51 protein-coding genes and 1 other RNA gene (2 of these 52 running past the window's edge) are annotated in these 57,671 nt (G+C 65.1%); 50 read left to right on the top strand and 2 right to left on the bottom strand.

All coding sequences use genetic code 11. The features are described from left to right. The 43 genes from flgC to fliP form a co-directional block, all read left to right on the top strand. On the top strand, positions 1-20 hold the 3' portion of the coding sequence (gene flgC, locus ACCQ06_RS11440) for a flagellar basal body rod protein FlgC (protein ID WP_005998243.1). The gene continues 388 nt to the left of window position 1, outside the view; 20 of the gene's 408 nt are visible here — the last part of the coding sequence; its start codon lies off the left edge, out of view; its stop codon occupies positions 18-20. A gap of 37 nt (positions 21-57) precedes the next feature. Further along, positions 58-729, top strand: coding sequence for a flagellar hook assembly protein FlgD (locus tag ACCQ06_RS11435; protein WP_104617316.1), 672 nt, complete (start codon positions 58-60; stop codon positions 727-729). Between the two features lie 31 nt (positions 730-760). Then, entirely contained in the window at positions 761-1,984 is a 1,224-nt protein-coding gene (gene flgE, locus ACCQ06_RS11430; RefSeq protein WP_104617317.1) for a flagellar hook protein FlgE, read from the top strand. 150 nt (positions 1,985-2,134) lie between these two features. After that, positions 2,135-2,890: a flagellar basal-body rod protein FlgF gene (gene flgF / locus ACCQ06_RS11425; RefSeq protein WP_005998249.1), complete on the top strand. Its 756-nt coding sequence runs from the start codon at positions 2,135-2,137 to the stop codon at positions 2,888-2,890. A 682-nt stretch (positions 2,891-3,572) separates the two neighbouring features. Then, positions 3,573-4,496: an IS110 family RNA-guided transposase gene (locus ACCQ06_RS11420; RefSeq protein ID WP_316686500.1), complete on the top strand. Its 924-nt coding sequence runs from the start codon at positions 3,573-3,575 to the stop codon at positions 4,494-4,496. Positions 4,497-5,128: 632 nt separating this feature from the next. Next, a complete protein-coding gene (gene flgG, locus ACCQ06_RS11415) occupies positions 5,129-5,914 on the top strand; it encodes a flagellar basal-body rod protein FlgG (protein ID WP_104616670.1) in 786 nt (261 codons plus the stop codon). Positions 5,915-5,952: 38 nt separating this feature from the next. Next, positions 5,953-6,645, top strand: coding sequence for a flagellar basal body L-ring protein FlgH (gene flgH / locus ACCQ06_RS11410; RefSeq protein WP_104616671.1), 693 nt, complete (start codon positions 5,953-5,955; stop codon positions 6,643-6,645). A 10-nt stretch (positions 6,646-6,655) separates the two neighbouring features. After that, the gene (locus tag ACCQ06_RS11405) at positions 6,656-7,774 is read left to right on the top strand and encodes a flagellar basal body P-ring protein FlgI (protein WP_228325183.1); all 1,119 of its coding nucleotides are present in this window, start codon (positions 6,656-6,658) and stop codon (positions 7,772-7,774) included. Position 7,775: 1 nt separating this feature from the next. Then, on the top strand, positions 7,776-8,954 hold the full coding sequence (flgJ, locus tag ACCQ06_RS11400) for a flagellar assembly peptidoglycan hydrolase FlgJ (RefSeq protein ID WP_316692460.1): 1,179 nt from the start codon (positions 7,776-7,778) through the stop codon (positions 8,952-8,954). A gap of 11 nt (positions 8,955-8,965) precedes the next feature. After that, complete coding sequence (flgK, locus tag ACCQ06_RS11395) at positions 8,966-10,840, top strand: flagellar hook-associated protein FlgK (RefSeq protein WP_316692459.1); 1,875 nt, start codon at positions 8,966-8,968, stop codon at positions 10,838-10,840. Beyond that, positions 10,840-12,045: a flagellar hook-associated protein FlgL gene (gene flgL / locus ACCQ06_RS11390; RefSeq protein ID WP_228325186.1), complete on the top strand. Its 1,206-nt coding sequence runs from the start codon at positions 10,840-10,842 to the stop codon at positions 12,043-12,045. Before flgK ends, flgL begins: the two co-directional genes overlap by 1 nt. Before the next feature lie 318 nt (positions 12,046-12,363). Next, positions 12,364-13,563, top strand: coding sequence for a flagellin (locus ACCQ06_RS11385; RefSeq protein WP_228325187.1), 1,200 nt, complete (start codon positions 12,364-12,366; stop codon positions 13,561-13,563). Positions 13,564-13,801: 238 nt separating this feature from the next. Beyond that, positions 13,802-15,127, top strand: a complete 1,326-nt coding sequence (fliD, locus tag ACCQ06_RS11380) for a flagellar filament capping protein FliD (RefSeq protein ID WP_316692458.1) — start codon at positions 13,802-13,804, stop codon at positions 15,125-15,127. 150 nt (positions 15,128-15,277) lie between these two features. Further along, the gene (fliS, locus tag ACCQ06_RS11375) at positions 15,278-15,691 is read left to right on the top strand and encodes a flagellar export chaperone FliS (RefSeq protein WP_228325189.1); all 414 of its coding nucleotides are present in this window, start codon (positions 15,278-15,280) and stop codon (positions 15,689-15,691) included. 8 nt (positions 15,692-15,699) lie between these two features. Next, positions 15,700-15,993 carry a hypothetical protein gene (locus tag ACCQ06_RS11370; RefSeq protein ID WP_228325190.1) on the top strand — a complete coding sequence of 98 codons (294 nt, stop codon included), beginning with the start codon at positions 15,700-15,702 and terminating at the stop codon, positions 15,991-15,993. Next, a complete protein-coding gene (locus ACCQ06_RS11365; protein WP_228325191.1) occupies positions 15,993-16,559 on the top strand; it encodes a PilZ domain-containing protein in 567 nt (188 codons plus the stop codon). The genes ACCQ06_RS11370 and ACCQ06_RS11365 overlap by 1 nt, the downstream gene beginning before the upstream one ends. Positions 16,560-16,629: 70 nt before the next feature. Next, positions 16,630-17,262, top strand: a complete 633-nt coding sequence (locus ACCQ06_RS11360; RefSeq protein ID WP_003482986.1) for a response regulator transcription factor — start codon at positions 16,630-16,632, stop codon at positions 17,260-17,262. A gap of 253 nt (positions 17,263-17,515) precedes the next feature. Further along, complete coding sequence (gene rpoN, locus ACCQ06_RS11355) at positions 17,516-18,919, top strand: RNA polymerase factor sigma-54 (RefSeq protein ID WP_316692457.1); 1,404 nt, start codon at positions 17,516-17,518, stop codon at positions 18,917-18,919. 8 nt (positions 18,920-18,927) lie between these two features. After that, the gene (locus ACCQ06_RS11350) at positions 18,928-19,311 is read left to right on the top strand and encodes a response regulator (protein ID WP_005997154.1); all 384 of its coding nucleotides are present in this window, start codon (positions 18,928-18,930) and stop codon (positions 19,309-19,311) included. After that, positions 19,304-20,788: a sigma-54 dependent transcriptional regulator gene (locus tag ACCQ06_RS11345; protein WP_055854474.1), complete on the top strand. Its 1,485-nt coding sequence runs from the start codon at positions 19,304-19,306 to the stop codon at positions 20,786-20,788. Before ACCQ06_RS11350 ends, ACCQ06_RS11345 begins: the two co-directional genes overlap by 8 nt. 117 nt (positions 20,789-20,905) lie before the next feature. Next, the gene (locus tag ACCQ06_RS11340) at positions 20,906-22,015 is read left to right on the top strand and encodes a DegT/DnrJ/EryC1/StrS family aminotransferase (protein ID WP_055854477.1); all 1,110 of its coding nucleotides are present in this window, start codon (positions 20,906-20,908) and stop codon (positions 22,013-22,015) included. A 64-nt stretch (positions 22,016-22,079) separates the two neighbouring features. Beyond that, positions 22,080-22,304 (top strand): acyl carrier protein, encoded by a 225-nt coding sequence (locus tag ACCQ06_RS11335; RefSeq protein WP_316692456.1) that lies wholly within the window; start codon positions 22,080-22,082, stop codon positions 22,302-22,304. A gap of 1 nt (position 22,305) precedes the next feature. After that, positions 22,306-23,346, top strand: a complete 1,041-nt coding sequence (locus tag ACCQ06_RS11330) for a ketoacyl-ACP synthase III (RefSeq protein WP_316692455.1) — start codon at positions 22,306-22,308, stop codon at positions 23,344-23,346. Further along, on the top strand, positions 23,343-24,107 hold the full coding sequence (locus tag ACCQ06_RS11325) for an SDR family NAD(P)-dependent oxidoreductase (RefSeq protein ID WP_316692454.1): 765 nt from the start codon (positions 23,343-23,345) through the stop codon (positions 24,105-24,107). The genes ACCQ06_RS11330 and ACCQ06_RS11325 overlap by 4 nt, the downstream gene beginning before the upstream one ends. Continuing rightward, positions 24,104-24,841: an SDR family NAD(P)-dependent oxidoreductase gene (locus tag ACCQ06_RS11320; RefSeq protein WP_316692453.1), complete on the top strand. Its 738-nt coding sequence runs from the start codon at positions 24,104-24,106 to the stop codon at positions 24,839-24,841. Before ACCQ06_RS11325 ends, ACCQ06_RS11320 begins: the two co-directional genes overlap by 4 nt. After that, positions 24,838-25,482, top strand: a complete 645-nt coding sequence (locus ACCQ06_RS11315; protein WP_316692452.1) for a NeuD/PglB/VioB family sugar acetyltransferase — start codon at positions 24,838-24,840, stop codon at positions 25,480-25,482. Before ACCQ06_RS11320 ends, ACCQ06_RS11315 begins: the two co-directional genes overlap by 4 nt. 12 nt (positions 25,483-25,494) lie before the next feature. Then, the gene (locus tag ACCQ06_RS11310; RefSeq protein WP_316692451.1) at positions 25,495-26,640 is read left to right on the top strand and encodes an aromatic ring-hydroxylating oxygenase subunit alpha; all 1,146 of its coding nucleotides are present in this window, start codon (positions 25,495-25,497) and stop codon (positions 26,638-26,640) included. Further along, the gene (locus tag ACCQ06_RS11305; RefSeq protein WP_055854493.1) at positions 26,630-27,253 is read left to right on the top strand and encodes an LbetaH domain-containing protein; all 624 of its coding nucleotides are present in this window, start codon (positions 26,630-26,632) and stop codon (positions 27,251-27,253) included. Before ACCQ06_RS11310 ends, ACCQ06_RS11305 begins: the two co-directional genes overlap by 11 nt. Before the next feature lie 18 nt (positions 27,254-27,271). Further along, positions 27,272-27,931, top strand: coding sequence for a class I SAM-dependent methyltransferase (locus ACCQ06_RS11300; protein ID WP_316692450.1), 660 nt, complete (start codon positions 27,272-27,274; stop codon positions 27,929-27,931). 1 nt (position 27,932) lies between these two features. Then, entirely contained in the window at positions 27,933-28,883 is a 951-nt protein-coding gene (locus tag ACCQ06_RS11295; RefSeq protein ID WP_316692449.1) for a hypothetical protein, read from the top strand. Positions 28,884-29,055: 172 nt separating this feature from the next. Beyond that, positions 29,056-32,553, top strand: a complete 3,498-nt coding sequence (locus tag ACCQ06_RS11290) for a glycosyltransferase (RefSeq protein ID WP_316692579.1) — start codon at positions 29,056-29,058, stop codon at positions 32,551-32,553. Positions 32,554-32,914: 361 nt separating this feature from the next. Continuing rightward, positions 32,915-33,286, top strand: a complete 372-nt coding sequence (gene fliE, locus ACCQ06_RS11285) for a flagellar hook-basal body complex protein FliE (RefSeq protein WP_170068689.1) — start codon at positions 32,915-32,917, stop codon at positions 33,284-33,286. 13 nt (positions 33,287-33,299) lie between these two features. Further along, a complete protein-coding gene (gene fliF, locus ACCQ06_RS11280) occupies positions 33,300-35,024 on the top strand; it encodes a flagellar basal-body MS-ring/collar protein FliF (RefSeq protein ID WP_228325195.1) in 1,725 nt (574 codons plus the stop codon). A gap of 10 nt (positions 35,025-35,034) precedes the next feature. Then, positions 35,035-36,024: a flagellar motor switch protein FliG gene (gene fliG / locus ACCQ06_RS11275; protein ID WP_055854507.1), complete on the top strand. Its 990-nt coding sequence runs from the start codon at positions 35,035-35,037 to the stop codon at positions 36,022-36,024. Beyond that, entirely contained in the window at positions 36,021-36,641 is a 621-nt protein-coding gene (locus ACCQ06_RS11270; RefSeq protein ID WP_055854509.1) for a FliH/SctL family protein, read from the top strand. Before fliG ends, ACCQ06_RS11270 begins: the two co-directional genes overlap by 4 nt. Continuing rightward, positions 36,638-38,014, top strand: coding sequence for a flagellar protein export ATPase FliI (gene fliI / locus ACCQ06_RS11265; protein ID WP_005997126.1), 1,377 nt, complete (start codon positions 36,638-36,640; stop codon positions 38,012-38,014). Before ACCQ06_RS11270 ends, fliI begins: the two co-directional genes overlap by 4 nt. A 3-nt stretch (positions 38,015-38,017) precedes the next feature. Then, complete coding sequence (gene fliJ / locus ACCQ06_RS11260; RefSeq protein ID WP_316692448.1) at positions 38,018-38,473, top strand: flagellar export protein FliJ; 456 nt, start codon at positions 38,018-38,020, stop codon at positions 38,471-38,473. Then, entirely contained in the window at positions 38,470-39,741 is a 1,272-nt protein-coding gene (locus ACCQ06_RS11255; RefSeq protein ID WP_316692447.1) for a flagellar hook-length control protein FliK, read from the top strand. Before fliJ ends, ACCQ06_RS11255 begins: the two co-directional genes overlap by 4 nt. A gap of 165 nt (positions 39,742-39,906) precedes the next feature. Continuing rightward, positions 39,907-40,449, top strand: coding sequence for a flagellar basal body-associated FliL family protein (locus ACCQ06_RS11250; RefSeq protein WP_211287726.1), 543 nt, complete (start codon positions 39,907-39,909; stop codon positions 40,447-40,449). Positions 40,450-40,458: 9 nt separating this feature from the next. Beyond that, a complete protein-coding gene (gene fliM, locus ACCQ06_RS11245) occupies positions 40,459-41,472 on the top strand; it encodes a flagellar motor switch protein FliM (protein WP_005996003.1) in 1,014 nt (337 codons plus the stop codon). After that, on the top strand, positions 41,469-41,807 hold the full coding sequence (gene fliN, locus ACCQ06_RS11240) for a flagellar motor switch protein FliN (protein ID WP_104616694.1): 339 nt from the start codon (positions 41,469-41,471) through the stop codon (positions 41,805-41,807). Before fliM ends, fliN begins: the two co-directional genes overlap by 4 nt. Continuing rightward, entirely contained in the window at positions 41,804-42,211 is a 408-nt protein-coding gene (fliO, locus tag ACCQ06_RS11235) for a flagellar biosynthetic protein FliO (protein ID WP_104616695.1), read from the top strand. The genes fliN and fliO overlap by 4 nt, the downstream gene beginning before the upstream one ends. A 1-nt stretch (position 42,212) precedes the next feature. Beyond that, a complete protein-coding gene (gene fliP, locus ACCQ06_RS11230) occupies positions 42,213-43,055 on the top strand; it encodes a flagellar type III secretion system pore protein FliP (protein WP_228325199.1) in 843 nt (280 codons plus the stop codon). A 343-nt stretch (positions 43,056-43,398) separates the two neighbouring features. Here fliP and ACCQ06_RS11225 read toward each other — a convergent pair whose 3' ends face one another. Then, positions 43,399-43,977 (bottom strand): hypothetical protein, encoded by a 579-nt coding sequence (locus tag ACCQ06_RS11225; RefSeq protein WP_372365914.1) that lies wholly within the window; start codon positions 43,975-43,977, stop codon positions 43,399-43,401. 67 nt (positions 43,978-44,044) lie between these two features. On the opposite strand from ACCQ06_RS11225, the gene ACCQ06_RS11220 reads away from it, so the two are divergent. Further along, the gene (locus tag ACCQ06_RS11220; protein WP_005996207.1) at positions 44,045-44,314 is read left to right on the top strand and encodes a flagellar biosynthetic protein FliQ; all 270 of its coding nucleotides are present in this window, start codon (positions 44,045-44,047) and stop codon (positions 44,312-44,314) included. A 13-nt stretch (positions 44,315-44,327) separates the two neighbouring features. Continuing rightward, positions 44,328-45,119 carry a flagellar biosynthetic protein FliR gene (fliR, locus tag ACCQ06_RS11215; protein ID WP_228325200.1) on the top strand — a complete coding sequence of 264 codons (792 nt, stop codon included), beginning with the start codon at positions 44,328-44,330 and terminating at the stop codon, positions 45,117-45,119. 4 nt (positions 45,120-45,123) lie between these two features. Here fliR and ACCQ06_RS11210 read toward each other — a convergent pair. Then, positions 45,124-45,199, bottom strand: a non-coding RNA gene (locus ACCQ06_RS11210) — sX9 sRNA. 154 nt (positions 45,200-45,353) lie between these two features. Between ACCQ06_RS11210 and ACCQ06_RS11205 the strand changes: the two genes are divergently transcribed. The 5 genes from ACCQ06_RS11205 to flhA form a co-directional block, all read left to right on the top strand. Continuing rightward, positions 45,354-48,320: a ligand-binding sensor domain-containing diguanylate cyclase gene (locus ACCQ06_RS11205; RefSeq protein WP_316692445.1), complete on the top strand. Its 2,967-nt coding sequence runs from the start codon at positions 45,354-45,356 to the stop codon at positions 48,318-48,320. A 518-nt stretch (positions 48,321-48,838) separates the two neighbouring features. Further along, a complete protein-coding gene (locus ACCQ06_RS11200; protein WP_228325202.1) occupies positions 48,839-51,760 on the top strand; it encodes a diguanylate cyclase domain-containing protein in 2,922 nt (973 codons plus the stop codon). 93 nt (positions 51,761-51,853) lie between these two features. Further along, positions 51,854-53,941, top strand: coding sequence for a putative bifunctional diguanylate cyclase/phosphodiesterase (locus ACCQ06_RS11195; RefSeq protein ID WP_316692444.1), 2,088 nt, complete (start codon positions 51,854-51,856; stop codon positions 53,939-53,941). A 723-nt stretch (positions 53,942-54,664) separates the two neighbouring features. Beyond that, positions 54,665-55,795 (top strand): flagellar biosynthesis protein FlhB, encoded by a 1,131-nt coding sequence (flhB, locus tag ACCQ06_RS11190; protein ID WP_104616700.1) that lies wholly within the window; start codon positions 54,665-54,667, stop codon positions 55,793-55,795. Further along, positions 55,792-57,671, top strand: the 5' portion of a protein-coding gene (gene flhA, locus ACCQ06_RS11185) for a flagellar biosynthesis protein FlhA (protein ID WP_316692443.1). The gene runs 214 nt beyond the window's last position; the window shows 1,880 of its 2,094 coding nt (coding positions 1-1,880); it begins with the start codon at positions 55,792-55,794; its stop codon lies off the right edge, out of view. The genes flhB and flhA overlap by 4 nt, the downstream gene beginning before the upstream one ends.

The following is a 57,671-nucleotide window of genomic DNA, read 5'->3' as shown; positions in this document are numbered from 1 at the left end:
CTCTCACGATGGGTCGCTGACCCTCCTTGCTGACCTTTTTCCTACGGACCCTTCCCAATGAGCACGATCGGTAGCGACCTCTACACCAGCCTCGGGCTGACCTCCAGCAGCGCCACATCGACGAAGAAGAAAGAGGAATCGCTCGGCCAGGCCGACTTCCTCAAACTGATGACCGAGCAGCTGCAGCATCAAGACCCGCTCAAACCAATGGAAAACAGCGCGTTTCTGGGTCAGTTGGCGCAGTTCTCCACCGTGCAGGGTATCGGCGACCTCAACACCAAGGTCAGCAGTTTCTCCGCAGCGCAAAGCAGCGACCAGGTGCTCAAGGGCGCAGCGTTGGTCGGGCACAACGTGCTGGTGCCGTCGGCGCAGGTCGCCATCGATGCCACCGGCTCGGCCAAGGGCGTGGTCGCGGCGACCTCGGCCGGCTTCGTCAATTTCGAAATCACCGATGCCAACGGCGCCTTCGTCAAACAACTCAGCGTGCCGGCCAGCGCCGCCGGTGAGGTGTCGTTTGCCTGGGACGGCACCGACGCCAACGGCAACCGCATGGCCGCCGGCAAATACGGCATTACCGCAACCCAAACCGACACCGCCGGTGCCAAGAGCAAGTTATCCACCTACGTCGATGCACCGGTGGACAGCGTCACGATCGGCTCGGACGGCCTGTATCTCAACTTGACGGGGCTCGGCACCTCCCCGCTCGCCAACGTGCTCCGCGTCAGCTGAGCCGGCAACCGACACTTAAAGGAACTCATCCATGGCTTTCAACACCTCGTTGTCCGGCATCAACGCAGCCAATGCCGATCTGAACGTCACTTCCAACAACATCGCCAACGTCAACACGACCGGGTTCAAGGAATCGCGCGCCGAGTTTGCCGACATGTTCCAGAGCACCAGCTACGGCCTGTCGCGCAATGCGGTCGGTTCGGGCGTGCGGGTCAGCAACGTGGCGCAGCAGTTCTCGCAGGGCAATATCGACCCGACCGGGCGCAGCCTGGATCTGGCCGTCTCCGGCGAGGGCTTCTTCACCGTGTCGTCCAACGGCGCCAAGATGTACACCCGTGCCGGCAACTTCCAGACCGACTCCAACGGCTATGTGATCAACCCGCAGGGCGCGCGTTTGCAGGTGTTTGCGCCCAATCCGAGCGGCAATGGCTTCGACGTGGGCCGCCTGTCGGACCTGCAGCTGCTGACCACCGACAGCCCGCCCAAGTCGACCTCCACGGTCAACCTGGCCTTCACCCTGCCCGGCAACGCCACCGCGCCGACGGTGACCCCGTTCAACCCGGCCGACGACAAGACCTATAGCCACTCCACCGGCGGCATCAATGTCTACGACTCGCTGGGCGTCAGCCACGTGCAGACCTCCTACTTCGTCAAGACCGCCAACCCGAACGAGTGGCAGGTGCACAACTATGTGGACGGCACGGCAGTCGGTGCGCCGACCACGTTGCAGTTCTCCGACACCGGGTCGCTGACCACCCCGTCTAACGGCATCATCGCGATGGACCCGTTCACCCCCAGCACCGGTGCCGGCGTGCTGAACATGCAGCTCAATGTCAGCGGCTCCACCCAGTACGGCGAAGCCTTCGCACTACGCGACACCCGCCAGGACGGCTACGCCAGCGGCAAGCTCAACGAAATCAGCATCGACACCAGCGGCGTGGTGTTTGCACGCTATTCCAACGGCGCCGACAAGCCGCTGGGCCAGGTCGCACTGAGCAGCTTCATCAACCCGCAGGGCCTGCAGTCGCAGGGCAACAACATGTGGGCCGAAAGCTACACCTCCGGCGCCCCCCGCACCGGCGCGCCAGACACTTCGGACCTGGGCCAGATCGAATCCGGCTCGCTGGAATCCTCCACGGTGGACCTGACCGAGCAGCTGGTGAACATGATCGTGGCCCAGCGCAACTTCCAGGCCAACTCGCAGATGATCTCGACCCAGGATCAGGTCACCCAGACGATCATCAATATTCGTTAAGGGCTGGGAATAGGGAATAGGGAATAGGGAATAGGGAATCGTAAGAGCCGGCGTCACGTCTAGCGGACAACGGCCTTACCTCCCTCTCCCAGTCTCCAGCAATCCCGCTTTTACGATTCCCGATTTCCCACTCTCGATTCTCGGTGTCAAATGGACAAAGCCCTTTACGTCGCAATGACCGGTGCCCGCGCCTCCCTGCAGGCGCAGAGCACCGTGTCGCACAACCTTGCCAACGTCGATACGGTGGGGTTCAAGGCCGCATTGGCCAATACCGAGGCCTTCAAGATCCAGGGCAAAGGGTATCCGTCGCGGATCGATGCGCTGCATGTGGATCAGGGCTTCGATCGCAGCCAGGGCCATCAGAAAGTCACCGGCAACCCGCTGGACGTGTCGTTGCAACAGGACCGCTGGCTGGCCGTGCAGTCGCCCGACGGCAGCGAGGCCTACACCCGCAACGGCGAATTGGCGCTCACCGCCAATGGCCAGTTGGTCACCGCCAACGGACATGCGGTGCTGGATGAAGGCGGCAACCCGATGACCATCCCGCCGCACCAGGCAATGGAAATCGGTAGCGACGGCAGCATTTCCATCATCCCGCAGGGCGAAGGCCCGCAGGCGATGGATATCGTCGGCAAGATGAAGGTGGTCGATGCGCCCGCCGACCGTTTGACGCGACGCCCGGACGGCTTGATGCGCAATACCAGCACCGACCCGGCGCAGGCGTTTGCGGTGGCCACCGGCAAGACCGTCAACGGCGGCATGCTGGAAGGCAGCAATGTGGATGCCGCCGGTGCTTTGGTGGAGATGATCCAGCTGCAGCGCCAGTTCGAAATGCAGGTCAAGATCATCAAGAACGGCGACGACAACGCGCAGTCGGCCAATTCCTTGCTGCGGGTCAGTGGCTAATAACACCTGGCGAGTGGTCGCCAAGCGAGTGCGGCCGGCACGCCGGACCCGAGTGCGCAGCGATACCTGCCGATTCCAGGCGCCGGATGCGCTTGTCTGCTGGCCATCCAGCAGCCGTCAGATGCCCTAAACGTGATCGCCGAAGCGACTACGCCGTCAGGCGGATGACTATTGCGGTCATTTGGTCGATTGAAGCACGACGAGCGCGTTATTGCGGCGCGTTTATCCTAGCTGCCGTCCTCGGCTTCAGGCCTGAAAGCTGCCCGGCTGCACGCGGTCCAAACGCGCAGTGCGCATGGCGTCGCTCCAAGCCGTTGCACCCATTGCCCAGCGAAGACATCAGTCGACGCACGGCACCTGATTCAACCGCCACGTCTATCAACGCCGCGTTTATCTCAGTCGCCTACCAACACCGGCGGTGCTTGCGCGCGTGTAGGCGTGGGACCTTATGCGGCATGGATGCCGCGTAAGAGCCTTATCTGTTCGGAATCTGGCAGTTTAGGTGTCGAGAGCCGGCGTGGGCTGCCGTCAGAGCCTGGATCTCAGCGATCGCCATGTAGCTTGGTACCCACGCCGGATTCTCCCTTGATTCGCCCGAACAGTTGCCCGAGCTGACACTCGAAACGATAAGACTGGGCAAGCGAGGGAGCTCTCGACATTTTTAGCCTAGCGGAGATTTCCCATGAGCGGAATCGGGATCGATGTGTGCAAACACTTTCTGGACGTTGCCGTTTTTCGAGGCCAAACCCGTCAGTTCACCAACACCGCAGGCGGTCATCGGAAGCGTGTCGATTGGCTGAAGACGCTGTCGGTGCGGCAGGTGGTGCTGGAGGCGACCGGGGGCTACGAGCTGGCAGCGCTGGATGCCTTGCATCACGCCGCACTGCCGGTAGCGCGCGTCAATGCACAACGGGCACGCAACCTGGCCAACGGTTTGGGACTGGCCAAGACTGACCGGCTGGACGCGGCCATGTTGGCCTGCATGGCCGAGAAGATGGAACTCCATCGGTATGTTCCACTGGAACCCTGGCAGCGCGATCTGGGCGAGCATGTACGTGCCCGTCGGCAACTGGTCGAACTGCTGAAAGCAGCAAGGCAGCAGTTGCTGCAGGTTGCGGAAAAAGCGCTACGAAAGATCCTGCAGGGCAACGTGAACCAGCTTGTGCGCAGCGTGGCGCGGCTAGACAACCTGATCGCCGGGCAGCTGAAGACGCTGCTCATCGAGCAACCGCACCTGGCCGCGTTGAAGACGCTCAAAGGGGTCGGTCCGGTGCTGCTGGCCGTGCTGGTGTCCCGGTTACCGGAGCTTGGGACGCTCAACGGAAAGCAAATCTCCCGATTGGTTGGCGTTGCCCCGCTCTCGCGCGACAGCGGCGCGATGCGTGGTAAACGGGGGATCGGCGGAGGCCGAGCCGATATCCGGCAGGCGCTGTATATGGCGGCGATGTCCTCGGCTCGGCACGAGCCAGGTCTGCGCGATTTTTACAGATCGCTGCGCACACGCGGCAAGGAAGGCAAGGTCGCCCTCGTGGCGGTGATGCGCAAGATGCTGGTCATCCTCAATGCGCGCGTGCGCGATCAAAGAGCCGCTCTGCAGCCCACCTGAGCGCGCTCGGCGGCCGTGAGTAAACGCAAAAGCGTGCTAGCCAGCGGCCGGCACCTACCGATGAACACGCCCGAAGGAAACTGATCAAAGGTCGCGGATTGAGGTCCTGACCAACACAGTTGCTCCATGGACGGACTCACGGCGTCTCCCATGCCTACACGCGTGCAAGCGCCCTCAGCAGACCGCCGCATGCGCGCAAATTGGCAGCGGTGATGGTTGGAGACCTTGTGACCGGATAGCTGTAGTAAGCGGGTTGGTCGATGCGCGGCGCCGTCTCCGGGAGCGGGACACGCCGTGAATCCGTCCGTGGAGGCTCGGTAGCGGCATCCATGCCGCTACACGGTCTCGCCCCCGGAGACGACGCCGCGCTTCCACGGTTGGCCGCTGCTGATCGGCAAGCAATAACGGAAGGCATCAACGTTCACTGGCTTGCTGTCTGCACCCCGCTACATCCCTGCGGTTGTCCGGCCCCTCCAGCGCAACGATGCATCGTCTCCTGGCCGCCGCGTCTCGGCCTTGCGCCACGTGATCCACCGCACAGCCGGCAAGATTCCGACGCGGGTTTGGCACGGCACGTGCATGTACCCAGCCGTACCCGGAACACATCCCCGGGTCTAACGAGGAATCGGGTCATGAATCAGGCTTTGTGGGTCGCCAAAACCGGACTGGATGCGCAGCAGACGCGCATGTCGGTCATTTCCAACAACCTGGCCAATACCAATACCACCGGCTTCAAGCGCGACCGTGCCGCGTTCGAAGACCTGCTGTATCAACAGGTGCGTGCGCCAGGCGGTTCTACCTCCGCGCAGACGCAGCTGCCCACCGGCCTGCAGTTGGGTACCGGTGTGCGGGTGGTTTCTACCTTCAAAGGCTTCGACCAGGGCAGCCAGCAGCAGACCGGCCGCGCGCTCGACGTGATGGTCAACGGGCGCGGCTTCTTCGAGGTGCAGATGCCCGACGGCACCTCCGCCTACACCCGCGACGGCACTTTCCAGATCAATGCGCAGGGCGAAGTCGTCACCAACAGCGGCTACCCGCTGCAGCCCGGCATCCAGGTGCCGCAAGGCGCGCAGTCGCTGACCATCGGCAACGACGGCACCATCAGCGTGACCCTGGCCGGCCAGGCCGCGGCGCAGGAAATCGGTTCGTTGACGCTGACCGACTTCATCAACCCCTCGGGTCTGCAAGCCAAGGGCGAGAACCTGTTCGTCGAAACCACCGCCTCCGGCCCCGCGCAGAACGGCACCCCCGGCCTCAATGGCCTGGGCACCACCGTGCAGGGCGCGCTGGAAGGCAGCAACGTCAATACGGTGGAAGAGCTGGTGAGCATGATCGAGACGCAGCGCGCCTACGAAATGAATGCCAAGGCGATTTCCACCACCGACTCGATGCTCGGTTACTTGAACAACAACGTCTGATCGGCTCGCCGGTCGCTGCCCTCTCAGGAACTCACGCCATGTCCCGCCTGCCCTCTCTCTCCTCCCTGTGCTTCGCCATCGCCTGCAGCGCGCTGCTGGGTGGCTGCGTGGCAGCCGGCGACGTGCGGCCGTTCGCCGAGCTGGCGCCGATCGTGCCGGTGGTCGCGCCGGTGGCGCAGCCCACCGCCGGTGCGATCTACGCTGCCGGCCCGGGCCTGAACCTCTACGGCGACCGTCGCGCACGCGACGTTGGCGATCTGCTGACGGTGAATTTGGTGGAAAGCACCACCGCCTCGTCTACCGCCAACACCAGCATCAGCAAGAAGGACGCGACCACCATGGCCGCACCGACATTGCTGGGTGCACCGCTCACCGTCGGTGGCTTGAACGTGCTGCAGAACTCGCTGAGCGGCGATCGCAGCTTCGATGGCAAGGGCAATACCGCGCAGAGCAACCGCATGCAGGGCAGCGTGACCGTCACCGTGATGCAGCGCCTGCCCAACGGCAATCTGGTGATCCAGGGGCAGAAGAATCTGCGCCTGACCCAGGGCGACGAACTGGTGCAGGTGCAAGGCATCGTGCGCGCCGCCGACATCGCCCCGGACAACACCGTGCCCTCGAGCAAGGTGGCCGATGCCCGCATCGCTTACGGCGGCCGCGGCGCGATCGCGCAGTCCAACGCGATGGGCTGGCTGAGCCGCTTCTTCAATTCCCGTCTGTCGCCCTACTGAGCCTGCGACCATGAATCTGTCTTCCCTGCCCTTCCGTCTGCTCGCTGCCGCCGTCGCGCTGTGCGCGATTGCCGCACCGGCATCGGCCGAACGCATCAAGGATCTCGCCCAGGTCGGCGGCGTGCGCGGCAACGCGCTGGTCGGCTACGGCCTGGTGGTCGGCCTGGACGGCAGCGGCGACCGCACCAGCCAGGCGCCCTTCACCGTGCAGAGCCTGAAAAACCTGCTCGGGGAGCTGGGCGTCAATGTTCCGGCGAACGTCAACCCGCAGCTGAAAAACGTCGCGGCGGTGGCGATCCACGCCGAGCTGCCGCCGTTCGCCAAGCCGGGCCAGCCGATCGACATCACCGTCTCCTCGATCGCCAACGCGGTGTCGCTGCGTGGCGGCTCGCTGCTGATGGCACCGCTCAAAGGCGCCGACGGCCAGGTCTATGCGATGGCCCAGGGCAACCTGGTGGTCGGCGGTTTCGGCGCGCAGGGCAAGGATGGCTCGCGGGTATCGGTCAATATTCCCAGCGTCGGCCGCATTCCCAACGGCGCCACCGTCGAGCGCGCCCTGCCGGACGTGTTTGCCGGCAGCGGCGAGATCACCCTCAACCTGCATCAGAACGATTTCACCACCGTCTCGCGCATGGTCGCGGCGATCGACAGCAGCTTCGGCGCCGGCACCGCGCGTGCGGTCGATGGCGTGACCGTGGCGGTGCGCTCGCCCACCGACCCGGGCGCGCGTATCGGCCTGCTGGCGCGACTGGAAAACGTCGAACTCTCGCCGGGCGATGCACCGGCCAAGATCGTGGTCAATGCACGCACCGGCACCGTGGTGATCGGCCAGCTGGTGCGGGTGATGCCGGCCGCCATTGCGCATGGCTCGCTCACCGTGACCATCAGCGAAAACACCAACGTCAGTCAGCCGGGCGCCTTCAGTGGCGGCCGCACGGCGGTGACGCCGCAGTCCACGATCACGGCCACCTCCGAAGGCAGCCGCATGTTCAAGTTCGAAGGCGGCACCACGCTCGATCAGATCGTTCGCGCGGTCAACGAAGTGGGCGCGGCTCCCGGCGACCTGGTCGCCATTCTCGAAGCCCTGAAGCAGGCTGGCGCGCTGACGGCGGAGCTAGAGGTCATCTGACATGCGTATCGCAGCCTCGCCCATTGATCTCAACCCGAGCACCAAGGCCGATCCGGCAAAGATCGACAAGGTCTCACGTCAGCTCGAAGGCCAGTTCGCGCAGATGCTGGTCAAGAGCATGCGCGATGCCAGCTCCGGCGACCCGATGTTTCCTGGCGAAAACCAGATGTTCCGCGAGATGTACGACCAACAGATGGCCAAGGCGCTGACGGAAGGCAAGGGACTGGGCCTGTCGGCGATGATCTCCAAGCAGTTGAGTGGCGACACCGGCGGCCCGGCGTTGAACACCTCGCTGACCACCGCCAACGCGGCCAAGGCGTATGCGCTGGTGGCCGGCAAGCGCGATGCATCGCTGCCGTTGCCGGCACGCGATGGCGCCGTCGGCAGCGTCGGTGCCGGCACCGGCACGACCGGCGGACTCAGCGCAGGCGGCCTGACCGGTATCGGCATGAGCCAGGTGCTGGATCTGATCGCCGGGCGCAGCGGCGGCAGCGATGCCGGCAGCGACGACGCAGCCGCGCTGAGCTGGCCGTCGGCCAACGACCGCTGGGCCGATGTGGCCGCCAGCGATGCCGCCGTTGCCAATGCCGCCGTCAACGCGAGCGCGGCCAGCACTGCTGCGGCCAGCCTGGGCGAGCGCACGCCGGAAGGCTTTGTCGCCAAGATCTGGACGCACGCACAGAAAGCCGCGCGCGAACTGGGCGTGGACCCGCGTGCGCTGGTCGCACAGGCCGCGCTGGAAACCGGCTGGGGGCGACGCGGCATCGGCAACGGCGGCGATTCCAACAACCTGTTCGGCATCAAGGCCACCGGCTGGAGCGGCAACAAGGTCACCACCGGCACCCACGAATACGTCAACGGCGTCAAAACCACCGAAACCGCCGATTTTCGGGCCTATGGTTCGGCCGAGGAAAGCTTTGCCGACTACGTGCGCCTGCTGAAGAACAACAGCCGCTACCAGGGCGCATTGCAGGCCGGCACCGATATCCGCGGTTTTGCACGCGGCTTGCAACAGGCTGGTTACGCCACCGATCCGGGCTACGCAGCCAAGATCGCGGCGATCGCCAACGGCCCGACCATCGACCGTGCGGTCGCCGCCATCGGCAACGCAGCGGCAGATCTGTCCAACCGTTACGCCAGCACCGCCGAGCCTGCCGGGCTTGGCACCATCCGTCGTTGAGGTAAACGCCCATGTCCATCATGTCCACCGGGACCAGCGCGCTGATCGCCTTCCAACGGGCGTTGTCGACCGTTAGCCATAACGTCGCCAACATCAATACCGAAGGCTACAGCCGCCAACGCGTGGAATTTGCAACGCGCACGCCTACCGACATGGGCTACGCGTTCGTGGGCAATGGCGCCAAGATCACCGATGTGGGCCGGGTGGCGGACCAGCTGGCCATCTCGCGCCTGCTCGACAGCGGCGGCGAACTCTCGCGCCTGCAGCAGCTGTCGTCGCTGTCCAACCGCGTCGACGCGCTGTATTCCAACACCGCCACCAACGTGGCCGGACTGTGGTCGAACTTCTTCGATTCCACCAGCGCGGTGTCGTCCAATGCCTCCTCCACTGCCGAGCGCCAGAGCATGCTCGACAGCGGCAACTCGCTGGCGACGCGTTTCAAGCAGCTCAACGGGCAGATGGACAGCCTGAGCAACGAGGTCAACAGCGGGTTGACGTCCTCGGTGGACGAAGTCAACCGTTTGACGCAGCAGATCGCCAAGCTCAACGGCACCATCGGCAATAGCGCGGCCAACGCTGCGCCGGACATGCTCGATCAGCGCGATGCGCTGGTGAGCAAACTGGTGGGCTACACCGGCGGCACCGCGGTGATCCAGGATGGCGGCTTCATGAATGTCTTCACCGCCGGCGGCCAGGCGCTGGTGGTGGGGACGACCTCGTCCAAGCTCACCACCGTCGCCGACCCGTACCAGCCGACCAAGCTACAGGTGGCGATGCAGACCCAGGGGCAGAACGTCAGCCTCAGCGCCAATTCGTTGGGCGGCCAGATCGGCGGCCTGTTGGAATTCCGCAGCAGCGTGCTGGAGCCGACCCAGGCCGAACTGGGCCGCCTTGCGGTGGGCATGGCCAGCACCTTCAACGCCGGTCACGCCCAGGGCATGGACTTGTACGGCGCGATGGGCGGCAACTTCTTCAATATCGGCTCGCCCACCACTGCGGCCAACCCGAGCAATACCGGCACCGCCTCGCTGACCGCCAGTTTCAGCAATATGTCGGCCGTGGACGGGCAGAACGTCACGCTCAGCTTCGACGGCACCGTATGGAAAGCCACCAGCGCCAGCACTGGTGCGGCCGTGCCGATGACCGGCACCGGCACCGCGGTCAACCCGCTGGTGCTCAATGGCGTCAGCATGGTGGTCGGCGGCACCCCGGCCAGCGGCGACAAATTCCTGCTGCAGCCAACGTCCGGGCTGGCCGGCACCGTGTCGGTGGCCATCACCGACCCGTCGCGGATTGCCGCGGCCACCCCGGTCAAGGCCACCGCCACCGTCGCCAACCTGGGCTCCGGCAAGATCAGCGACGTCAAGGTCACCAATGCGCAGAACCCGGGGCTGCTGACCCCGTCGTCGGTGGAGTTCATCGATGCCAACCAATACACCATCGACGGTACCGGTCCGTTCGCCTACACCGCCGGCCAGACCATCAGCGCCAACGGCTGGAGCTTCACGCTGGATGGCGCGCCCAAGGCCGGCGATACATTCGGCGTCGGCCCGATGGGCGCCGGCTCCAGCGACAACGGCAATGCCAAGTTGCTGGCCAAGATCGACGATGCCAAAGCGCTCAGCGGCGGTACGGTCACGCTCAACGGCGCGCTGTCGGGACTGACCACCTCGGTCGGCTCGGCCGCGCGTGCGGCCGATTACGCCGCCGACGCGCAGAAGGTCATCAACGACCAGGCGCAGGCCAGCCGCGATTCGATTTCCGGCGTCAACCTCGATGAGGAAGCCGCCAACATGCTCAAGCTGCAGCAGGCCTATCAGGCGGCCGCACAGATGATCTCCACCGCCGACACCATCTTCCAAGCCATCCTGGGCGCCGTACGCTGATGACCGACCGTATTTCCACCAGCATGATGTACAGCCAGTCGGTCGCCTCGATGGGCGCCAAGCAGGCGCGGCTGAACCAGCTCGAATCGCAGCTGTCCAGCGGGCAGCGCCTGGTCACCGCCAAGGACGATCCGGTCGCCGCCGGCACTGCCGTGGGTCTGGATCGCGCGCTGGCCGCGATCACGCGCTTCGGCGAAAACGCCAACAACGTGCAGAACCGTCTAGGCCTGCAGGAAAACGCGCTCTCGCAAGCTGGCGACAAAATGGCGCGCGTCACCGAATTGGCGGTACAGGCCAACAACTCCTCGCTCAGCCCGGACGACCGCAAGGCGATCGCCTCGGAACTGAGCGCACTACGCGACAGCATGGTGAGCCTGGCCAACAGCACCGATGGTACCGGGCGCTATCTGTTCGGCGGCACCGCCGATGGCAGCGCGCCGTTTATCAAGAGCAATGGCGGCGTCGTCTATAACGGCGACCAGACCCAGAAGCAGGTCGAAGTGGCGCCGGACACCTTTGTCAGCGACACCCTGCCCGGCAGCGAAATTTTCATGCGCATCCGCACCGGCGACGGCACCGTGGACGCGCACCCTTCCAACGCCAATACCGGCACCGGGCTGCTGCTGGATTTCAGCCGCGATGCCAGCACTGGCAGCTGGAATGGCGGCAGCTACAGCGTGCAGTTCACCGCCGCCGACACCTATGAGGTGCGCGACAGCACCAATGCAGTGGTCAGCACCGGCACTTATAAGGATGGCGAAGACATCACCGCGGCCGGCGTGCGCATGCGCATCAGCGGCGCACCGGCGGTCGGCGACAGTTTCCAGATCGGCGCCTCCACCACCAAGGACGTGTTCTCCACCATCGACGACCTGGTTGGCGCGCTCAATTCCGACACGCTGACGCAGCCGCAGAAGGCGGCGATGATCAATACGTTGCAGACCTCCATGCGCGATATCGCGCAGGCCTCGTCGAAGATGATCGACGCGCGCGCCTCCGGCGGCGCGCAGTTGTCGGCCATCGACAATGCCAACTCCTTGCTCGAATCCAACGAAGTCACGCTCAAGACCACCCTGTCGTCGATCCGCGATCTGGACTACGCCTCGGCGATCGGGCAGTACGAACTCGAGAAGGCCTCGTTGCAGGCCGCTCAGACCATTTTTCAGCAGATGCAGTCGTCGTCCTTGTTCAACCTGATCCGCTGATTTGCAGCAGAAAATCCGCGGTTTCTTCGCTCCTGCGCGTGAGCGCTTGCGCAGGCGGACCGAGTTTATTTTTCGAAGAGTTATACCAACGCTAAAGATTTAAGGGGTGCTGCCGAATAAACCAAACCCCTTGATACACAACGCTTACGTATTTCGTCCCGCAGCAGAAAAACAGTAAAAAAATACTGAATTTCGCTAAAGGTTCCCGACGCAACGCCGTTATTCATCTCAGCAGCGGCAACGGCCAACTTGATGGCCCCCCTGCGGAGGCTCCGGGCAAGTCCCCCTTGCCGGAAAAATCGCTTAGGAGAAATCAAAATGGCACAGGTAATCAACACCAACGTAATGTCGCTGAACGCTCAGCGTAACCTCAACACCAGCAGCGCCAGCATGGCGACGAGCATCCAGCGTCTGTCGTCTGGCCTGCGCATCAACAGCGCCAAGGACGACGCCGCGGGTCTGGCGATCTCCGAGCGTTTCACCACGCAGATCCGCGGCCTGGACGTTGCTTCGCGTAACGCCAACGACGGTATCTCGCTGGCCCAGACCGCGGAAGGCGCGATGGTCGAAATCGGCAGCAACCTGCAGCGTATCCGCGAGCTGTCGGTGCAGTCGTCCAACGCCACCAACTCCGGTACCGACCGCGACGCGCTGAACTCCGAAGTCAAGCAGCTCACCGCCGAAATCGACCGCGTTGCCAACCAGACCAACTTCAACGGCACCAAGCTGTTGAACGGCGACTTCTCCGGCGCGCTGTTCCAGGTCGGCGCCGACGCCGGCCAGACCATCGGCATCAACAGCATCGTCGACGCCAACGTCGATTCGCTGGGCAAGGCCAACTTCGCTGCTGCCGTCTCCGCCGCCGGCGTGACCGGTACCGCCACCGCGTCTGGTTCGGTCAGCGGCATCAGCCTGTCGTTCAATGACGCCAGCGGCGCCGCCAAGAGCGTCACCATTGCCGACGTCAAGGTCGCTTCGGGCGACACCGCCGCCGATGTGAACAAGAAGGTCGCTGCGGCCATCAACGACAAGCTGGACCAGACCGGCATGTACGCCTCGATCAAGAGCGACGGTACGGTGCAGATCGAATCGCTGAAGGCTGGCCAGGACTTCACCTCGCTGACCGCCGGCACCTCCAGCGCCACCGGCATCACCGTCGGCGCCGGCATCACCACCGCCTCGGCCGCTTCCGGCTCCACCGCTTCGACCCTGAGCAGCCTGGATATCTCCACGTTCTCCGGCTCTCAGAAGGCCCTGGAAATCGTCGACAAGGCGCTGACCGCGGTTAACTCCTCGCGCGCCGACATGGGTGCGGTGCAGAACCGCTTCACCTCCACCATCGCCAACCTGAGCGCCACCTCGGAAAACCTGTCGGCCTCGCGTAGCCGTATCCGCGACACCGACTACGCCAAGGAAACCGCCGAATTGACCCGCACGCAGATCCTGCAGCAGGCCGGTACCGCGATGCTGGCCCAGGCCAAGTCGGTTCCGCAGAACGTGCTGAGCCTGCTGCAGTAACTTGCAGCAGTCACCAGCAGCGCTTTGCAGCAAGTCAAAAGCCCCTCTTCGGAGGGGCTTTTTTGTGGGCGCGGTTTTTTTTTTGACGCCGGTCGATTGGCGCAACAGGCACGGAAGTTGCATCGGCTTGGTGGTCAACAAGACGTGTGGCCGCCGCTAAAGTCCTCCCGGATGCGGCCGATACCCGTCTCGTAATCTCACGCATCCGCTGTCCGGATGCCCAGACGAGGAATGCAACATGGCATCGGTGATCAGTACGTCCGGCTCCGGGCTGGATATCCCCACCGTGGTGTCCACCCTGGTATCCCGTCAGAAGGATCCGGAGCAGGCGCGCATCAACAAGGCCGGCACCGCAGCGACCACGCAGCTGTCGGCCATCAGCCAGATCAAGAGCAGCATGACCACGCTCAAGTCTGCGCTGGACAAGGTCGTCGGCAGTGCCGATACCAACGCCTACAAGGCGACGGTGCCGACCGATGCCGGCTTCACCGCCACCACCACCAGCTCGGCCGCGCCCGGCAACTATTCGGTGGAAGTGGTCGCGTTGGCCACCTCGCAAAAACTGGCCTCCGGCGCATTCACCGCCGATGCCACGGTCGGCAGCGGCACGCTGACGATCGGCTACGGCGACCAGAGCGTCACCGTCGACATCAGCGGCACCGACAAGCTCACCGACATCGCGGCAGCCATCAACAAGGCCGCCGGCGGCAAGGGCGTCACTGCCAGCGTGGTGACCGCCAACGATGGCCAGCACCTGGTCTTCAACGCGGTCGACTCCGGCACCAAGGGCGCGCTGACCGTCAGTGCCAGCGACCCGAGCTTGAACAGCCTCACCTTCGGCGCCGGTGTCACTGGCGGCCTGACCCAGTCGGTGGCTGCCGCCGATGCGCTGGTGCGCGTGGACGGTTTCGAGCGCACCTCCAGCTCCAACACCATCAGCGACATCGTGCCGGGTGTGGTGCTCAACCTGACCAAGGCCGCTGAAGGCACCAAGTTCAACCTGGGCGTCGCCGCCGACACCAGCGGCCTCAAGGCCAATCTGACCGCCTACGCCGCCGCCTACAACACCGCCAATACCTTGCTGGCCAAGAGCAGCGCCTACGACGCCACCACCAAGACCGCCTCGGCACTGACCGGCGACTCGCTGGTGCGTGGCCTGCAGCAGCAGTTGCGCGGCCAGGTCAGCGGCAACGTCAACGAGCTCAAGTCGCTGGGCCTGACCATCGACAAGGATGGGGTGATGAGTTTCGACGGTGCCAAGTTCGACACCGCCATCGCCTCCGACGGCGGCGCTGCCGCCGAGGTGCTCGGCAAGGACAGCAAGTTCGGCTCCGGCATGACCAAGCTGCTGGACAGCAACGTCAACGCCACCAACGGCACGTTGACTCTGCGCTCGGACAGCTTGAACAAGACCATCAAGGGCTATGAGTCCGACCTGGACGACCTGGACGCGCGCATGACCAAGCTGACCGATCGTTACACCGCGCAGTTCACCGCGATGGAAACCATGATCAGCAAGTTGCAGAGCAGCGCCAGCTCGCTCAGCAGTCTGTTGAACAACTGATTTCGGTGATGACGCACCTCAAGTCCCGCAAGGGTCTTGCCGATACTAGAAGGGCCTATCGTGATGTCGGCCTTGCCTACTGGCAGGAGCGTCGTCGCAGGAGCACAGCGCTCCGGGACCAGCGAAGGTCAGCCCACTGAGGAGTCATCAATGTACGGTTCCAATCGTCAATATGCCGAGCAATACCGCAAGGTCGGCGTGTCCACCAGCGTGACCGAAGCCGACCCGCACAAGCTGGTGTCGCTGCTGTTCGCAGGTGCCTGCCAGCGCATCCGTCTGGCCCAGGCCTGCATGGTGCAGGGCGACCAAGCGCGCAAGGGCAAGGCTATTGGCGAAGCCTGCGCGATCGTCGGTCATTTGAACGGCTCGCTCGATCACGAAGCCGGCGGCGAGATCGCTGGTAACCTGTCGGCCCTGTACGACTACGTCATGCAGCGCCTGACTGCCGCCAACCTGCACAACGACGAGACCGCGTTGACCGAAGCGCTGGAGTTGCTCAGCGAAATCGATTCGGCGTGGAACTCCATCCCCCTCGAACAACGCGGCCTCGCTGCGGTTTCCTGAGTCCAGCCATGCATAGCGCGCAAAGCCTTCAAACCGAAATCGCCGACCTCCGCCTTGCCATGGCGCAAGAGGATTTCGAGGCGATGCCGTTCCTGCTCGACAGCCACGATCTGCACCTGCGCGAGTATGCGCAGCACGTGGATCTGAGCCAGGACCGCGACGCGTTGCAGACCTTGCACACGATGCAGCAAGATTTGATGCGGATGATGCTCGACCGTCGTCGCAAGCTGCTGGATCTGATCCGCGCCCAGCGCACCTCGTCGTCGGCCAGCCTCGCCTACGCCCGGGTCGGACGGATCTGATGACCGCGCTCGGCACACACGCGCCATCCGCCGATGCCGAGCTGTTTGCCGACACGCTCAGTTGCCAATTGCGTCTGCCGGCAGGTTTCCGCGCCGGCGCCGACGCCGGCTCGCACAGCGCCGCAGAAACGTTGCTGCGCAGCCTCGGCCAGGTCGAAGACCTGCGTAGCGAAGAAACCAGCGAAGACCGTGGCGAACTGCCGCTGCTGGTGCAACGCATGGATGCCAAGCTCGATCTGATGCTCGCGCTGATCGGTCGCCTGGTCCGCCCGGGCGACAGTGGCCTGATCCAGAATATGGTGCATTGGTCGGTCCGCGGCATCCGCCTCAATTGCGCAACCAGCTACGCACCCGGCACAACCGGCAACGTCTGCCTGCAGCCCTCCGACTGGCTTCCTGAATTGGTACAGCTTCCTGCCGAGGTACTGGCAAGCGCCAGCGATGGTCACGATCAGTGGCTGTGGCTACGGTTCGCGCCACTCTCACCGGGGTTGCAGGAGGCTCTGGAACGTCATCTGTTTCGTTTGCATCGCCGCCAGATCGCCGACGCCCGCCGCCAGCGCTGATCCCGATGGTTGGCGCCAGGCGCCGGGTCGGCTAAGGTGCCCTATACCGAAAAAAGGTCTCTTCTGCGCCGTGCGAGTCATCATCGTCGACGATCACACCCTTGTCCGCGCAGGCCTGTCCAGGCTGCTGCAAACCTTCGCCGGCATCGATGTCGTCGGCGAGGCCAGCAACGCGCAACAAGCCCTGGATATGACATCCCTGCACCGCCCGGATCTGGTGCTGATGGACCTGTCCCTGCCCGGCCGTAGCGGCCTGGATGCCATGACCGACGTGCTGCGCGCCGCGCCGCGCACGCATGTGGTGATGATGTCGATGCACGACGACCCGGTGCACGTGCGCGATGCGCTCGATCGTGGCGCGGTCGGTTTCGTGGTCAAGGACGCCGCGCCGCTGGAGCTGGAACTGGCGCTACGCGCCGCGGCTGCCGGCCAGGTGTTCTTGAGTCCGCAGATTTCGTCCAAGATGATCGCGCCCATGCTGGGCCGCGAAAAACCGGTCGGTATTGCCGCGCTGTCACCGCGTCAGCGCGAGATCCTGCGCGAGATCGGCCGTGGACAGAGCAACAAGGAAATCGCCGCCGACCTGGGCATCAGCGTCAAGACGGTCGAAACCCATCGCGCGCGCATGATGGAGTCGCTGGGCTGCCGTCGCGCCAACGATCTGGTCTTGCTCGCCGCCAAGCATCACAACGAACTGGTCTGAGCGATCGCAGCCGCACTCGCCGTATCGGTTATTCGAAATACCCGGCGCGGCCCGCACAGGGCCGCTGCGACGAAAACAGTGACGGAATTCCGGCGGGCACGCTTGAGCTCGCCCATCATGTCGGGGAGTTCCCGACAGACTGTCAGGAAAATCATCAGTCACCTCACCTGACTCCCTGATTAGAAACCCGTCGCTTTGTCCTGCAAGATGCGTTCCATCGCTGCTGCGTGCAGCGCCCTTCGGAAGCGCTTCCATGAAGACGACCATTTCCGCCCAGCTTGGCCAGCAACTGCACCTCACCCCGCAGCTGCTGCAGTCGATCCGTCTGTTGCAATTGGACGGCATGCAGTTGGAACTGGAAATCCGTCGTGCCCTGGAAACCAATCCGTTGCTGGAGTTGGAAGAGCTGGCCGATAACGGGGACGAGGCCACCACCAACGACGATGGCGCCGACGATATCGCTGCGTTCGACGAGCTGCCGGAAAGCACGATGTGGGACGTGCAGAGCAGCAGTTGGAACGATGGCGACGACGACCGCATGCAGCGCGTGGCCGCCGGCGAGTCCACCGATCCGCATGTGCGCATCCTGCGCGACCTGGCGCTGGACCTGGACGAGGCCGCTTTGGGGGCCGCCGCGTTCTGGTTGGAGCAGACCGACAATGCCGGGTATCTGACCGAGGCGCTGTCGACGCTGCAGCAGCTCGGCGCCACGCGCCTGGGGATGACCGTCGAGGCAGTGGAAGCGATCCGTCAGCGCCTGCTGCACGGGGACCCGGCCGGGCTGGCCGCCTGCGACCTGCGCGAGTGCCTGCAAGCCCAGTTGAACGCCCTGCCCGGCCGCGTCCCGGCCCGTCATCTGGCCGCACGCATCCTGTCCGGCGATCTGGATCTGCTGGCCAGCCACGACTACGCGCTGCTGGCGCGTGCGCACGATGCCGAAGTGGACGACGCGCGCGAAGCGGTGCGGCTGATCCTGTCGCTGCAACCGCGCCCGGGCGACGACCTGCTGCAGGAAAGCAACGCCAGTGTGATTCCGGATGTGCTCGCCTGGCATGCGGATGGCAGCTGGCGCGTGGCGTTGAATCCGGCCACCACGCACCGCGTCAGCATCAACCCGGTACACGAACGCGCATTGGCCGAGGCCGGCGATGCCGCGCAGCCGCTGCGCGACATGCTGCAGGAAGCGCGCTGGCTGACCCGCGGGCTGTCGATGCGCTACGAAACCCTGCTGCGCGCCACGCGTGCGATCGTCGAACGCCAGGCCGCCTTCCTGGCGCGTGGCGAAGAAGCGATGGCACCGCTGACGCTGAAGGAAATCGCCGACGAGATCGGCATGCACGAATCGACGATTTCGCGCATTACCACCGGCAAATATCTGCAAACCCCGCGTGGCACCTTCGAACTCAAACATTTCTTCGCCGTGCGGCTGGAAGGCGCCAGCGTCTCCGGCCAGGCGGTCAAGGCCATGGTGCGCCGTTTGATAGAGAGCGAGCCGGCGGGCCGCCCGCTGGCCGACGAAGCCATTGCCGGCCTGTTGTCGCGTCAGGGCGTTAATATTGCGCGAAGGACCGTGGCCAAGTACCGCGAACAACTCGAGATCGCCCCGGCCCGCGAGCGCCGCCGTAACAACAAACCGCTGCTTGCGCGAGCGGGATAAGGACTACTATGAGCAAACTCACCGTGCTGCTGGTCGACGACCACGAGGGCTTCATCAACGCTGCGATGCGTCATTTTCGCAAAGTGGAGTGGCTCAACATCGTGGGCAGTGCCGCCAATGGACTGGAAGCGATCGAGCGCTCTGAGTCGCTGCGCCCCAATGTCGTGCTGATGGATCTGGCCATGCCCGAGATGGGCGGCCTGCAGGCCACGCGTCTGATCAAGACGCAGGACGATCCGCCGTATATTGTCATCGCGAGCCACTTCGACGATGCCGAGCATCGTGAACACGCTCTTCGCGCGGGTGCTGACAATTTTGTCAGCAAGCTGTCCTATATCCAGGAAGTCATGCCAATCCTGGAGGGCCTGACGGAAGGAGCCAGGAATGAGTGAGTCCCGCATTCTGCTAATCGACAGTGACGCCGTGCGCGCCGAGCGCACCGTGTCGCTGCTCGAGTTCATGGACTTCAATCCCCGCTGGGTCACCGACGGCGCCGACATCAATCCTGGCCGTCACCGCCACGATGAGTGGATGGCGGTGATGGTGGGCTCGGCGCAGGACGCCGCGCAGGCCGATAAATTCTTCGACTGGCTGGCCGATGCCAAGCTGCCGCCGCCGGTGCTGTTGATGGAAGGCAGCCCGATCACATTTGCGCAGACCCACGGCCTGCACGAAGCCAATGTCTGGGCATTGGACACCCCCCTGCGCCATGCACAGCTGGAAGCCTTGCTGCGCCGCGCGAGCCTCAAGCGTCTGGATGCCGAGCATCAGGCCGGCGTGCAGCAGGACACCGGTCCAACCGGCAACAGCGAGGCGGTCACCCGCCTGCGTCGCTTGATCGACCAGGTGGCCGCGTTCGACACCACCGTGCTGGTGTTGGGCGAATCCGGTACCGGCAAGGAAGTGGTCGCCCGCGCCATCCATCAACATTCGCCGCGCCGCGACGGGCCGTTTGTCGCCATCAATTGCGGCGCGATCCCGCCGGATCTGCTCGAAAGCGAACTCTTCGGTCACGAAAAAGGCGCCTTCACCGGCGCGCTGACCACACGCAAGGGTCGTTTCGAAATGGCCGAAGGCGGCACCCTGCTGCTGGACGAAATCGGCGACATGAGCTTGCCGATGCAGGTGAAGTTGTTGCGCGTGCTGCAAGAGCGCAGTTTCGAGCGCGTTGGCGGTGGCCAGACCATCCGCTGCAACGTGCGCGTGATCGCCGCCACCCACCGCAACCTGGAAACCCGCATCAGCGACGGGCAGTTCCGTGAGGATCTGTTCTATCGCCTCAACGTGTTCCCGATCGAAATGCCGGCGTTGCGCGAGCGCGTCGACGATCTGGCCATCCTGGTGCAGACGATTGCCGGCCAGCTGGCGCGTACCGGGCGCGGCGAAGTGCGCTTTGCCGATGAAGCCTTACAGGCGCTGCGCAGCTACGACTGGCCGGGCAATGTGCGCGAACTGACCAACCTGGTGGAGCGCCTGGCGGTGCTGCATCCCGGTGGCCTGGTGCGCGTGCAGGACCTGCCGGCGCGCTATCGCGGCGATTTTGCATCGTCCATTCCGGTCGAGCTGCCGCCGGAACCAGCCTTTGTGGCGGCGCCCACCGACGCTGGCGCACTGCCGAGCAACGTGGTGACGCTGCAGCCCAAGACGGCCGATGCCGAACCGGCCGCTGCCGCCAGCCTACCCGACGACGGCATCGATCTGCGTGGCCACATGGCCACCATCGAGCTGGCCTTGATCAACGAAGCCCTGGAACGCACCCAGGGCGTGGTTGCACATGCGGCCCAGTTACTCGGCCTGCGCCGCACCACGCTGGTGGAGAAGCTGCGCAAGTACGGCATCGACCGCGAGCAGACCGAGCTGGCGAACTGAGCGGGCCACGGCTCCGCCAACGCCCGCTGGCATAGCGCTTGCTTCAACAGGATCACTCCGTCCGCAGTCACCGGTTGCGGCGGAATCCCGACATTCACCCGTCCCAGCGAGGCATTGATGCCCATCCCCGTCACCAGTCCGCTGCTGCCGCCGCTGGAAGACTTTCTGCCGTATCTGGAACGGATCTGGACCAGTCGCATCCTCAGCAACGGCGGCGAGATGCACCGTGCGCTCGAGCAGGCGCTGTGCGACTACCTGGGCGTGCCGCATCTGGCCCTGTTGACCAACGGCACCACGGCATTAATCACCGCCTTGCAGGCGCTGCGCATCACCGGCGAAGTCATCACCACGCCCTACTCCTTCGTGGCCACGGCGCACTCGTTGCTGTGGAAGAGCATCACTCCGGTGTTCGTGGATATCGACCCGGTGACGCTCAACATGGACCCGTCCAAGATCGAGGCGGCCATTACCCCGCAGACCACCGCGATCATGCCGGTGCACTGCTATGGCACCGCGTGCGACACCACTGCGATCACGCGCATCGCCGACATCTACAACCTCAAGGTGATCTACGACGCGGCGCATGCGTTCGGCGTGCGCGATGCCGGCGGCTCGATCCTGCGCCACGGCGACCTGAGCGTGTTGAGCTTTCATGCCACCAAGGTGTTCAACACTTTCGAAGGCGGCGCCATCGTGTGCCCTGATGAGAGAACTTATCAACGCATCGGGCATCTGAAGAACTTCGGCTTCGTCGACGAAACCACGGTGGTCGCACCCGGCATCAACGGAAAGATGAATGAGATCAGCGCCGCGTTCGGTCTGTTGCAGCTCAAGCACATCGACGAGGCCATTGCGCAACGCGGCGCGATCGACGCGCAGTATCGGCAGCGGCTGAGCGCAGTGCGCGGCATCCGCTGCGTGGCATCGCCGCAGCATTCCAGCGCCAATCACGCGTATTTTCCAATCCTGGTGCAGGACGACTACCCGCTGTCGCGCGATGCGTTGTATCAGTTGATGCGCGAACACGGCATCCTGGTACGGCGTTACTTCTATCCGTTGATCAGCGACTTCCCGATGTATCGCGCCCTGCCCTCGTCGGCGCCGGCGTGGTTGCCGGTGGCGCGCTCGGTGGCCGCACAGGTGCTGTGCCTGCCGATCTTTCCCGGCCTGCACAGCGATCAGGTCGACACCATCGCCGACCTGATCGCCGGCGCACAGGCAACATGATCGCAACACGCTGCACCTGCATTTCAGACTCCCATCTCTTCAACCGGCAACCAGGCGAGATCGCATGACCCAGGCAACATTTATCGAGAACTTCCTCTCCGCCACCGACTTCCAGGAACCGGTGGAGGTCACGCTGGACACCGTGCTGCTGGAATTGCCGGAGTGGGATTCGCTGGCCGCGCTGGGTGTGATCGTCATGTTCGACATGGAGTACGGCAAGACCATCACCGGCGAACATCTCACCACCGCCGTCACCGTGGGCGATCTCTACACACTGACCGAGGCGTAACATGCCGACCTCCACGCTGCACAACGTCCGCTTTGCCGGCATGGCGACCTGCGTGCCGAAGCGGGTCGTGTCCAACCTCACCGACTGCCGGCCGCAGATCCGTTCCGAGCGCGAGCGCCTGGTGCGCAACATCGGCATCGAGACGCGCCGCATGGCCTCGGAGTGGCAGTGCTTTTCGGACCTGGCCTTCGATGCGACGGAAGTGCTGCTGGACAAGCTGCAGTGGAAGCGCGAAGAGATCGACGCACTGATTGTGGTGACGCAATCGCCGGATTATCCAATTCCGGCCACCGCAATCATCCTGCAGGACCGGCTGGGGCTCTCGCACGCCACGGTCGCCTTCGACGTCAACCTGGGCTGCTCGGCCTACCCGTTCGGCATCAACCTGCTCGGCTCGATGATCGCCGCCGGCGGCGTCAAGAAGGGTTTGCTGCTGGTCGGCGACCGCAGCGCCAATCTGGAAGACCCAATCTTCTCCGACTCCGGCACCGCCACCGCGCTGGAGTTCAGTGCCGACGCGCCGCCGATGTATTTCGACCTCAACAGCGATGGCAGCGGCTACAAGGCCATCATCCTGCCGGTGGGTGGTCAACGCGAACCGGTTGCCATGCAGCACCTGATTCCGTTCCGCGAAGAACCCGATGGCCCCTGGCGCCGCGCAACCGACCTGATCCTGGATGGCGTGGCGGTGTTGAGCTTCTCCACTCAACGTATTCCACCGGCGGTGCAGAAGCTGCTCGACTACACCGGCGTTTCCAAGGATGAGATCGATTACTTTGTGTTCCATCAAGCCAACCGGATGATCAACGAGACCATTCGCAAGAAGCTCGGCCTTCCGGTGGAAAAGGTGCCCTCCACGTTGCGTGATTTCGGCAACTCCAGCGGCGCTTCGCTACCAGTTACCATGAGCGCGCGCATTAACAAGGAACTCGAAGCTGGCCCCAAGCGCGTGCTGCTGTGCGGCTTCGGCATCGGGCTGTCGTGGGGCACTTGCCTGCTCGACATCGAAGGAGCCGTTTTTCCGGATGTGATTGAATCGTGAGTATTGCCCCAGACCCGTTCTCGCTCGCCGGCAAACGCATCCTCGTCACCGGTGCCTCCTCGGGTATCGGCCGCCAGATCGCTATTTCCTGCGCCGAACTGGGTGCCCATTTGGCGATCAGCGGACGCGACCTTGCGCGACTAACGTCCACCCTGGAGGTGTTGCCGGGTGACGGGCACGTGGCAATTGCGGCAGACCTTGACCGGCAGGAGGACATCGATCGCTTGGTCGCCGACGTCGGCGTATTGGACGGGCTTGCACACGCGGCCGGGATTTCCCGGCTAGTTCCGCTGCGCCTGGTCAATCGGACGCATTTGGACGACATTTTTTCCAGCAACACATTCGCACCGATGCTGCTGACTCGTGGCCTGCTGGCGAAGAAGCGAATCGCTGCGAACGGCTCGCTGGTGTTCGTCGCTTCGGTCGCTTCGCACATCGGGCCGATGGCGAGCAGCGCCTACGCAGCCAGCAAGAGCGCCCTGCTCGGCATGGTGAGATCGCTGGCGCAGGAAGTTGCCAAAAGCGGCATTCGCGCCAACTGTATCGCCCCGGGTTACGTGCGCACGCCGCTGCTAGATGGCTTGCAGGGTAGCGGCGGCAACATGGAAGGGCTGTTCGAACTAACACCACTTGGCATGGGCGAGCCGGAGGACGTCGCCTACGCCACCACGTTCCTGCTGGCCGATGCGAGCCGCTGGATTACGCGTAACTATTTCGTCGTGGACGGCGGCCTCACCGTGCCGATGGATATCTACGCATGAACACGTCCGCACGCAACGCGTTTTCGCTCGAGGGCAAGACAATCCTGGTGACGGGAGCGTCGTCGGGACTGGGTCGGCAGATCGCTATCGCCTGCGCACAGCGAGGCGCCCGTATCGTTCTCGCTGGCCGCGACAAAGACCGCCTCGCACACACCCACGCGCAGTTGCAGGGAACGGGCCACGTTGGCGTGCTCGGCGACCTGACCAGCGCCGCCGATCGCGAGACACTGGCAGTTGCGGCCGGCGCGACGGTACATGGCGTGGTGCACTGCGCTGGCATGCAGAAGCACTGTCCGATCCGGCAACTGACCGAGGCGGCGATGACCGAGATGTACACGGTCAACTTTCTCGCTCCGGTGATGCTGACGCAGCGCCTGCTGCAAGCAAATGCCATCGCCCCGCAGGGCTCGATCGTGTTTATGCTGTCCACTGCCGCGCACCTAGGCACGCGCGGCGTGGGGCCGTATTCGGCGATGAAGGCTGGCCTTATCGGCATCATCAAGTGTCTGGCTCTGGAACAGGCCAAGCGCAGAATCCGGGTCAACGGCATTTCCCCGTCGGCCGTGGCCACGCCGATGTGGGGCGCCGACCAGCTTGAGGCGCAGAAGGCGCGGCATCCGCTGGGCCTAGGGGAGCCGCAAGACGTGGCCAACGCAGCCGTCTACCTGCTAGCGGACGCCAGTCGCTGGGTCACTGGAACCAGCCTGGTTATGGACGGTGGCGCGATCCTATGACTCATCCAGTTTTGATTGTTGGCGCCGGCGGATGGGGTCGCGAGGTCCTGGCGCAGATGCAGGGCGATCCGGCCTGCGGAACGCAGTGGCGTCTGGTCGGCTTTCTCGACACGCGGCCGCAGATACTTGATGGTCTGAACTGTGACCTGACCATTGTCGGCAGCCCGCTCGCATATCAGCCGCGAGACGAAGAACGCTTCGTCTGCGCGATCGGCGATCCGCATGCGCGCCAGCGCTACGCGCAGCCGTTGCTTGCGCAAGGCTCGCAATTCATTCCGATCATTACCGGCGCCTTCCTGAGCCCCCGCGTGCACATCGGCCAGGGCTGCTTCCTGAGCCATCGCGTACAGCTCAGCCCCGACGTGTGGCTGGGCGACTTCGCCAACGTGCATGCCAATACCATGCTCGGGCACGACGTCCATGTCGGTGATTACGCGCAGATCGGGGCGATGACCTTCGTCGGCGGCGGCGCGCGAATCGGTAAGCACGCCATCGTGCACCCACATGCCACCATCCTGCCCGGCATCCATATCGGCGACAGCGCCGTCGTCGGCGCCGGTGCGGTCGTGGTGAAGGACGTGCCGACAGGCGCCAGCGTATTCGGCAACCCTGCCCGAGTCATTTACCACAAGGATTCCTGAGGAAGCCCGCCGATGCGATCGCGAATGCACCCCAGCTACTACCTGTCGACGGAGATCTTCGAGCGTGAACAGCGCAAGATCTTCCGCAAGGTCTGGCTCTTTGCCGGCCTTAAGATGCTGCTGCCTGATAACAACTGTTTCATCACACGCAAGCTCGCCGGCATTCCGGTGTTGATCCAGAACTTCCATGGCCGGCTTCGCGCGTTCGAGAACGTCTGCCTGCACCGCAGCGCGCTGCTGCAGACCACTGCGGTGGGAAAGCGTCCGCTGGTCTGCCCTTACCATGCATGGAAGTACGACGCCGACGGTCGGGTCGAGAACATTCCCGAATGCGATGCCCTCTATGGCTTCGGCAATGAGGAACGTCATGGTCTGAAGCTGCGCGAGTTCGCTTTGCGCGAGGTGGGCAATCTGCTGTTCGTCAACCTCGACGACACGCCAATGCCACTAGAGGCGCAGTTCACGCCGGAATTTCTGCGCTCGCTAGAAAGCAGTTCCAGTATCTACGACAGCGAGGTCATGGTGACCACCTGGCAAGGCCGATATAACTGGAAGCTGGCCTACGAAAACCTGCGCGATGCAAACCATCCGCGATTCGTTCACCCAAAAAGCCTGGCGCGCACGGTCAAGTTCATTCCGCGCATCGATCGTGCGCTGCTGGAGGACTCTTCGCAGCCGCTGGCCGACACCAGCCAAGCCGGCCTCCGCCGCGAGATGGCGCGGTTCAGTAGTGGCGGCGCTGACGCCCCGCTCCCCGAGCTCAAGCACGTCGGCTGGCACGACAAGGTGCAGCGTTGGGGCGATCAAGACGTCTACTACAACTGGCTGGCGTTCCCGAACATGCACATTGCCAGCGCCAACGGCGGCCGCTCATTCACGCTGGAGAACCATACCCCGGTGGCGCCGGACCGCACCGACCTGGAGATCTACTGGTTCACGGCGCGCAAGACTCAGCCCTATGCGGGCTCGCACCAGGTGCTGCTGGCGCAAATGCACGGCAGCAAATTGGTAGTTGGCGAAGACGTGGAAATCTTGGAGCAGGTGCAAGCTGCACTGCACGCCGACGCGCCAGTGCCATACCAGGGCGCCTACGAGTCGACCAACCGGCTGGTCGAACGCTGGTACGCAACGTTAATGGAGAGCGATCATGGCATCTAGGTGGATCGTGGGCGCCGGCCCGTTCCTGGACGTGGTGGTTGACACCTGGCAGCAGGCGCTGCCGGACGAGTCGTTACAGCGGCTGGAGATCCCCATGCGCGAGGACCATACGTTCGACATCGAACCTCTTCAGCGCATCGATGGCGACAACCGTGGTGCGTTCGTGGCGTTCGATGAGCGCTTCGGCAACTTCAGACGCATGGAGCTGATGCGCGCGGCGATGGAACGCGGGCTGCGGCTGGAGCCGTTCGTGCACCCGACCGCACTGGTTGCGCGCAACGCATCGATTGCTGCCAACGCCTTCATCGGCCCCTATGCGGTCATCGGACACGGCTGCCAGATCGGCTACAACAGCGTGGTCCTTGCAGGCGTGCAGATAGGACACGGGACTCGTATCAAACCCTCGTGCTGGATAGAAGGCGGGGTACAGGTATGCGCGCATGTAGAGGTGGAAAGCCATTGCACTATCCGTGCCGGCACGGTGCTCCAGCGCGGCATCAAAGTCGGCCGCGGCTGCGAACTGGGGTGGCCGCAAGCCTATGCCCACGATATCCCGGCCCGGACCGTGTTCGACCCGCGCTACGACGCACCGATCCATGTATATGGCCAGTAATCCATTGGAGGCGGCAAGATGAAAGACTACGCGCTGAAAAGCGGCGAGCGATACCACACCCTCGACCCGAACCTTGTCGGCGGAGACCACTTGTGGCGATACCGTTACGCGGCTTCTCGCCTCGCCGGTGGCGACCGACAGCTATTCGGCGCAGACGTCTTCTGCGGCTCCGGCTATGGCGCCGCGCTGGTGGCGCGCCAAACCCAGGCATCAATCCTCGCGATCGACGGATCGGAAGAAAGCATCGCCTTCGCCGGGAGCAAGATCCACGCGCCGAACATCATCTGGGCGGCCAAGTTGTTCCCCTTCGATCTGCCCGATGGATGTTTCGATTTCGTCATGAGTATGGAGTCGATGGAACACGTGAAGAATCACGAAGCATTTTTCTGGGTGTTGACGAAATCATTGAAGCGCGACGGGCAGCTTTTCATTTCCTGTCCCAACGAAAACGTCATGCCCTACACGGGCTACAAGTGGCACTACCGCCACTTCGTTCCTGCGGAGGTGCGTGCGCTCGCTCGCGAGAATGGGCTGGAGGAAGTCGCTGCATTCTCGACCGTATGTTGCGGATTCAAGGATGGCAAGACCGCAGTGTTCTATCCGCACCAGATGGGTAATGACCAGCCACGGGATGTCGAAGTCGGCGACACCATGTTCTTCGAATTCCGGAAGCACTGACATGCGCATCTACGCCGCCGGCTGGGCTCTGCAGAGCCCAGCGCTCAACTTCTTCAAACGATTTCTGCGACTGAATGCGATGCAACTGTCCGGCATCATCTACCCGCGCCAGATACCGGACGACCTCGACGGCATTAGGGTGCTGGACTTTGATGCCGCCCGCAGCGTGGTGCGCATGGACGACATTGTCCTTGAGTGCCACCGCCCCGGTCTGGCGGATGTGCGGCTGGGTGCCGATCTGCGGGACTTCTTTGCCACGCTGGGAATCCGAACGCAGGGGGTTGCCGAGTTCATCAGAGACCTAGTGGACCAGGACCATGGGGACCGGTTGCGCTTTCCCCTCGCCGGCGTCACGTCGTCGGACCTGCGCAGGCTGCGCGATTGTCCCGTACCGCATCTCATCGGCAACGGCTTCGCCGATCTGCGCTCGCACCAAGTCGCCATCCAGTTGGACGCGATCGCCAGGAGCTGCGATTGGGACCAGATGCTTGCCTTCGACGACGACCGGACGCCGGACGACGAGCTGCGCTTCTTGCTCTGCGATCTGTACGCGTATGGTGCGCTCAAGCGCGTACATGTGCTGGACACGCCACTGCCCTTTCTGGAGGCGCTGCTGAGTTGGCGAATCCAGGAGCCCGACGCCGAATTGGACGTGGAGTTGTCGACCGCTGCTGCCGAAGCGCTGGGGCCACAGCTGGAATTCTACCGGCGCAGCCTAGGCTGCCTGCCTGTCGCCGAGGCGATGACCGACGCCGTTTATTTGTCCGGTTCCGCCGACGCGATCGCTTCTCTTCACCCCGAGCGCGCCGTCGTCCCTTCGGTGTTTTTCATGCGACGTTCGATCCTGGACCTGGATACCCTTCGCCACGCGCTTGATTCGCGCCCGCACCGGCTCTTGCTACGTCAGCCAGACACCGATCCGGGCAACCTGATCGCAGCGCTGCTGAACTGAAAGAAAAGCGCCTGGACCCAGATGCCCTGTGGGCCGCCACCTATTGCCGAACGCCGGCCGCGTTGGACTCCCTGTTTTCGAATCTCCCCGACGAAATGTTACGAGTCCTAGTTATCCAATCCTCGAACACGGTCCGCCCTGCATGACCTCCACCACCCTCGTCAGCATCGTCATGCCGACCTACAAACCTGCGTACTTCACGCAGGCGCTGGATAGCGTGCTGGCGCAGACCTACACGGCGTTGGAGCTGGTGATCTGCGACGACAACGGAGATGGCGCGATTGCGGCGTTGCTGGAACCCAGGCTGGCAGACGCACCCTTCCCGATCCGCTATCACCGCAATCCGTCGCGGCTAGGCGAACTCGGCAGCACTCTCGAGGGCATCGCGCTGGCACAGGGCGAGTACGTCAAATTCCTGCACGACGACGATGTGCTGGAGCCGGACTGTATTGAGCAGCTGGTGGCGGCGATCGAGCGCAATCCAGGCACGGCGATGGCATCGTCGCGTCGGTTGCGCATCGACGACGACGGTGCGCCGTTGCCGGACATCCTGGCCACCTGCTTTCCGTTTGCCGACGATGCGTTGATCGACGGACCGGAGCTGGTGTCGTTCCTGGCAGACCACACCATCAACTTCATCGGCGAGCCGAGTTGCGTGCTGTGTCGGCGCGCCGATCTGCTGGCTATGGGCACTGACTTGATGTCGTTGAACGGTAAGCCGATCCATTGGGTCGGCGACCTGGCGATCTACGTCAAGCTGCTGCGCCACGGCAACCTGGCGCTGCTGTCCAGGCCGCTCACGCACTTTCGGGTGTCCAATGCGCAGTTCAGCCAGGCAGGTCGTAATCAGCCCGGCATCGGCGACCAGGGCCACGAGGATCTGCGCCAGGGCATCCGCCAGCTGGGTTGGCGGCGCGAGACCAGCGACAACCGGCAGGTGCGGGTTGCGCCGCTCAGCCCACACAAGGCGCGGGTGTTCAAGTCGGTGGACCTGGTCAATGCGTTGATGCAAAGCGCCGGCATGGCCGAGCGGGTGTCGCCGGCCACCTGGCTGGGCGTGCGCCATCCCAGCGATGTGCAGCGCGCGTTGATCGATGCCCGCCTGCTGGCGCATGCCGGCGGGCCACGCATTGCGGTGATGCTGATCGACCGCGATGGCGATGCCGCCGCAGTGGCCGCAACCCAGGCCAGTATCGATGCGGTGGCCTGCTATCGAAATCAGCAGACCTGGTTGGTCGGCAGCGCACCGCACCAGCTGGCCGAGCACGGCGAGCGTGCGGTACTGATTGACGACGCGGGTCTGGTGGCCGCACTCAACCAGGCCATTGCAAGGCAACAGGAGGTCGATTGGGTGGTGCTGGTGGATGCCGGTAGTGTCTTTACGACCAGCGGCCTGACGATGTTGGCGCTGGGCATGATCGGGCTGCCCGAGCAGTGTCAGGCGGTCTATGCGGACGAAGTGGTCGCGCTGGACACCGCGCAGCTTGGGCTGGCGTTGCGGCCGGCGCTGTATCTGGATGCGCTGTTGAGCGCGCCGTCCACGCTGTCGCGGCACTGGCTGTTCCGCCGCAGCAGTCTGGTGGCCGACGGCGGTTTTCCGGCAGACCTTGGGCAGGCCTTCGAACTCGGCTATCAGCTTGGTCTGGTCGAGCGTTACGGCCTGGCCTGCGTGCAGCACATCGCCGAACCCTTGTTGGTTGCCGCGGCCCAGACCCGGCACACCGATGCGGACGAGCAACATGCCATTGCCCGCCATCTGGCCGCGCGCGGGTATGCGGACGCGCGCGTGCACAGTGCCGGCCCTGGTCGGCATGCGGTGGATTACCAACATACCCAGCAGCCGCTGGTCAGCATCCTGGTGCTGGTCGATGGCCGTTTGCCGCAGGTGCAGCGCTGCCTGGAAAGCATCCTGGCCAACACGACCTACCCGCATTACGAAGTGCTGCTGCTGGATCGCGCCAGCAGCTCCCCGGATCTGCGCGATTGGCTGGCCGGCATCGAAGCGCTGGGCATGCAGCAGATCCGCGTGCTGCGCTTTGCCGCGGAGCCTGCGCGTGAAGCGGTCTGCAACGCGGCCGCCGAGCATGCTCGTGGGGACGTGCTGCTGTGGCTGTCGGCCGGCGCTGCGGTGATGAAGGCCGATTGGCTGCAGCAACTGCTCAACCACGCACTCCGCCCGGAAGTGGGCGCGGTGGCGGGCAAGTTGCTGCGCGGCGACGGCACCGTGCATCACGCCGGCCTGCTGCTGGGCTTGGGGGCACCGGTGGCGCGCGCGTTCGAAGGCAGTGCGTTCGACGAATCCGGCTATCTGCAGCGCCTGCAGCTGGATCAGAACTACACCGCCTTGAGCGGCGAGTGCCTGATGCTGCCGCGCCAGCTATTTATCGACGCAGGCGGCTTTGCGCTGGAGCCGGCACTGGCGCAGTGGAGCGATGTCGACCTGTGCCTGCGCCTGCACCAGGCCGGGTACTTGAATGTGTTTGCCGCGCGCGCGCAGCTGTTGATCGACCCACCGGAGCAGATGCCTACCACTGCGCTGGACGAAGAGGCGATGTACGCGCGCTGGCTGCCGGTGATGGCCAACGACCCCGCCTACAACCCGGGGTTTTCGCTGGACCCCGGCGCCGGCTTTGCGCTGGCCGACCCGCGCGCCAGCTGGCGGCCGTTGCAGTCGTGGCGGCCGCTACCGAGCGTGATCGCACTACCGGCCGATATCGAAGGCTGCGGACACTACCGGGTGATCCAACCGCTGCGCGCCCTGCGCGAGGCCGGGCTGGCCGAGGGCGTGTTGTTCAACGGCTATCTGGAGATCAGCGAGCTGGCGCGTCAGGATCCTGACGTAGTCATCCTGCAACGTCAGGTCGGCGAAGCGCGGCTGGAGGCGATGCGGCGCATGAAGGCGTTGTCGCGTGCGTTCAAGGTCTACGAGCTGGACGACTACCTGCCCAACCTGCCGCTGAAAAATACCCATCGCGCGCAGATGCCCAAGGACATTCTCAAGACCGTGAGGCGCGGGCTGGGCCTGGTGGACCGGTTTGTGGTGTCCACGCCTGCACTGGCCGAAGCGTTTGCCGGGCTGCACAGCGATATCCGCGTAGCCGAAAACCGCCTGCCGCCGCATTGGTGGGCGGCGTTGCCGGAACGCAACGTCCGCCACGGCGGCAAGCCGCGGATCGGTTGGGCCGGCGGCGCCAGTCATACGGGCGACCTGGAACTGATCGCAGACGTGGTGCGCGAACTGGCCGACGAGGTCGAATGGGTGTTCATGGGAATGTACCCGTACGCGCTGCGCCAGCACGTGCACCAGTTCCAGCCGGGCGTGCCGATCGATCACTACCCGGCCGCGCTGGCCGCGCTGGATCTGGATCTGGCGCTGGCACCGGTGGAGCAAAACCTGTTCAACGCGTGCAAAAGCAATCTGCGACTCTTGGAATATGGCGCCTGCGGTTATCCGGTGATCGCCAGCGACGTGCGTTGCTACCAAGGCAACCTGCCGGTGACGCTGGTGAAAAACCGCTACCGCGACTGGATCGGCGCCATCCGCGAGCACTTGGCCGACCCGGACGCGGCGCGCGCCAAGGGTGCGGCCTTGCGTGAGGTGGTGCGGCGCGACTGGATGTTGAGCGGCAGCAATCTGGAGCGTTGGCGGGAGGCGTGGTTGCCGGATTAGCGCGGGGACGCTGCTTCAGCGTTCTCCCGCTTGCGGTAGAACGGATGCGTGGCTGTGTGTGAATTGACGGTGGTGCCCTCATCCGGCGCTGCGCGCCACCTTCTCCCGCCAGCGGGAGAAGGGAAAGCCTGGCTGCACGCGACTGGTTGGCTGCGCGCAACTGGTCGGTTGTACTGCACCTTGTCGCCCACCGACTCCCTTCCCTCGCTTGCGGGGGAAGGTGCCCGAAGGGCGGATGGGGCGATATCGCTGCAACGTTCCCGCCGACAGGCGCGACAGGAATACCCCCGTGCCGGAATCCCGGCGCGATTTCGGCACGCCGCTTGCATTGGTGTGGATGCCTCCCTGGCTGACCGCACCCATGAGCGACTCCGTTACCTCGATTCTTTCGCAGATCCGCAGCTACCAGACTCAGATGGGCCAAGGCCAGATGGGTGCGGTGGGCGATGCGGCGCGCGGCAATCAGATCCAGGGACTGGCTGGCGCACAGGGAACGCCGGCAACCCAGGCGCCCAGCTTCAGCGAGACCTTGCGCGGCGCCATCGGCGGCGTCAACGAGGCCCAGCAGAAATCCGGCGCGCTGGCCAAAGCATTCGAAATGGGCGACCCCAGTGCCGATCTGGCACGGGTCATGGTCGCCTCCCAGCAATCCCAGGTGGCCTTCCGCGCCACCGTGGAAGTCCGCAACCGTCTCGTCCAGGCTTATCAGGACGTCATGAACATGCCGCTGTAAAGGTTGACGACACATGGCTCTCGCGATCACCAAAGAAAACATGAACCAGAACGCCGAAAAGGCGGGCCAGTGGTTCGACCGTGTCCGCAGCCTGCAGATCACCCGCAAGCTGACCATGATGGCGATGATCGCCCTGGCGGTGGGTGCCGGCCTGGCGGTGTTCTTCTGGTCGCAGAAACCGGGCTATCAATCGCTGTACACCGGCCTGGACGAAAAGGGCAACGCCGAGGCGGCCGACCTGCTGCGCACCGCGCAGATCCCGTTCAAGATCGACCAGGGCACCGGCGCCATCTCGGTGCCGCAGGACCGTCTGTACGACGCGCGCCTGAAGCTGGCCGGCTCCGGCCTGACCGGCAAAGAGACCGGCGGCGGTTTCGAGCTGATGGAAAAGGACCCGGGCTTCGGCGTCAGCCAGTTCGTGGAAAACGCCCGCTACCAGCACGCGCTGGAAACCGAACTCTCGCGCACCATCAGCACCCTGCGCCCGGTGCGCGAGGCGCGGGTGCATCTGGCCATTCCCAAGCCCAGCGCCTTCACCCGTCAGCGTGACGTCGCCAGCGCCTCGGTGGTGCTGGAGCTGCGCGGCGGCCAGGGCCTGGAGCGCAACCAGGTGGATGCCATCGTCAATCTGGTGGCGTCCAGCATCCCGGACATGACGCCCGAGCGGGTGACCGTGGTCGACCAGAGCGGCCGCATGCTCTCCATCGCCGACCCCAACAGCGACGCCGCCCAGCACGCCGCGCAGTTCGAACAGGTGCGTCGCCAGGAAAGCTCCTATAACCAGCGCATCCGCGAATTGCTGGAACCGATGACAGGGCCGGGCCGGGTCAACCCGGAAGTCAGCGTGGATATGGACTTCTCGGTGGTCGAAGAAGCTCGCGAACTCTATAACGGCGAGCCGGCCAAGCTGCGCAGCGAGCAGGTCAGCGACAGCAGCACCAGCGCCACCGGCCCGCAGGGTCCTCCGGGCGCCACCAGCAACAGCCCCGGCCAGCCGCCGGCTCCGGCGGTCGCCGGTGCGCCGGGCACCCCGGCCGCCGCCAACGGCCAGGCCGCCGCCCCGTCCGCGCCGACCGAAAGTTCCAAGAGCGCCACCCGCAATTACGAATTGGACCGAACCTTGCAACACACCCGTCAGCCGGCCGGCCGCATCAAGCGGGTGTCGGTGGCGGTGCTGCTGGACAACGTCCCGCGCCCCGGTGCCAAGGGCAAGATGGTCGAGCAACCGCTCACTGCCGCCGAGCTCACCCGCATCGAGGGCCTGGTCAAGCAGGCAGTGGGGTTCGACGCGGCACGTGGCGACACGGTGTCGGTGATGAATGCCCCATTTGTGCGGGAAGCGGTTGCGGGCGAGGAAGGCCCCAAGTGGTGGGAAGACCCGCGCGTGCAGAACGGTCTGCGCCTGCTGGTCGGTGCGGTGGTGGTGCTGGCGCTGCTGTTCGGCGTGGTGCGCCCCACCCTGCGTCAACTCACCGGCGTGACCGCGGTCAAGGAAAAACACCGCAAGGGCGGCAACGATGGCACTCCGCAGAACGCCGACGTGCGGATGGTCAACGAAGACGACGACCTGATGCCCGGCCTGGAAGAAGACACCGCGCAGATCGGTCAGGAAAAGAAGATCCCGATCGCCCTGCCGGACGCCTACGAAGAGCGCATGCGTGTCGCGCGCGAAGCAGTCAAAGCCGATTCAAAACGTGTCGCACAAGTCGTGAAGGGATGGGTCGCCAGTGAAGCCTGATACACAACCGATGACCGGAGTGCAGCGCGCCGCCGTGCTGTTGCTGTCGCTGGGTGAAAGCGACGCTGCCGAAGTGCTCAAGCATATGGACCCCAAGGAGGTGCAGAAGATCGGCATCGCCATGGCCACCATGACCGGCATCTCGCGCGATCAGGTCGAGAAGGTGATGGACGACTTCAACGGCGAACTGGCCGGCAAGACCTCGCTGGGCGTGGGTGCCGACGACTACATCCGCAACGTGCTGATCCAGGCGCTGGGCGCCGACAAGGCCGGCGGCCTGATCGACCGCATCCTGCTGGGCCGCAACACCACCGGCCTGGATACCCTGAAATGGATGGACCCGCGCGCGGTCGCCGACCTGGTGCGCAACGAACACCCGCAGATCATCGCCATCGTGATGGCGCATCTGGATAGCGACCAGGCCGCAGAGGCGCTGAAGCTGCTGCCCGAGCGCACCCGCGCCGACGTGCTGCTGCGCATTGCCACCCTGGACGGCATCCCGCCGAATGCGCTGAGCGAGCTCAACGACATCATGGAGCGCCAATTTGCCGGCAACCAGAACCTGAAGTCGTCGAATGTGGGCGGCATCAAGGTGGCCGCCAACATCCTCAACTTCCTGGACACCGGCCCGGAGCAAGGCGTGCTGGGCGAGATCGGCAAGATCGACGCCGACCTGGCCAGCAAGATCCAGGACCTGATGTTCGTGTTCGACAACCTGGTGGATCTGGACGACCGCGGCCTGCAGACGCTGCTGCGCGAAGTCTCCGGCGAGCGCCTGGGCCTGGCCCTGCGCGGCGCCGACACCAAGGTGCGCGAAAAGATCACCCGCAACATGTCCCAGCGCGCTGCCGAGATCCTGATCGAAGACATGGAAGCGCGTGGCCCGGTGCGCCTGGCCGACGTGGAAGCGGCGCAGAAGGAAATCCTCACCATCGTCCGCCGCCTGGCTGACGAAGGCGCCATCAGCCTCGGCGGCGCCGGTGCAGAGGCCATGGTATGAACGACGTGGTCACCCGCTGGCTGGCCCCCGACCTGCACATGGCCCTGGCCGCGCCGGAACCGGAGTTCGACGAACCGGCCGTGTACGAGCCGGTGCTGCGCCCGCCGACCCTGGAAGAAATCCAGGCCATCGAAGACGCCGCCCAGCAGGAAGGCTTTGCCCGCGGCCATGCCGAAGGCTTTGCCCAGGGCCAGTCCGAGGTGCGCCGTTTGACCGCGCAGATCGACGGCATCCTGGACAACTTCACCCGCCCGCTGGCGCGGCTGGAAAACGAAGTGGTCGGCGCGCTCGGCGAGCTGGCCGTGCGCATCGCCGGCCAGCTGGTCGGGCGTGCCTACCAGGTCGAACCGCAACTGCTGGCCGACCTGGTCGGCGAGGCCGTGGATGCGGTCGGCGGCGCCGGCCGCGAGGTCGAAGTGCGCCTGCACCCGGACGACATCACCGCGCTGCTGCCGCATCTGGCGCCCAGCAGCACCACCCGCGTGGCCCCGGACATGAGCCTGAGCCGCGGCGACCTGCGCGTGCACGCCGAAAGCGTACGCGTGGACGGCACCCTGGAAGCGCGCCTGCGGGCCGCGCTGGAGACAGTCATGCGCAAATCCGGAGCGGGCCTGTGAGCGCCCTGTTCGGCGCCACCCCGGCCGATTGGCTGGATGCACGCAATCTGCGCCTGGCCACCCGCCTGGGCACCCTCGGCCTGGAACCAACCGCCGGCCGCACGTTGATCCGCGAAGGCATCCTGCGCCGCGCCGTCGGCCTGACCCTGGAAGCCACCGGCTGCGAAGCGCCGATGGGCGCCACCTGCAAGGTCGAAGTCGATGGCGGCTGGGTGGATGCCGAAGTGGTCGGCTTTGCCGGCGAACGTACCTATCTGATGCCCAGCGCCGAACTGCACGGCCTGCTGCCCAACGCCCGCGTGGTGCCTTCGCGGCGCCGCGGCGGCGTGGAAGTGGGCGAAGGCCTGCTCGGCCGCGTCATCGACAGCGATGGCACCCCGCTGGACGGCAAAGGCCCGATCCGCGGCGAAGGCAGCGTCAGCATGGCCGGCATGTCGATCAACCCGCTGGCGCGCGAGCCCATCACCACCTCGCTGGATGTGGGCGTGCGCGCCATCAACGCCATGCTACCGATCGGCCGTGGTCAGCGCGTGGGCCTGTTCGCCGGCTCCGGTGTCGGTAAATCGACGCTGCTGGGCATGATGACCCGCTTCACCTCGGCCGACGTCATCGTGGTCGGCCTGATCGGCGAACGTGGCCGCGAAGTGCGCGATTTCGTCGAAACCACCCTGGGCGAAGAAGGCCTGCGCCGCGCCGTGGTCGTGGCCGCCCCGGCCGACCGCCCGCCGCTGGCGCGCCTGCATGGCGCCTACCGCGCCACTGCCATTGCCGAATGGTTCCGCGACCAGGGCTTGAACGTGTTGTTGCTGATGGATTCGCTGACCCGCTTCGCCCAGGCGCAGCGCGAGATCGGCCTGTCGGTCGGCGAGCCGCCCACCACCCGCGGCTACCCGCCGTCGGTGTTCGCCAAATTGCCGGCGCTGGTGGAACGTGCCGGCAACGGCGCCAAGGGCCGCGGCTCGATTACCGCGTTCTACACCGTGCTGACCGAAGGCGACGACCCGCAGGACCCGATCGCCGACGCCGCCCGCGCCATTCTGGACGGCCATATTCTGTTGTCGCGTCGGGTTGCCGACAGCGGCCTGTACCCGGCCATCGACCTGGAATCGTCGGTCAGCCGCGTGGTGCAGGACATCGCCGACGAACCCTGGCGCCTGCGTATCCGCAAGCTCAAGCGGCTGCTCTCTGCCTACACCGCCAACCGCGACCTGATCGCCATCGGCGCCTACCAGCGCGGCAGCGACCCGGCCACCGACGAAGCATTGGCGCGCTGGCCGGAGATCGTCGAATTCCTTGGCCAGGACGTCCACAAGGCATCGCTGCTGAGCGACAGCCTGTCCGCGCTGCAGCAGCTGGTGGAACCCGAGAATTAATCCATGATGCAGTCCAAGCGAATCGATCCCCTGCTGCGGCGGGCACAGGAACAGGAAGACAAGGTCGCCCGCGATCTGGCCGAGCGTCAGCGCACCCTGGAGACCCATCAGTCGCGCCTGGAAGAACTGCGCCGCTACGCCGAGGAATACGCCAACAGCCAGATGGCCGGCACCAGTGCGGTGGCGCTGAGCAACCGCCGCGCCTTCCTGGACCGGCTCGACAGCGCCGTGCTGCAACAGGCCCAGACCGTGGAAAGCAATATCGCCAAGGTCGAATCCGAGCGCACCCGACTGCTGCTGGCCAGCCGCGAAAAGCAGGTGCTGGAGCAACTGGCCGCCAGCTACCGCGCCCAGGAAAACAAGGTGATCGAACGTCGCGACCAGCGCGAGATGGACGATCTGGGCGCACGCCGCTCGCGCCTGGCGCGGGCCGAAGATACTCACGGAGACTCCGTATGAACCCCCTGTCCGCGTTTGCCGCCGGCCTTGGCGCGCTTGCCAGCACCGGCAAGAAGTCCAGCTACAGCGACCCGTCGTCCGAGCAGGACCCGGCGCAGGACCAGTTTGCGCGCATGCTCAATCCGGCCAACACGCCCAATCACGCCCCGCAGCAGGCGCCCGAGCGCGTACCGGCCAAGCAGCCCGCGGCCAAATCCAGCCAGCCCGACAACAACGGCGCCGACGACGAGCAAGGCGATGACGCGCCGAGCGATGCGACCAAGCGCCCGCGTGCCCAGGACGGCGATGCCAAGTCTGCCCAGCCCGCCAAGGAACCGGCGGCCAAGGACAGCAATGCCGCCACCGCAACCGACAAGAGCGCAACCGCCAGCAAGGACAGCAAGGACGCCCCCACCGAGGCCGCCACGGCCACCGAAGCCGGCTGGCCGCCCGCGGGGCTGGGCGGTTTTGGCATGAACCTGCTGGCCCAGGCGGTCCCGGGCGGCGATGTGCTCGCCGCCGCTGCCGCAGCGCTGGCCACCAGTGTGGCCAATGCGGCCGGCGCCACGCCGACCGCGACCGCACTGCCGACCGACGCCACCACAGCCACGGCTGCCGCAACCGCCACGAGCGCCCTGCCCGCCCTGGGCGCACTCGCGCCGGCTGCCGCCGCAGGCGCCAAGCCCACCTCGACCACCGCGGTGAGCGGCGACGCGCAGGCCGCTGCGTTGATGAGCATGGCGGTCAAGGCATTGGAGCCGGCCGACGACACCGCAGCAACGGACGCGCCGGATGCCCCGGCGTTCGTGTTGCCGACCGCCGCGCCCACGCTCACCCGGCTGCAGGACCCGGCGCCGATCTTCGCCGCCTCGCCCACCCCGACCCCGGAGATGGGCAGCGACACCTTCGACGATGCCATCGGCGCCCGCCTGAGCTGGCTGGCCGACCAGAAGATCGGCCACGCGCACATCAAGGTCACCCCGAACGAGATGGGCCCGGTCGAGGTGCGCCTGCATCTGGACGGCGACAAGGTCAACGCCAGCTTCACCGCTGCCAACGCCGATACCCGTCAGGCCCTGGAACAGAGCCTGCCGCGGCTGCGCGAAATGCTCGGCCAAAACGGTTTCCAGCTGGGCCAGGCCGATGTCAGCCAGCAACAACAGAACCAGACCGGCAACCGCAACGGCGGTGGGCGCGATGGCAACGGCCTCACCCTGGACGACAGCCCGCCCGTCGGAATTCCGTCGGTGGTGTTACGCCAGCGTGGATTGCTGGACGCCTACGCCTGAGCCGCCGCGCCGGGGCAGCCTGGCGCCACGCAAAAACGCAGGTCGCGCTGACGTTGCGAACACCCTTTCCCCCGCGCAGCGCAACGCTCGCGGGGGTTTTTGCGCGCGCGTGCAGGCTGTGCCAGGAAACCGTCGCGGTTTTGGCATGCCAATTGCATCCATGGGATGAGCCTTCCCCTGGAGCAGAACGTGGCAGCGGCCAAGAAACCTGAAAAGACCGAAGAGAAAGAAGAAAAGAAGAAAGGCGGCAAGAAGCCTCTTCTGCTGATCGCCATCGGCGTGGTCGTGCTGGCCGCGGCCGGCGGCGGCGCGTGGTTCTTTCTCGGCCACAAGGGCGATGAAAAAGGCGGCAAGCATGACGCGCCCAAGGTGGCCGAAGTGCCCAAACCGGCGCAGTACTTCCCGATGGACCCGGCGATCGTGGTGAATCTGGCCGACCCCGGCGACGGCCCGCAGTACCTGCAGGTCGAAGTGCAGCTGGTCACCCGCGACCCGGAAGAACTCAAGCTCATCACCGAAAACGCGCCGGCCATCCGCGCGCACCTGTTGATGCTGCTGTCGCAGACCAAGGCCGCCGATGTGGCCGATCTGCCCGGCAAGCAGAAGCTGCAGAAGGCCGCGCTGACCGAAGCGCAAAAGGTCATGACCAGCGAAACCGGCAAGAAGTGCGTCGAAGAATTGCTGTTCACCAGTTTCGTTACCCAGTAAGGCCTGCCCATGAGCGTCAGTGATCTGCTTTCCCAGGACGAGATCGATGCCCTGCTGCATGGCGTGGATTCCGGAGCGGTCAATACCGAGCCGGAGCCGTTGCCAGGCGAGGCGCGGCAATACGATCTGTCCAGCCAGGACCGCATCATCCGTGGGCGCATGCCGACCCTGGAGATGGTCAACGAGCGCTTTGCGCGGCTGTGGCGCATCGGCCTGTTCAACCTGATCCGGCGCTCGGCCGACCTGTCGGTGCGCGGCATCGATCTGGTCAAGTTCAACGAGTACATGCACTCGCTGTACGTGCCGACCAACCTCAACCTGATCCGCTTCAAACCGTTGCGCGGCACCGGCCTGATCGTGTTCGAACCCACGCTGGTGTTCACCGTGGTGGATAACTTCTTCGGTGGCGATGGCCGCTTCCACACCCGGATCGAAGGCCGCGAATTCACCGCCACCGAGATGCGCGTGATCCAGCTGATGCTCAAGCAGACCTTTGCCGATCTGAAGGAAGCCTGGGCGCCGGTGATGGAGGTGGACTTCGAGTACATCAACTCCGAGATCAACCCGCACTTCGCCAACATCGTCACCCCGCGCGAGTACGTGGTGGTGTGTCGCTTCCATGTGGAGCTGGAAGGCGGCGGCGGCGAGATCCACATCACCCTGCCGTATTCGATGCTGGAACCGATCCGCGAGCTGCTCGATGCCGGCATCCAGAGCGACCGCAACGACCGCGACGACTCCTGGAACGTGATGCTGCGCGAGCAGCTCAACACTGCCGAGGTAACGCTGTCGAGCGTGCTGGCCAGCAAGCGCATGAGCCTGCGCCAGCTCACCGGTTTGAAGGTCGGCGACATCCTGCCGATCGATCTGCCCGCACAGGTACCGCTGTGCGTGGAAGAAATTCCCATGTTCACCGGCGAATTCGGGGTCTCCAACGGCAACAACGCCGTGAAGATCACCGCCGTCCGCCCGCCCGGCGTGCAAGCCCCGCGTGCCGTTCCATCCCAGGACCCCAGCAAATGATGAACTCCGACATCCTCGACGCCGCGCCCGCCACGTTCGACAACCTGCAGGCCGAGCACGACAACAACGCCACCGACCTCAATCTGGACGTCATCCTGGACGTGCCGGTGACGCTGTCGCTGGAAGTGGGCCGCGCCCGCATCCCGATCCGCAACCTGCTGCAGCTCAACCAGGGCTCGGTGGTGGAACTGGAACGCGGCGCCGGCGAACCGCTGGACGTGTACGTCAACGGCACCCTGATCGCGCATGGCGAAGTGGTGGTGATCAACGACCGCTTCGGCATCCGCCTGACCGACGTGGTCAGCCCCAGCGAACGGATCCGGAGGCTGCGGTGATCGGCCTGCTGGCTGCCGCCGCGCCCGTCGCGGCCAAGGCCACCCAGGTCGGCGCGCACGCGCCGTCCTCGCCCAGCCTGTTTGGCGCGGTCTTTGCATTGCTGTTGGTGCTCGCGCTGATCGTCGGCCTGGGCTGGTTGCTCAAGCGCCTGCCCGGCAGCGGTTTCCGCAACAGCGAGGGCTTGCGCGTGGTGACCAGCCTGGCGGTAGGTGCCAAGGAACGCGTGGTGGTGGTGGAGGTGAACGGCCAGCAGCTGCTGCTGGGTGTCACCGCCGGCGGCATCAGCACCTTGCACACCTTGCCCGAACCGCTGCCGCCCACGCCTGCACCCACCCTGCCCAATTTCAAGCAACTCCCCAATTTCGCCCAGCTGCTCGCTCAGAAGCTGCGCAAGGACCCGTGACATGTTCAGTTGTTGGAATCGCTGGGGGCGCAGCCTGCGCCTGATCCTGATCCTGCTGGTGATGAGCTGCCCGCTGCTGGCCGCCGCCACACCGGCCGCGTTGCCGTCGATGGCCCAGGCCGCCGCGCCCGCTGCCGCACCGGCGGTGCCGCCCGGCTCCAATCAGCTGCCAAACCTGCCGAACGTCAGCGTCGGCCGCATCGGCGACCAGCCGGTGAGCCTGCCGCTGCAAACCTTGCTGCTGATGACGGCGATCACGCTGCTGCCGTCGATGCTGCTGGTGCTCACTGCCTTTACCCGCATCACCATCGTGCTGGGCCTGCTACGCCAGGCATTGGGCACCGGACAGACCCCGTCCAATCAGGTGCTGCTGGGCCTGGCGATGTTCCTGACCGCCTTGGTGATGATGCCGGTGTGGCAAAAGATGTGGGGCGCCGGTCTGCAGCCGTACCTCAACAACCAGATCGATTTTTCCACCGCCTGGACCCTGACCACCCAGCCGTTGCGCGCGTTCATGCTGGCGCAGATCCGTGAGACCGATCTGATGACCTTCGCGGGCATGGCCGGCGACGGCAAGTACGCCGGCCCGGACGCGGTGCCGTTCCCGGTGTTGGTGGCGTCGTTTGTCACCAGCGAGCTGAAGACGGCGTTCGAGATCGGGTTTTTGATCTTCATCCCGTTCGTGATCATCGATCTGGTGGTGGCGAGCGTGTTGATGTCGATGGGCATGATGATGCTGTCGCCGATGTTGATCTCTGCGCCGTTCAAGATTCTGTTGTTCGTGCTGGTGGATGGGTGGGTGTTGGTGGTGGGGACGCTGGCTGCAAGCTTTAATGCGTCATAGGTGTGGGCGCGCTTTGCGCGTGCGGTAGCAGTCCCCCCAGCTGACTGAGTTTTGTTGAAACGTCGGCACAGCACAGCTGTATCACTCAAGCATCTGCGCCGCTTTCTGCCTTCCGCCTTCCGCCTTTTTGCTTTGTCTTTGTATTTCGCTCTGGCTTCCAGCTTCTCCGGGGCCCCATACCGCAGCGGCAGGCCATCCGGGGCAAACCCCGCAGGGGCGGCGCGCATGGATGCGCGACGTTTTTCAAAGGGACATGGACGTCCCTTTGAAAAATTCCCGGATGGCATGCGGACCTGGAGCGCGTAGCGCGGAAGGCGCGAGGACGGGGTGTGCTTTCTTTTGGTTACTTTTCTTTGCACAAGCAAAGAAAAGTGACTCGCGCCCGTAGGGCGTGAAAGCCCCTGACTTCACCTTCGAGCTTCATAGCAAGTGCGAAGTGCAGCCGCAGCCGCAGGCACAAGCAACTGCAGAGCTTTCGGCCCCCTTCGGGGGTCGAGTTACTTTCTTTGCTTGTGCAAAGAAAGTAACCAAAGAAACACACCCCCGTCCTCGCGCCCCTCCGCGCCAAGGCGCTCCGGGGAAGCAAGCCAGGTAGAAATTTTTGTAAGGGACGTCCATGTCCCTTACAAAAACGTCGCGCATCCATGCGCGCCGCCCTGCGGGTTGTATCTACCCGGCTTGCCGCTGCGGTATGGGGGATGGGAAGCCAACGGCAAAAGACGAAGGCGAAGGCGAAGGCGAAGGCGAAGCTCAAAACCATAGCCAAAACCAAGCCAAGCCAAGCCAACGTCCACAGCGACAGCGACAGCGACAGCGACAGCGACAGCGACAGCGACAGCGACAGCGACAGCGACAGCGACAGCGACAGCGACAGCGACAGCGACAGACAGTGCAACACGAGGTAAGTCAGATCGCCGCTCACCTACCAATCCCAAATTCCAAATCCCCAATCCCCACCCTTTGGCACCGCACTTGCATCAGCACTCCCCATGAGCCCTGAAATCGCCCTGACTGAATTACGTGGTGGCCTGGTCACCGTCCTGTGGATTGCCGGACCGATGTTGCTGGCGGTATTGATCGTCGGTGTGGTCATTGGCGTGGTGCAGGCCGCCACCCAATTGAATGAGCCCACCATCGGCTTCGTCGCCAAGGCGGTGGCGTTGACCGCGACCCTGTTTGCCACCGGCAGCATGCTGCTGGGGCATCTGGTGGAGTTCACCATTGCGCTGTTCCAGCGCATTCCGCATTTGATCGGCTAGCGGACCAGACCGGATGGATTCCGCTACCCAGATGGTGATCGACGGCCAGCGCGCGTTTGCGATGGTCGGGGCGATCATGTGGACCATGCTGCGCACAGGAGCCTTGCTCACGGCCATGCCGTTGATCGGCACGCGTGCGGTGCCCGCGCGGGTGCGGGTGATGCTGGCCGGGACCTTGTCGATGGTGCTGGCGCCGATCCTGCCGCCGGTGCCGGAGTGGGATGGTTTTACGGCGCAGGCAGTGCTGAGCATTGCGCGTGAGCTGGCCGTGGGCGCCAGCATGGGCTTCATGTTGAAGCTGATCTTCGAGGCCGGTGCGCTGGCCGGCGAGTTGGTGTCGCAGTCCACCGGCCTGTCGTTTGCGCAGATGTCCGACCCGATGCGCGGGGTGACCTCCGGCGTGATCGCGCAGTGGTTCTACATCGGTTTCGGCTTGCTGTTCTTTGCGGCCAACGGGCATCTGGCGGTGATTTCGCTGTTGGTGGACAGCTACAAGGCGCTGCCGATCGGCACGGCCATTCCCGATGCCCGCGCGTTCGCGGAGGTGGCGCCCACCTTGTTCCTGCAGATCATGCGCGGCGGGCTGACCCTGGCCTTGCCGATGATGGTGGCGATGCTGGCGGTCAACCTGGCGTTCGGTGCGTTGGCCAAGGCGGCGCCGGCATTGAACCCGATGCAACTTGGCTTGCCGTTGACGGTCTTACTGGGGCTGTTCCTGCTGTCCAGCTTCGCAAGCGAGTTCGCGCCACCGGTGCAGCGCATGTTCGATACCGCTTTCGATTCCGCCAGAGAACTGACGGGCTAAGAGCGGCCAACAACACATAGCGAGCAGTCGTCAGGTGGGTGTGGACGGCGCGAAGGAACCGGAGTGGACGAACGGTGCATGCCGCACCGGGCACCGGCCGCGCCCGCCTGGTGGCTGCACAGTCATGTTGTGAGCTGTTCTAACCGTACGGCCGCTCAAGTTTTGCACCCGGTCGCCGTCAACGCTAAGGACGATTAGCCCGTTCAATCGCACGACCTCTTTCCACGGAAGCCGATGTCCAACGTGTCTGCGCTGTTCGTTCCACCTGGTTCGCACGGCAAGGCGTTGCGTCGTCTGGCAGCGCTGTGCCTGCTCGGGTGGCTGATCACCGGCAGCGCATGGGCGCAAACCTATAGCTTTCGCGATTACGCCCAGGCCGATGGCCTGCAGGGCATGACCGTCAACAGCTTGCTCGAGGACCGACAAGGGGTGGTCTGGGTCGGCACCGAACTGGCATTGCACCGCTTCGAGCGCCAACAATTCATCCCCGTCGGCCAGGAAAGCGGCCTGGACGCGCGCTATATCCGCGCATTGACGCTGGATGCGCGCGGGCGCCTGTGGGTAGCCAGCGCCAACGGCGTGTTCGTGCGCAACGGCACCACCTTCAGCCCGGTGTTGCAGAACGGCAACCCCATCCGCGCCGACAGCGGCAATGTGATCGCCCCCTACGCGGGTGGCGTGGTGGTGGTCAGCGAAAATCAGCTGTTGCACCTGACGCCGGTCCAACAAGGCGGCTGGAGCGTCCGTGCGCTGCCGTTGCGTCTGGACGACGGCACCACCCTGCCCGCCGGTAAAGCCTTGCTGGCCGATGGCACTGCGCTGTGGGCCAGTTGCGGACAACGGGTCTGCCGCATCGATGCCAACGGGCGCATCGCCCAGCTAGGCGATGCCGACGGTGTGCCGGAGCGGCAATGGCGCGCGGTGTTTCGCGACCATCGCGGCGAGCTGTGGCTGCGTGGCGGCGGCATGGTGATGTCGCGCGCAGCAGGCGAGCGGGTATTTCGCAACCATGCACCTCCAGCCGGCACCAGGTTCGACACCTTGTCTGGCGCAACCACCTTGTCGGAAGATGCGCAGGGCCGCCTGATTACCCGCTCCGACCGCGGCATGGTGCGCTGGGAAGGCGATCACTGGCGCTATTTCGGGCACGACCAGGGGCTGTCGATCAGCCCGATGGTGGGCCCGTTGATGATGCAAAGCACCGGGCAGCTATGGATCGGCACGCGCGGGCTGGGGGTGCAGCGCTGGCTGGGCTACGGCAACATCGAACATTGGGACGAAAGCCAGGGCCTGGCCGAATCGCCGACCTGGGCCATCCAGCGGCTGCCAAGTGGTGAGCTGCTGGTGGGCGGCGATGCCGGCTCCAATGTGCTGGATCCGCACACCGGGCGCATGCAGCCGTGGACACTCGCCAACGGCGAGCCCTTGCTGCAATCGATCTCCATCGCGCTGTCGCCGAAGGATGGCGCGGCCTGGGTGGCGCGCTCCTCAGGCGCTCTCGCCCGTCGCGACCCGCAGACGGGCAAGACCTTCGACATGCTGGAGCTTGGCCTGCCCACCAACAAGCTGTTGTTCGACGCGGGCGGTGTGCTGTGGGTCACCACGCCGCGCGGCCTGTACTCCATCCCGCCCGAGCTGCCGCTGCAGGCCAGACGCGAGGAAGCTGTGCCGGCAGCGTTCGTGGGCGATATCGAACTGGATGGTCGGGGTCGCCTCTGGGCCAGTACGCGCGAAGGGCTGTATCGCCAGGAAAAAAATGGCCGTTGGTTGCAGGTGGAGGTGCATGGCAACCTGCCCAGCCACGATTACTTCCTGCTGGATTTTTCCGCCGACGGCCAGCTCTGGCTGTCCTTACGCGATACCGGGCTGTGGCACGGCGCGGTGCAGGACGATGCGGTGGTCACGCTGACCGCAGTGAGCGACACGCTGGTGTCGCGCGTGATGCCTTTCATCCTGCGTCACGACAGCAAGGGACGTTTATGGCTGGGCAGCAGCCAGGGCCTGGATCTGCTGGACCACGGACACTGGTCGCGCGCCACGCGCAGCGAGGGCCTGCTATGGGACGACGTGTCTGCCAATGCGCTGTTCGAGGACGACGATGGCAGCGTCTGGCTCGGCAGCAGCCGCGGGCTGACCCATCTGATCGATCCGTTGCGCGTGTTCGCTTCGCCGCCGCTACGGGTGGAAGTGCTGCGCGCGCAGCGTGGCGGGCAGACCCTTGCGGCCGGTGCGCAGGTGCCCTGGTCGCAGGTTCCGCTGGACGTGGATCTGAGCACGCCCGGTGCCGAAGGCGGCCCGGACCGCATCAGCTTCCGCTACCGCGTGGAAGGCCATCAGGCCAGCTGGACCAGCACCTCGCTCAGCCACATCACCTATCCGCTGCTGCCGCCTGGCCGCTACGCACTGGAAGTGCAGGCCGTAGACGCGGGCCAGCGCAGTGCTAGCCCGATCACGCGGTTCGCCTTTGCGCTCAGTCCGCCCTGGTGGCGGGGTATTCCCGCCTTCATTGCGTATGTGCTGCTGGCGATCGCCGCGGTGATCGTGCTGTTGCGCTGGCGCACGGCCAAACTGCTGCGACGCAAGCGCGAGCTGGAGCAGTTGGTTGCCGAGCGCACTGCCGAGCTGGAACAGGACAAGCGCGACCTGGAATCGGCACGTGCCGAACTGGCCCTCAAGGCCACCCACGACGAACTCACCGGCCTGCTCAACCGCTCCGGCATCCTCGCCGCGTTGCGCGACATGCTGTTGCGGGCCGATGCGACGGCACGGCCGCTGGCGGTGGTGTTGATCGATCTGGATCACTTCAAACTGGTCAACGATCAGCACGGGCATCTTGCCGGCGATGCGGTGTTGGCCGGGGTCGGTCGTCGGATGGATGCGCTGGTACGCGGCGACGACCGTATCGGCCGCTACGGCGGCGAAGAATTGCTGGCGCTGCTGCCGGGGCTGACGCACGAAGCCACGCATCGTCTGGACGCACTACATCGCGGGCTCTGCGGCGATTACCCCATCGATGGCGGTTGGCTGCACGTCACCTGCTCGATCGGCGTGGCCTGGTTTATTCCCGGCGAAACCCTCGAGCAATTGCTGGCGCGCGCCGATGCCGCGCTGTACAGCGCCAAAGGCAGCGGCCGCAATCGCATCTATTACGATGCCGGCCACCTCGCTAGGCCTGCGGCAGCCGGCAGTGTCGGCAATTGATTGCTGCGATCGGGCCACCCTGATCGCGCGTCATCGCAGGTAGGTGCAGTGAGGTCGGATGCGGCAAAGCGCCCGCATCAATCGCATGCGCATCGCTGCAACGACATGCAACGGCCGCGGGTAATGGAGATCTTGGTCGACGGACTGATTGGATCGAACATGCAGGTTGACCGTGATCTCGGCCGATCTACCGCATGCATGCGCATCGGTCGTGTTCGCTCGATGACGCCAAACATCGACGGCCGCGTCCTGCACATTGGCAAGCATGCGTCATGCCATCATCAAACACATTGATAGCGCGCAAGCGCGGTGATTAGATGCACACATCCGCTCAGCGCAGCAGTCGCGCCTGCCTGGCAGCTGCGCAACGACACTGGCGTTGGTCCTAAAGTAAAGCGCGTGAACAGCCGTTAGTCGTTATATCGCGGCCTGCTATGGGGGGCTGCCAATGGCAAGCGTGAGACACCGCGCGAAGGGCGCGGACCGCACGCACCGATGCGTGGGAGATTGCAACGCTCGTGGGGTTCTTGCACCGCCAAGGGAGGTCGTCGGGCCGAGGCGCATCGTTTGCTGCGATGCTGCTGCTGGCGTTGCTGTCGTTTGCCGATCTGGCCGGCGCACAGAGCGCCAGCATCCGCCGCTATGCCCACGACCAGGGCCTGCTCGGTCTTGCCGGCACCTGCCTGTTGCAGACCCGCAGCACCTTGATGTGGGTGTGCACCGAGAGCGGCCTGTATCGCTACAACGGCCGCATCTTTCAGCAGGTGATGCTGGACGGCCTGCGCAACGAACCGATTACATCGATCAGCGAAGCGCCCGATGGGCGTCTGTGGGTTGCCGGCTTCCAGGCGTTGTTCGTCGGCGACGAGCACGGCTTTCGCAAACTCGCGCGCGACGAAGCCGAGCACCTGCAGGAAGGCCTGCTGCTTGCCAGTCCTGCATGGGGCACGGTGATCGCCAATGGCGGCGAACTGGAAGTGCTGCGCGCGCGCAGCAATGGCCGTTGGCATAGCGAATATCTGATGGATACCGCAACGCGCGTGCGGGTGCCCGAGCTGTCCAAGGTGCTGAGCCTGTCGGTGGAAGGCGACACGCTGTGGGTCGGCTGCGGACGCAAGCTGTGCGCCATCGATGCGCAGCGCAAGGTGCAGGTCTACGGGCCCGATGAGGGCGTGCCGGACGATCGCTGGTACAGCGTGTTGCGGGACCACGACGGTGGGTTGTGGGCGCGTGGCGCCGGCACCCTGCTCTACCGCGCGCCAGGTGCGAGCCGATTCGGTGTGCGGCCGTTGCCGTTGCTCGACGGCACCACGGTCGGGCAACAGGCGCCGTTGGTGATGGACCGCGAAGGGCGTGTACTGGTGCGCCGCAACGACGGTCTGGCGCGCTGGGAAAATGGCGCATGGCGCAGCTTCGGCACCGAGAACGGGCTGCCGCCCGGCAGCAGCGACGCGATCGTGGTGGACCGCGATGGCGACGTCTGGATGACCGTCGACGGCGAAGGCCTGGTGCGCTGGGCAGGCTACGAATGGATCGAAAACTGGGACGCGTCGCAAGGCATGCCGGCCGCACCCACCTGGTCCATCGCACGCGATGCGCAGAACGCGCTGCTGGTGGGTAACGAGCACGGCGTTGGGCGTCAGGCCCGACCCGGCGAGCGGTTTGTGCCGGCGCTGCCGCAGGCGGGCATCCAGATTGTCGGCATGGCGCGCAGCGCGGACGGCAGCCTGTGGACGCTCAATTCTGCAGGATTCGTGCGCCGCAACTGGCCCGATGGCCGCAGCGATCAGATCGCCAAGCTTCCGCGTACCGGGCGACGCCTGCTGATCGATCGCCAGGGCCGACTGTGGATTCTCACCCTCGGCGGCATGTTCGTGATCGAGCGCCCGCTGGACGGCGGCACCTTGCAGCCTGTCGCCGACATGCCGGCAATCGCCTACACCGATATCCAGCAGACCGCCGACGGCACCCTGTGGGTATCCAGTGCCAACGGGCTGTTCCGGCTGCAGGACGAGCGCTGGTCCAAGGTGCAGGTGAAGGTCAACGGCGGCGACTCCGATCCGTGGATCAGCAAGTTCCACATCAGCGACAGCGGCGAAGTGTGGCTGGCGTTTTATCGCCCCGGTCTCTGGCACGGCATGTTGCTTGCCGCTGGTCTGGACCTGCAGGCGATCAACGACGAAGCGCTGCGCGATGCGGGCGTCTACCTGATGCGCAGCGACAGCCTGGGCCGGGTGTGGGTGGGCCATGCACGCGGCGTAGAGGTCTATAACGGCGAGCGCTGGGCGCATCTGTCGCAGTCGCAGGGCCTGATCTGGGACGACGTGTCCGAAGCCGCATTCTTTGAAGACCCCGACGGCTCGGTGTGGATCGGCACTGCGCGCGGCGTCAGCCACCTGGCGGATCCGGCGCGCCTGTTCGACGAGCGCCAGCCCAGCGTGCGCATCGACAGCGTCAGCCGCGGCGGTGTGCCGATACACGCCGGGCAACTGCTGGGCTGGAGCGACACGCCGCTGCACATCGAGCTGTCGACGATGGAGGTCTACGACGACCCCAGCCGGCTGACCGTGCGGTATCGCGTGCTCGGCCTGCACAACGAATGGATCGAGAGCGACGATCTGTCGATCGACCAACCACCGCTGCCGTCGGGGCATTTCCGCCTGCAGGTGCAGCTGCTGGATCGCTATCGGCGCACCGCATCGCCGGTGGTGGATCTGGCATTTGCAGTCGCGCCGTTGTGGTGGCGCAGCCCGCCGGCGATTGCGCTGTACGTGCTGATCGGCGGCGGCTTGCTAATCGGCTTGTGGAGCTGGCGGCACCGCCATCTGGTCGCGCGCGAGCGCATGCTGGCCGAGCTGGTGGCCGAACGCACCTATCAGCTGGAACACGAAAAACGCGATCTGGAAAGCGCTCGCGCAGCGCTGGCATTGAAGGCCAGCCACGATGCGCTTACCGGTTTGCTCAACCGCTCCGGCATTCTCGATGCGATGACCGAAGAGCTGCAGGCCTGCGCGCATGCCGAGCACCCGTTGGCGGTGGTGCTGATCGACCTGGATCACTTCAAGCAGGTCAACGACGAGCACGGCCATCTGGCCGGCGACGCGGTGCTGGCCAAGGTGGGCGCACGGCTCACCGCCTGCCTGCGCGATTCGGACAAGGTGGGGCGCTACGGTGGCGAAGAACTGCTGTTGCTGCTGCCCGGCATGACCCGTCAGAGCCAGCACCGGCTGCGCGCCATCCACGAAGCGATCAGCCTGCCGCTGTACGACGTCGGTGCCGCGCGGCCACTGCAGGTGACCTGCTCGATCGGCGTGGCGTGGTTCCGCATCGGCGACACCGCCGCCACGCTGCTGGCGCGCGCGGACGAGGCCTTGTATCGGGCCAAGGGCCACGGCCGCAATCGCATCGAACCGGAAGAACCTGAAAGTTCGGTGGCCTGATCCACCGCGTTGCGGGCTTGCAGGCTCAAGAACACGCGCACCGGGTCGCTAGCTCCTTGAGCAAGCGCGTCTTTCGACGTCGGAACTGGATGGGTGGTCGCAACTTATAACCTTGGCATGGTGCTGTTGTCGCTGGTGGTGGCCGTGTTGGCCTCCTACACCGCGCTGCATCTGGCCGCCCGCATGACCGCCAGCCGTGGCGGCATCGCCGCCGCATGGCTGGTGGGCGGCGCCATCTCGATGGGGATCGGCATCTGGTCGATGCACTTCGTCGGCATGCTGGCCTTCCGGCTGCCGATTCGGCTGGGCTACGACGTGGCGCTGACCGCCTACTCGATGCTGGCGGCCATCCTGGCCTCGGCGCTGGCGCTGTGGCTGACCTCGCAACCGCAACTGCCCTGGCTGCGGCTGGGCCTGGGCGCGGTGCTGATGGGGCTGGGGATCGCGCTGATGCACTACGTCGGCATGGGCGCGCTGCGCATGTCGCCCGCCATCACCTATGACCCGGCGCTGTTCGCGCTGTCGGTGGCGATCGCCGTCGGTGCGTCTGCCGCCGCGCTGTGGATCGCGTGCCGGTTGCGTCACGATGGCCGCCGCTACAGCCTGCGCCTGATCGCCGCCTTGATCATGGGCGTGGCGATCGTCGGCATGCATTACACCGGCATGGCCGCCGCGCAATTCGCACCCGGAAGCATCTGCGGCGCGGCCGCCGGAACGCACCTGCCGTTGTCGTGGCTGACCGCGGTGGTGGTGGCGGTCACGTTGGGCCTGCTGATCCTGGCGCTGGTGGTGTCGGTGCTGTCGCGCCGCCATCAGCAGCACACCGACGTGCTGGCGCAATCGCTGGCGCAGGCCAACGCCGATCTGGCGCTGGCCGCCCTGCACGATCCGCTCACCCGCCTGCCCAACCGGGTGCTGCTGCACGAGCACGTGCTGCAGAACATCGAGCGCGCGCAACGCGATGGGCAGCGCTTTGCGGTGATGCTGATCAATCTGGACGGCTTCAAGGTGGTCAACGACGGTTACGGCCATCGGGTCGGCGATCAATTGCTGGTGGTGGTGGCCGAACGCCTGAGCGCGCACCGGCGCGCGCACGGCAGCCTGGCGCGGCTGGGCGCGGATGAGTTCGTGCTGGTGGCCGATATCGCCGACCCGGAAGACGCTGCGGCCATGGCCGGGCATCTGGTGCAGGCGTTGGCGGTGCCGTTTTTGGTCGGCGATCAAGAGCTGCGCCTGAGCAGCAGCATCGGGATTGCGCTATATCCGGAAGATGCCGGCAGCGAGCACCAGTTGATGACGCACGCCGATGCGGCGATGGGCCACGCCAAGCAGGCCGGGCGCAACCGCTACCGCTTCTTCGAGCGCGCCATGACCGACACCACCCGCGAGCGCCTGCAACTACTGCAGGATCTGCCGCGCGCGCTGGAATCGGGCCAGTTCGTGCTGCACTACCAGCCCAAATACTGCGCCGACGACGGTCGCCCGATCGGCGCCGAGGCGCTGATCCGCTGGCAGCATCCAGAACGCGGCCTGGTGCCGCCGGACAGCTTCATTCCGCTGGCCGAACGCAGCGGCATGATCGGCCCGCTCGGCAGCTGGGTGCTACAGCAGGCGTGCCGGCAGATGCGCGCGTGGCGCGACGCTGGCCACGGCGACTGGCGGGTGGCGGTGAACCTGTCGGCCACTCAGCTGGCCTCGCCCAGCCTGCTCGATGAAGTGGCCACCACGCTGGCCGAGCATGCGATCGCCCCTGGCCAACTCACCCTGGAAATCACCGAAACCATGGCCATGCGCGATGCCGACGCCTGCCTGCGCACCCTCGGCCAGCTCAATGCACTGGGCGTGCGCATTGCCATCGACGATTTTGGCACTGGCTATTCCGACCTGCTCTATCTGCGCAAGCTGCCCGCGCACGAGCTCAAGATCGATCGCAGCTTCGTGCAGGCCATGGACAGCGGCGCCGAAGACATCGCTATTGTCGCCGCGGTCGTGGCGCTGGCGCACACCATGCGCTTGCAGGTGGTGGCCGAAGGCGTGGAAACCGCCGCACAGCGCAACACCCTGGAACGGCTGGGCTGCGATCAACTGCAGGGCTATCTGCTCGGCCGTCCGATGGAGGCCGACCGCTTCATCGCGCTGGTCGTCGCCCAGCGCGACGGCCCGCGCCGCCTGGCCAGCTGAGCAACAAACGACGTCGAACGACTCCCGGCCCAGCCTTCATGCTCAACGACTCCCAGCAGGCCGAGCACCGGCCTGGACGTGGAGCGGCTGACAGCGCGTAGCGAGCGTCTGCCGGGCAGTGAGCGCAGTGGCGTTGTCGGCCGCATCCTGCGGTCACAGGCCCAGGCCAAGCGCCGAGTAGGTCGAGTGCGCGGTGTCCTCACCGCTCGCGGGACACGCCGTGAGCCCGTCCCTGGGGGCTCGATGGCGGCATCCATGCCGCCAACGGTCCGGCAAGCGGCGAGGACACCGCGCCAGACGGCCGGCGGGTGACTTTGACGAATAGAAGGCACTGCGCCAGACCGTTGCTGGTTGCTTGGTGAAAGCTCTGCACAGCGACTAGCGTGACTGGTCCTTGCCCGCTCACCGTCGCGGGACCCTTGGCGGCATGGATGCCACCAAGGAGCGTACATGGACGTACTTGCAGGGTGTCCTGCGATAGTGGGCAGCAAGGACACTGCAGCCAAGTAGCAGATCAGCGGGCCTGCACCAGAGTGACGTCACCCAGTTTTGTTAGCCGCGCTTTTGTAGACCGACGGGCTGCCCTCGCCCCTCACCGTCGCCACAACCCTCCAGCAGCTCAACGTGGGGCCAGTGCTTTTTTCGATTCTCCAATCCCGATTCCCGCTCCGAAACTGGAACGCCGCTTGCATGAGACCAGGCTGATCCCCCACCGGCACCTCCATGTCCGAGTCCGACGACGGCGGCGAGCGTACAGAGCTTCCCACCGAAAAACGCCTGCGCGAGGCACGTGAGCAAGGCAACATCCCGCAATCGCGGGAGTTGTCCACCGCAGCGGTGTTCGGCGCCGGCGTGTTCGGCCTGATGGCGTTGGCCGGCGGCATCGGCGATGGCGCGGCGGTGTGGATGAAGACCGCGCTCAGCCCCGACCCGAGGATGCGCGAGAACCCGATGGCGCTGTTCGGCCACTTCGGCGACCTGCTGATGCAGCTGCTGTGGGTGATGCTGCCGCTGATCGGCGTCTGCCTGCTGGCCGGGGTGGCCGGCCCGCTGCTGATGAGCGGCCTGCATTTTTCCAGCAAGGCCATCATGCCCGACCTCACCAAGCTCAATCCGGCCAACGGGATCAAGCGCATGTGGGGCAGCAACAGCCTTGCCGAGCTGGTCAAGTCGATCCTGCGCCTGCTGTTTGTCGGCCTGGCGGCCTGGCTGTGCATCTCCAAGAACCTGCACGGCCTGCGCTCGCTGGTGAACCAGCCGCTGGAACAGGCCATCGGCAACGGCCTGCACTTCACCAAGAGCCTGCTGCTCTACACCGCCGGCGCGCTGGTGCTGCTGGCCGCCATCGACGCGCCGTACCAGAAGTGGAACTGGATGCGGAAGCTCAAGATGACGCGCGAAGAGATCAAGCGCGAGATGAAAGAAAGCGAGGGCAGCCCGGAAGTGAAGGGCCGCATCCGCCAGATGCAGATGCAGATGTCGCAGCGCCAGATGATGGAAGCGGTGCCCAAGGCCGACGTGGTGCTGATGAACCCGACCCACTACGCGGTGGCGCTCAAGTACGAAGGCGGCAAGATGCGCGCCCCGATCGTGGTGGCCAAGGGCGTGGACGAAATGGCCTTCCGTATCCGCGAAGCCTGCGAACAACACCGGGTGGCGATCGTCACCGCACCGCCTTTGGCACGCGCCTTGTATAGGGAAGCTCAAATCGGCAAGGAAATTCCCGTGAGACTCTATTCGGTCGTGGCCCAGGTGCTCTCCTACGTCTACCAGTTGCGTGGCTGGAACGGCGGCCCGATGCCGGAATTGCCCTCGCTGGACGTGGATGAGTTCGGTAAGGGAGCCAGCGCATGAGCGCCCAACCCACCCCGCTCAATGCCCGCCGCGTCATGGAGTTGCTGCGCAACGGCCTGGGCGCCCCGCTGGCGCTGATGGCCATGCTGGCCATGCTGATGGTGCCGCTGGCCGCACCGGTGCTGGATGCGCTGTTCACCTTCAACATCGCCATCTCGCTGATGGTGCTGCTGGCGGTGATCTACGTGCAGCGCCCGCTGGAATTCACCATTTTCCCGATCGTGCTGCTGATGACCACGATGCTGCGGCTGGCGCTGAATGTCGCCTCCAGCCGCGTGATCCTGATCAACGGCCAGGACGGCCACGCCGCGGCCGGCAAGGTCATCGAGGCCTTCGGCCAGTTCGTGATCGGCGGCAACTACGCCGTGGGTATCGTGGTGTTCGCGATCCTGACCATCATCAACTTCGTGGTCATCACCAAGGGTGCCGGGCGCGTGTCGGAAGTGACCGCCCGCTTCATCCTGGACGCCATGCCCGGCAAGCAGATGGCCATCGACGCCGACCTCAACGCCGGTTTGCTGACGCGCGAGGAAGCCAAGGCCCGCCGCGAAGAGGTCCGCGAAGAAGCCGACTTCTACGGCGCAATGGACGGTGCCAACAAGTTCATCCGCGGCGACGCCATCGCCGCCATCATGATTTTGTTCATCAACCTCATCGGCGGCATGGCGGTGGGCATGTTCCAGCACGGCATGAGCTTTGTGGATGCCGCGTCCACCTACACCCTGCTGTCGATCGGCGACGGTCTGGTAGCGCAGCTGCCGGCCCTGCTGGTGTCGTCCTCGGTCGCCTTGCTGGTGACCCGCGCCTCGCGTGCGCAGGACATGCGCGGCGCCATGATCAGCCAGGTGTTCGGCCAGCACCGCGCACTGGCGGTGGCCGCCGCCATCCTGGGCCTGGTCGGCCTGGTCCCGGGCATGCCGAACGTCGCGTTTTTGACGCTGGGCCTGATCCTGGGCGTGATCGCCTGGAAAATGTACAAGCGCAGCCTGGTGGTCGCCCCGACCGGCGACCCCGCCAGCGACCCCAAGGCCGCCGCCGCGGCGACCGCCGCGCAGGCCAGCGCCGAACTGAGCTGGGACGAACTGCGCCCGATCGACCCGCTGGGCCTGGAAGTGGGCTACCGGCTGATCCCGCTGGTGGACAAGCACCAGGGCGGCGAACTGATGGCGCGCATCAAGGGCGTGCGCCGCAAGCTCACCCAGGACATCGGCTTCCTGGTGCCGCCGGTGCATATCCGCGACAACCTGGAACTGTCGGCCAACGCCTATCGCCTGCTGGTGCATGGCGTGCCGGTAGCCACCGCCGAGATCTACCCCGACCGCGAGCTGGCGCTGGACCCGGGCGGTGCGCTCGGCCAGCTGGACGGCATTCCCGGCAAGGACCCGGCATTCGGCCTGGATGCCACCTGGATCCAGACCCATCAGCGCTCCTACGCCGAATCGATGGGCTACACCGTGGTCGACCCGGCCACCGTGGTGGCCACGCATCTGTCGCACCTGATCCGCGAACACGCCCCGGAGCTGCTCGGCCACGAAGAAGTGCAGCAGTTGCTTGCCACCCTCGCCAAGACCGCGCCCAAGATGGTGGAAGACCTCACCCCGAAGGCGCTGCCGCTGTCGGTGGTGGTGCGCGTGCTGCAGAACCTGCTGATCGAGCGGATCCCGGTGCGCCAGTTGCGCAAGATCGTCGAAGCGCTGGTCGAGCACGCCCCGCAGAGCCAGGACCCGGCCACCCTCACCGCCGCGGTACGCACCTCGCTGGGCCGCTTCATCGTGCAGGAAATCGCCGGCATGTCTGCCGAACTGCCGGTATTCACGCTGGCCCCGCAGCTGGAGCGCGTGTTGCAGGAATCCACCCACGGTAACGGTGTGGCGCT

The sequence above is a fragment of the Xanthomonas sp. NCPPB 4467 genome (genome assembly GCF_041475665.2).
Lineage (GTDB): Bacteria > Pseudomonadota > Gammaproteobacteria > Xanthomonadales > Xanthomonadaceae > Xanthomonas > Xanthomonas dyei.
This window is presented reverse-complemented; position numbering and strand designations above follow the sequence as displayed.

Excerpts from the sequence above, each read along its gene's own strand:
- ACCQ06_RS11435 (WP_104617316.1), top strand. The coding sequence starts at position 58 with ATGAGCACGATCGGTAGCGACCTCTACACCAGCCTCGGGCTGACCTCC.
- flgE (WP_104617317.1), top strand. The coding sequence starts at position 761 with ATGGCTTTCAACACCTCGTTGTCCGGCATCAACGCAGCCAATGCCGAT.
- flgF (WP_005998249.1), top strand. The coding sequence starts at position 2,135 with ATGGACAAAGCCCTTTACGTCGCAATGACCGGTGCCCGCGCCTCCCTG.
- ACCQ06_RS11420 (WP_316686500.1), top strand. The coding sequence starts at position 3,573 with ATGAGCGGAATCGGGATCGATGTGTGCAAACACTTTCTGGACGTTGCC.
- flgG (WP_104616670.1), top strand. The coding sequence starts at position 5,129 with ATGAATCAGGCTTTGTGGGTCGCCAAAACCGGACTGGATGCGCAGCAG.
- flgH (WP_104616671.1), top strand. The coding sequence starts at position 5,953 with ATGTCCCGCCTGCCCTCTCTCTCCTCCCTGTGCTTCGCCATCGCCTGC.
- ACCQ06_RS11405 (WP_228325183.1), top strand. The coding sequence starts at position 6,656 with ATGAATCTGTCTTCCCTGCCCTTCCGTCTGCTCGCTGCCGCCGTCGCG.
- flgJ (WP_316692460.1), top strand. The coding sequence starts at position 7,776 with ATGCGTATCGCAGCCTCGCCCATTGATCTCAACCCGAGCACCAAGGCC.
- flgK (WP_316692459.1), top strand. The coding sequence starts at position 8,966 with ATGTCCATCATGTCCACCGGGACCAGCGCGCTGATCGCCTTCCAACGG.
- flgL (WP_228325186.1), top strand. The coding sequence starts at position 10,840 with ATGACCGACCGTATTTCCACCAGCATGATGTACAGCCAGTCGGTCGCC.
- ACCQ06_RS11385 (WP_228325187.1), top strand. The coding sequence starts at position 12,364 with ATGGCACAGGTAATCAACACCAACGTAATGTCGCTGAACGCTCAGCGT.
- fliD (WP_316692458.1), top strand. The coding sequence starts at position 13,802 with ATGGCATCGGTGATCAGTACGTCCGGCTCCGGGCTGGATATCCCCACC.
- fliS (WP_228325189.1), top strand. The coding sequence starts at position 15,278 with ATGTACGGTTCCAATCGTCAATATGCCGAGCAATACCGCAAGGTCGGC.
- ACCQ06_RS11370 (WP_228325190.1), top strand. The coding sequence starts at position 15,700 with ATGCATAGCGCGCAAAGCCTTCAAACCGAAATCGCCGACCTCCGCCTT.
- ACCQ06_RS11365 (WP_228325191.1), top strand. The coding sequence starts at position 15,993 with ATGACCGCGCTCGGCACACACGCGCCATCCGCCGATGCCGAGCTGTTT.
- rpoN (WP_316692457.1), top strand. The coding sequence starts at position 17,516 with ATGAAGACGACCATTTCCGCCCAGCTTGGCCAGCAACTGCACCTCACC.
- ACCQ06_RS11350 (WP_005997154.1), top strand. The coding sequence starts at position 18,928 with ATGAGCAAACTCACCGTGCTGCTGGTCGACGACCACGAGGGCTTCATC.
- ACCQ06_RS11345 (WP_055854474.1), top strand. The coding sequence starts at position 19,304 with ATGAGTGAGTCCCGCATTCTGCTAATCGACAGTGACGCCGTGCGCGCC.
- ACCQ06_RS11340 (WP_055854477.1), top strand. The coding sequence starts at position 20,906 with ATGCCCATCCCCGTCACCAGTCCGCTGCTGCCGCCGCTGGAAGACTTT.
- ACCQ06_RS11335 (WP_316692456.1), top strand. The coding sequence starts at position 22,080 with ATGACCCAGGCAACATTTATCGAGAACTTCCTCTCCGCCACCGACTTC.
- ACCQ06_RS11330 (WP_316692455.1), top strand. The coding sequence starts at position 22,306 with ATGCCGACCTCCACGCTGCACAACGTCCGCTTTGCCGGCATGGCGACC.
- ACCQ06_RS11320 (WP_316692453.1), top strand. The coding sequence starts at position 24,104 with ATGAACACGTCCGCACGCAACGCGTTTTCGCTCGAGGGCAAGACAATC.
- ACCQ06_RS11315 (WP_316692452.1), top strand. The coding sequence starts at position 24,838 with ATGACTCATCCAGTTTTGATTGTTGGCGCCGGCGGATGGGGTCGCGAG.
- ACCQ06_RS11310 (WP_316692451.1), top strand. The coding sequence starts at position 25,495 with ATGCGATCGCGAATGCACCCCAGCTACTACCTGTCGACGGAGATCTTC.
- ACCQ06_RS11305 (WP_055854493.1), top strand. The coding sequence starts at position 26,630 with ATGGCATCTAGGTGGATCGTGGGCGCCGGCCCGTTCCTGGACGTGGTG.
- ACCQ06_RS11300 (WP_316692450.1), top strand. The coding sequence starts at position 27,272 with ATGAAAGACTACGCGCTGAAAAGCGGCGAGCGATACCACACCCTCGAC.
- ACCQ06_RS11295 (WP_316692449.1), top strand. The coding sequence starts at position 27,933 with ATGCGCATCTACGCCGCCGGCTGGGCTCTGCAGAGCCCAGCGCTCAAC.
- ACCQ06_RS11290 (WP_316692579.1), top strand. The coding sequence starts at position 29,056 with ATGCCGACCTACAAACCTGCGTACTTCACGCAGGCGCTGGATAGCGTG.
- fliE (WP_170068689.1), top strand. The coding sequence starts at position 32,915 with ATGAGCGACTCCGTTACCTCGATTCTTTCGCAGATCCGCAGCTACCAG.
- fliF (WP_228325195.1), top strand. The coding sequence starts at position 33,300 with ATGGCTCTCGCGATCACCAAAGAAAACATGAACCAGAACGCCGAAAAG.
- fliG (WP_055854507.1), top strand. The coding sequence starts at position 35,035 with ATGACCGGAGTGCAGCGCGCCGCCGTGCTGTTGCTGTCGCTGGGTGAA.
- ACCQ06_RS11270 (WP_055854509.1), top strand. The coding sequence starts at position 36,021 with ATGAACGACGTGGTCACCCGCTGGCTGGCCCCCGACCTGCACATGGCC.
- fliJ (WP_316692448.1), top strand. The coding sequence starts at position 38,018 with ATGATGCAGTCCAAGCGAATCGATCCCCTGCTGCGGCGGGCACAGGAA.
- ACCQ06_RS11255 (WP_316692447.1), top strand. The coding sequence starts at position 38,470 with ATGAACCCCCTGTCCGCGTTTGCCGCCGGCCTTGGCGCGCTTGCCAGC.
- ACCQ06_RS11250 (WP_211287726.1), top strand. The coding sequence starts at position 39,907 with ATGAGCCTTCCCCTGGAGCAGAACGTGGCAGCGGCCAAGAAACCTGAA.
- fliM (WP_005996003.1), top strand. The coding sequence starts at position 40,459 with ATGAGCGTCAGTGATCTGCTTTCCCAGGACGAGATCGATGCCCTGCTG.
- fliN (WP_104616694.1), top strand. The coding sequence starts at position 41,469 with ATGATGAACTCCGACATCCTCGACGCCGCGCCCGCCACGTTCGACAAC.
- fliP (WP_228325199.1), top strand. The coding sequence starts at position 42,213 with ATGTTCAGTTGTTGGAATCGCTGGGGGCGCAGCCTGCGCCTGATCCTG.
- ACCQ06_RS11220 (WP_005996207.1), top strand. The coding sequence starts at position 44,045 with ATGAGCCCTGAAATCGCCCTGACTGAATTACGTGGTGGCCTGGTCACC.
- fliR (WP_228325200.1), top strand. The coding sequence starts at position 44,328 with ATGGATTCCGCTACCCAGATGGTGATCGACGGCCAGCGCGCGTTTGCG.
- ACCQ06_RS11205 (WP_316692445.1), top strand. The coding sequence starts at position 45,354 with ATGTCCAACGTGTCTGCGCTGTTCGTTCCACCTGGTTCGCACGGCAAG.
- flhB (WP_104616700.1), top strand. The coding sequence starts at position 54,665 with ATGTCCGAGTCCGACGACGGCGGCGAGCGTACAGAGCTTCCCACCGAA.